Raw genomic sequence first — 56,658 nt, 5'->3', positions numbered from 1 at the left:
GCATCGAACGCGCCCAACGCCGCTGTGACATCGACGACCTCGTCGCCCTCGCCCAGGCTCTCCGGGTCTCGCCCCTGGCCCTCCTCCACGGGATCCGCGCCGCGTAGTTCCAGGCGACGCCCGCCGAACGGCCTGCCACACCGCACCAGCCCGAGTAAAGGACCCAACGCCCTTGCGTCGACCCGCAATACCCCGTGCCCTTTCCCGCTCCCAGTGCACCGCCCACACCGCGCAGGAGGTGACCGCGAATGGCTGACCGCCTCCTGACCGTGGCCGAGGCCGGCGACATGCTCGGCACGGGTGAGCGCTTCGTCCGCCGCCTGATCGCCGAGCGCCGCATCCGCTACGTGAAGCTCGGCCGCCCGGTCCGCATCCCCGAGAGCGCGATCACCGAGTACGTCGAGGCGCGCACCGTCGAGCCGGTCCGCCGCATCCGTGCCCGCTACGGGAAGGCGGCCTGATGGCGGCACGCAAGCCGCAGCGGCGGCGCGAGTTCGGCACGGTACGCAAGCTCGCCTCCGGCCGATGGCAGGCCCGCTACCTCGGACCGGACGGCCAGCGGCACAAGGCACCGGAGACGTTCGAGACCAAGTCTGACGCCCAGGACTGGCTCAACCTCGTCCGCGCAGACATCGAGCGCAGCACATGGAGCGACCCGGACGTCGGCGCGATCAACTTCGAGAAGTACACACTCCGTTGGCTGGAGGAACGTGGTCTGGCTCCCACCACCGTCGACCGCTACGACGGACTGCTCCGCCTCCATATCCTGCCGACGTTTGGCGGCAAGGACCTGGACGAGATCACCCCGCCCGCCGTCCGCACATGGCGAGCCGAGCGTATGAAGGCGACCGGTGCCACCACGGTCGCCAAGTCGTACCGTCTGCTGAAGGCCATCCTTCAGACCGCGGTCGACGACGACCTCATCCGCAGCAACCCATGCCGCATCAAGGGCGCCGGCAAGGAGGAGGCCGACGAGCGTCCCACCGCCACCATCGAGCAGGTCTTCGACCTCGCCGACGCCGTGGGACCGCGCTGGCGCCTGATGGTCCTGCTCGGCGCCTTCGCCTCCCTCCGCCCGGAGGAGCTGGCTGAACTACGCCGTCGCAGTGTCGATCTCGACGAATGCTCCCTGCGCGTCACGCAGGCTTCGCCGGAGCTGACGAACGGCAGGCGCGTCACCGGCGACCCCAAGACCCGGGCGGGAAAGCGCACCGTCTACCTGCCCGACTTTCTGCTCCCGGAACTGCGTCGCCACCTTCAGTGGTTCGCCGAGAAGGAGCGGGACGGACTCCTCTTCATCGGGGAGAAGGGCGCACCCTTCCGCCGCTCGACCTTCGGCCGCAAATGGCGCAAGGCGAGGACCAAGGTCGGCATGCCGGATAACTTTCGCTTCTACGACCTCCGCCACACCGGCAACACCCTCGCCGCCGACACGGGAGCCAAGCTGAAGGACCTCATGGTCCGCGCCGGCCAGTCCTCGGAGCGGGCCCAGCTGATCTACCAGCACTCGACGACGAAGCACCAGCGCAGGCTGGCACAAGGCATCGACGCCGAGGTACGGCAGCAGCTGCGAAGCCCGGACGCTGCTGAGGGGCGGCACGCCGAGGAAGCGTGACAACCGTGGCCGTACGGATCCCGGTTGGACAGGTCTTGGCCGGGGTCCGTACGGCAGTAGCCGCTCCGTGACAGCCTCTGCAGCACCGTGCGCCCCTCGTGCCCCCTTGAGGGTTGGCCTCGGTTGAGATCAGCTTTCCCTGTATGTACTGACACGGGAGTTGAGGTCGGCCTTGGCCGACCCTTCTGGAGGGGGAACGATGGCGGTCAAGGTTCTTCCCGCGTTGCCTGCGCAGGTCGAGTTGATCGACAAGGCCGTGGCGCTGGGCGATCGCTACACGAAGACGCTGGGGCTGCTGACGCCTCCCGCGTATCGACAGGCGGCGGAGAACGGAGGGCTCCTGGTCGCCGTCGAAGCGGACGAAGTGATCGGCTACGCGCTGTTCGGGCTCCCGAAGAGGAGTGCCCATATACGTCTCGCCCACCTATGCGTTGCGGAGGAACAGCGCGGCCGGGGTATCGCCCGACTGCTGGTGGAGGCCATCAAGCAGCGCTATCCCCAACGGCTCGGCATCAAGGCCAAATGCCGACGGGACTACGAACTCAGCGACATGTGGACGAGCCTGGGGTTCGTCCCGAACGGCGAGGTGCGCGGACGCGGCCGGGATGGAGAGATCCTCGACGGATGGTGGCTGGACCTCGGGCACCCGGACCTGTTCACGGAGGTGGAGAGCGACGCGCTGTTGGTGGTGACCGTCGACCACGGAGTCTTCGCCGATCTGCGCGGACTCGCCGAAACGACCGATGCGGAGGAGTCCCGCGCGCTGGAGGCGGGCTGGATGACGGACCTCGTCGAACTCGCCTACACGCCCCAGCTGGTCCACCAGATCCGGGACGTCGGCGATACCGCCGAGCGTCAGCACCAGCGGGCAGCGCTCCACGGCCTACGCCAGCTCACCCCTGCCTCCGAGGCCGTGGCCGAACGAACGGCTGAGCTGCTGAAGGCCGCCTCGGAGTCGCTTCCCGACCTCCCCGTCGACGCGACACTCCGACGCTGCCTGCACTACGTGGCCGAGACATCGTGCGCCGGCCTTCAAGTCCTGGCCACCCGGAACCCGCTCCTGTCCCGTCTTGCCGACGTGGCTTGGGAAGTCGCCCGTGTCCGCGTCGTATCGCCCTCCACCGTGACGCTCCACGTGGATGAATTGCGGCAGGCCCAGGTGTATCGCCCGGCCGATCTGATGGGCACGGAGTTCCGGTCGAGTGAGGTGGCACCAGGTGCGGAGGACGAGCTGGTCGCCTTCTTCAACCAGTCGGGCGGCGACGACGGCTCGGCCTTCGCCGAGCGCCTTCGGTCGCTCACGGATGACACGGTCGCGTGGCGTCGCGAGCTGCTGAGGGACGGCCAGGGCCACCCAGTCGCCCTCTACGCATGGGCGTTGGACGGCCGGACGCTGATCGTCCCCGTGCTCCGCACCGCGGATCATCCGCTGGAAGAGACTCTGGCCAGGCAGATCCTCTTCCTGCTGAAGCGTCAGGGGCGCGACTGCGGGGCGGAGACCGTACGCATCAGCGACCCGTATCTCCCAGCGGTTGCCAAGGCCGCCGCTGGGGACGACGGCTTCTTCGAGCACGACGGCAAGTTCGTTGCTCTCCTGGTGGACGTGTGCGGTACGGCAGCCGAGGTGGAGGCGGTGGCCGGCGGACTCGCTCGTGAGCTGACCGTGGAGGCGACTGCCTTGCACGCGCAGATGCCGGCCGAGGTGGCCGCCGTGGTAGAGCGCGCCTGGTGGCCGGCGAAGGTCATCGACTCCGAGTTGCCGTCCTTCCTGCTGCCGATCAAGCCGCGCTGGTCCACCGAGCTGTTCAACGTTCCGGCCATGCTCCTGCTGCGCAGCCACGTCCTCGGCATCAGCAGGGAGCACGTCTACTACCGTTCCTCGGGGCGCCGAGGCGAAAGCGTTCCTGCCCGCCTCCTTTGGTACGTCAGCGACGGGGGCGCCCACGTGGACGGCCAGATGGTGGTGGGGAGTTCGCGCCTCGACGAGGTGCTTATCGACATACCCGACGCCCTCTTCTCGAAATTCGAACACCTGGGCGTATATGGTCGGGCGGAGGTACAAGAAGCCGCTGATGCCTCCGGCCACGCCATGGCGCTGAGGTTCTCGGACACCGAGATCTTTCCCAAGCCGGTGACGCTGCGGCGATTGAGCTCGCTGGCCAGGGAGCTAGGACTACCGTGGTCGTCGAACATGCTGATCTCGCTGTCGAAGATCAGCAACGAGCTGTTTCAGGCGGTCTACAAAGAGGGGCACCGAAAGACGTGAACGATCCGGAACGCGCGATGCTGCTGTCCGTCCACCCGCGCTTCGCCACCGCGATCCTGGCCGGCAGCAAGACGGTGGAGGTCCGCCGCCAACGCGTCGCAGCCCCTCCCGGAACCCGAGTTCTGCTCTACGCGACCGCGCCCACCATGGCCTTGGTGGGCATGGCGCGCATTGCCGCGGTACATGTCGCCTCTCCCAAGGAGGTCTGGTTGGCCCACCGCAGCCAGACGGGGATCACCCGGCGCGAGTACGACGCCTACATGAACGGTGCGACCCAGGCGAGTGGTCTGACGCTGGAGGATCCGGTTTCCTTTGACGAACCGGTGACACTCGGGGCATTGCGGGCTGCGGGGACGTTCCACCCTCCCCAGAGTTACCGCTACATGAAGGGCGATGACCTTCGTCAGGTGGCGGTTGCAGGACCGGTCGTAGGCACCGCTCTTCGTGAGGTGCTGGGAGACCTGGTGCCTGCGTAAGGTCGCGGTCGGAGTCCTGCGCGCTCGGAGATTCTGGTGCGGGACTTGCCGTACATGATCAGCCGAAGAGCAGCGTCGCCCAGGGCTGAGCCGGAACCACGCCGCCGTGGTGTGAGCACGCACCTCGTCGGCCGATTGAAGTGGACGGCCATCCGTCGGCGCAGTGAGCAGGCGACGGCATCTCGACCCGTCTGACTTCGGTGGGCGCCCGTTCTATCCGGGAGGCAGCGGCGGCGAAATCGGCCCCGAAGCACTCTCGGTGATCGAGAACAACGCGTGCTGCCTGCCCGGCCAAGGCCCGCTTCTCGGAGTACGCCCTGGATATGTCCAGCTCGGTCGCGGAGATGGCATCGAGGCTTCCCAGGTCTTCGGGGAACTCCGCCCCGAGCTGCAGGATGCTGATGTTCGGGTCGCCGGCGAAGACCATGGGAATCCGCACGGCGCGGGCCTTGTCGCTCAGGGCCAGTGCCTGGGTCCGGTGTGGCTGGCACATGGACTCGTGCTCATCGTCCTTCCATCCGTTCCAGATGCCGACACCGAGGCCGGCGAACACGGCCACGGTGACGAGGGCGACCACAGTAAGGATGGCCCGTCGCTCCCGTTCCGCCTGCTGTCTTGCTCTCTCGGCCCGAGCCCTCGCCTCCTCTGCGGCGGCTTTGCGTTCTGCTCCAGTGGCATGGTGTCGGCAGCCCTTCCCGATCTCCTGCGGGAGCTTGCATGGCGACCCCTTCTTCGTGGGGCGACCACAGCGCGCTGCCGCTCGGCGCCTTCGGGAACGGTCGTACCTGGTGGACATGCCGGGCATTGTGAACCACCCGGCCACACCGGCGCCGCGCAACCGGCCCTTTGCGTAAGCGACTTGGTCGCCATTTGCTCGACCTGTGGCGCGGGTCACATGAAATGCGTCTCGCCATTTGAGACGAACGAGGGTCGGGTGGCGCAAAGTGATGCCCGCAGACCCTGGGGATGGCCGCTCGGCCCCGACTTAGGGCGCGCAGAGGGCACGCCACCCCCAAATTGGTCTAGACAACAAGCAAACCCCAGGCCACTGACCTGGGGTTTCAGTATGGAGCGGGTGACGAGAATCGAACTCGCGCTCTCAGCTTGGGAAGCTGATGTTCTACCATTAAACTACACCCGCGTAAGACGCCGGTCGGTGCCGGTGTCGGAACGCGTCGTTACTTTACCTCATGTCGGGCCCCGCGCGCTGAAGGCGTGGGGCCCGGATGTGTTTGCGGGGTGGGGACGGGGCTGCGGGGCGCGGGAGTTGGGGCGTACGGTGGAGGCGGGGCAGAGGGTCTGGGTGGGCCTTCGACGGGATCGGAGTGCCGCCTGGAGGGCCGTCCCAATCATCCCGTAATGTGGCTTTCGTCGTCAGGTCGACGTAGGTCGACAGCCAGACGCGGCTCTTGGGGAAGGGACTCTTGGACTTGATGGAGCGCACCGTCGTCCGATGTGCCGATGGGCACGTGTTCAGCACCGCTTCGTTCCCGATGCAGCAGGCCGAGCGCCTGGGACCTGGTCGGCTCATGCGCTGCCCACGCTGCGCCCGGCTGCGCAGTGTCGTGCCGGTGCCGGTGGCGTTGGGGAAGCGGTAGCAGTCAGCAGTAGCCGAGGCGCGCGGGTCCGTCCTGATGGTGGGCGGTCCGCGCGTCTTGCGTATTCTCGGGGCGTGCTTCTCTCAGACAAAGACATCCGGGCCGAGATCGATGCCGGCCGGGTGCGGATCGAACCGTACGACGAATCCATGGTGCAGCCGTCGAGCGTCGACGTGCGTCTCGACCGCTTCTTCCGGGTGTTCGAGAACCACCGCTATCCACACATCGACCCGTCCATCGAGCAGGCCGATCTCACGCGGCTCGTGGAGCCCGAGGGGGATGAGCCGTTCATCCTGCATCCGGGCGAGTTCGTGCTCGCGAGTACGTACGAGGTCATCACCCTTCCCGACGATCTCGCCTCGCGGCTGGAGGGCAAGAGCTCGCTGGGGCGGCTCGGGCTCGTCACCCACTCCACCGCCGGGTTCATCGATCCCGGGTTCTCCGGGCACGTGACCCTTGAGCTGTCGAATCTCGCGACGCTGCCGATCAAGCTGTGGCCGGGGATGAAGATCGGGCAGCTGTGCCTGTTCCGGCTCAGTTCGCCGGCCGAGTTCCCCTACGGCAGTGAGCGGTACGGGTCGCGGTACCAGGGGCAGCGGGGGCCGACCGCTTCCCGGTCCTTCCTCAACTTCCACCGGACGCAGGTGTGAGCATGGCCCAGGCCCGCGAGAACCTCACCTACGAGGCTTTCGGCACCGCCGTGCGTGAGCTCGCGCAGGCCATCGCCGACGACGGGTACGAGCCCGACATAGTGCTGTCCATCGCCCGGGGCGGGGTCTTCGTGGCCGGAGGGCTCGCCTACGCCCTGGACTGCAAGAACATCCACCTCGTGAACGTCGAGTTCTACACCGGCGTGGGCACGACGCTCGACATGCCCGTCATGCTCGCGCCCGTCCCGAACGCGATCGACTTCTCCGACAAGAAGGTTCTGATCACGGACGACGTGGCCGACACGGGCAAGACGCTCAAGCTCGTCCACGCCTTCTGCCTCGACGCCGTGGCGGAGGTGCGGTCCGCCGTGATCTATGAGAAGTCCCACTCTCTCGTGAAGTGCGAGTACGTGTGGAAGCGGACCGATGAGTGGATCAACTTCCCTTGGAGTGTCGAGCCGCCGGTGGTGAGGAGAGTCGGGCAGGTTCTCGACGCCTGAGTCCAGCGATGCAGGGACAGCAGGGACAGCAGGGACATACGAGGGGGGCTCCCGGCACATGCCGGGAGCCCCCCTCGTCGTCACCGGCTAGAACGTACCCAGCTTGATCAGCGACAGGATCGCCACCAGCTGGATCGCGGAGGCGCCCAGGGCCTTCGGCCACGGGAGGTCGTGGGACTTGGAGACCATCAGGGTCAGCAGGGCTCCGGCGGCGATCCAGGTGATCCAGCCGAGGATCTGGACGAAGGAGGCGTCGCCGCCCGCGAACATCGCGACGACCAGGCGGGGCGCGTCCGTCAGGGCCATGATCAGCATGGAGAGGCCGGCCGTGGGCTGCCAGGCGCCGTCGCCGCCGAGCTGGCGGGCCAGGGTGTGGGTGACCACACCCAGGATCAGGGTGCTCACCACCATCGTCACGGCGGTGACGAGCACGATCGGTACGGCGTTCGACAGCGTCGCGTTGATCACGTCTTCGCGGGCCGTGTCGAAGCCGAAGACGGCCAGCAGGCCGTACAGGAACGTCACGATGAGGGCGGGGCCCCACACCGCGTAGTCGCGCATCACCAGGAACGTCTGGTTCGGGCTGGTGACGATGCCTTTGAGGAGGGCCTTCCAGGGCAGCCGCGGACCGAGCGGGGCCGCCGGGGCCTGGCCCGCGCGGTAGGGCTCGCTCTGGTGGTACGGGTCCTCGCCGACGGCGAACATCTGGGTGTGCCCCGGGTTGTTGGCCGCGTACGGGTCCGCGCCGCCGCCGTGCGGGTGCGAGCCGTCGTCGCCGAAGTACTCCGGCTCGCCATGGTTCCCGTGGGCCCCGTGGTTGCCGTGGGTCCCGTAATTACCGGGGTGACCGCCGCCGTGCGTCTGGGGCCAGCCCTGGCCGCCGCCCCGGCCGCCGCCGTACGGCGGTTGCGGGGGCGTCTGGGGGTAGCCGTACGACGGGCCGCCTGCCTGCGGGGCCTGCTGTCCGTACGGAGGGTTTTGCGGTCGCGCTTGAGGAGCGCGGTTGTCCCGGCCGCGTCCGATCCTGAATCCAGCCACGTCATCGAACGTACCTGGTCCCGGGCAGCCGCGTGCCGGGCCGGGGCCAACCGGCCCGGCTTTGCGGCCGAGCTGTGACATCCCCTAAGGGATCGTCAGGGATGTGTGAGGGGTTCGGTCGGGGATGCGCTCAGGGGTGCGTTCAGGGACGTGCTCAGGGTGCGTAAGGGCTGGTCCCAGGGCCGGGAAGGGGGCGGCCCTGGGACCGAGACCGACCAGCCCTGGTTCCCGGCGCCGGGCAGGGGACGGCCCTGGGACCAGCCCTGGTTCCCGCCCCGGCCGTCCGTCTCAGTGGCTGCTCAGGTATCTGCCGTACGACAGTGCCGTCGTGGGGGACGGGAGGCCCAGGTTCTTCGGGGTGAGGGCGTAGGAGCCCGTCACCGAGGTCTTCGGGAAGACCCAGACGCCGCCGGAGTTCGTGTTCTCGCCCGGGGTGCCGACGGCCGTGTCCGGGATGCCGTCCTTGTCGTAGTCGCCGGTGGCGACGGCCGTGCCGAAGCCGTCGGAGGTCTCGGCGGCGCCGGGGACGCGGGGCCGGTCCTGGTGGTACTGGACGGACGACGCCTCGCCGTACCGGTCGACGATGCCGCCGGCGTGGCCCAGCAGGAGCGTGGCCGCGCCGGCCGCCCTCCGGCTGCCGATGGCCTCGCCGGGGGCGCCCGCGACCAGGTCGTCGCGGCCGTCGCCGTTGAAGTCCAGTACGGCGAGGGACGCGCCGAAGCGGTCGCCGTCCTCGGCGACGCCGTACACGCCGACCGTGTCCTGGTTGAGGGTCTGGGAGCGATAGCCGAAGGAGTTCGCGTCCCCGTACTCGATGTGGATGCCGCCGCCCTTGGCGTACGACTCCGGGCCGCACGGGTCGTCGATGTTCTCGTCGGCGATCTCGCGGCACTCGCCGAGGGCCAGGTCGTCCAGGCCGTCGCCGTCGAAGTCGCCGACGGCGAGCGCGGAGGCGGCGCCGTTGCTCGAGTTCCACGTGTTGGCCATGCGCTGCTCGGCGGGGTCCCACGCCCACAGCCGTACGTGGGACTGGGTGTAGGGGGCGTTGATGGTGTGGAAGGCGAGGGCCAGGTCGTCCGTGCCGTCGGCGGTGAAGTCGCCGGTGGCGAGGAGCGGGGCGCGGCCGCCCATGGGGGTGGCCAGGACGGTCGTGACGACGACGTCCTCACCGCCGTCGACGACGGCGCGCAGAACGACCTTGTCCCGGCCGCCGACCACGATGTCCCGGCCGCCGTCGCCGGTCAGGTCCGCCGCCGCGACCGACCAGCCGTACGCCGACTTCGCCGACGGGCCGGTGAGGACGGTGGACCCCGGGCCGGTGCCGCTCTTCGCGCCGCCGACGACGGTGACCGAGCCCGCGTCCACGCCACGGCCGGTGACGTCCTCGCCGGGCGCGCCGACGACCAGCTCCGCCACGCCGTCGCCGCTCAGGTCCTCCAGCGCCACGGCCGCGCCGAAGCGGTCGCCCGCCTCCGGGGTGCCGGGGACCTCGGCGGTGGCCTGGCCGACCCGGATGCCTCCGTGTCTGCCCAGGCCCTTCGCGCCGCCCCAGACGACGTTCACATAGCCGGCCTTCGCCTTGCCGTTCACGGTCGCGTCGGGGACGCCGACGGCCAGGTCCGCGTAACCGTCGCCGTTGAAGTCGCTGGTCACGGGGGTGGGCTGGGCGGCTGCCGGGTGGGTGCCGAGGGTGAGGGCCACGGCCGCCGTGGTGGCGGTGGCGGCGGCCAGGGCGTACGTCCGTCTGCGCACGGGGGGCTCCAGGTGGGTGGCCGGATGTCGGGGTCATGGCTGGTTCACCTGTGTGACACCTGGAGGCCGTACGGGGTTGTGCGCGTGGGTGGGCGGGAGGGTTCCGTCGTTGTCCCGGAGGGTGCTGGGGGATGCTGGGGGCTACGACCAGAACTCGCTCTCCTTGTCCATGTCCTCCTGGCATTCGTCGATGTCCGTGAACTTGTCTCCGACGATCCGGAAGACGAGACAGCCGTTCTGTTCGAGGCGCTTGCCGTTGCGCTCGGCCGTGTAGCGGTGCACGGAGACCGCGTGGCCCCGGCCGTCCACGCAGACATGGCTCAGCTGGACGTTGAACGTCCCGTCGGTCTCCTGGAAGAGCCGCTGGTACAGGTCGATGATCGAGTTCTGGCCCTTGTAGTCGCCCGACAGGAGGTGGCTGCCGGGGACGTGGTGGGTGCAGTCCGAGGCCATCATGCCGCGGAGGCTGTCCATGTCGCCGCGTGTGAAGGCCTCGTAGCCCTTGCGGACGAGCGCTGCGTTCGGGTGTTCGGCCATGGGGATCGCCGGCTTTCCGCTGTTCGTGGTGGTTGAGGGCTGGTTGATGCCCATATAGGAATTATGTTCGCGGGCGGCCGTCTTCGCGAGCGCGCTCATGTGCGCGCGGGTCGCATCTCCTCGCTGTCGCGAGCGAGTCATTACGCTCTGTGAATGAGTGCGTGTGCGTTGTGAGCGTTTCCCGGTGAGTGTTCCGTGTTCACGGACATCGATCCCCGGTGGGCTGTGGAAAGGCAACTGCCTGCGAATGTGCGCCTGTTGGCGCATGACATCACCCGCGATGTGCTCCCCGGGGACGACTTCGACCTCGTGCACGCCCGGTTGGTGCTGCTGCATCTGCCGCAGCGCTCTGCGGATGGCTCTGGCGGCTTCGCGTACCGGCCAGTCCCGGACCTTGGCCTTCATCATGGCGAGCGCCAGGTGCTGGGCGACGTGTTGTTTGTGCGGGCCGGTCAGGCCGGTGGCGTCGCGCAGGCCACGGACCTCGGAGCGGCGGTGCAGCAGGACGTCGCACATCTCGGCGTACAACTCTGCTCGACGATCACCGCCAGGACGTGGGACGCGTCCTCCTGTCCGGCGTCCCGCGGCACCGACGCGAGGCTTCGGCGCTCCCCGCCGGACACCGCGCCCAGGTACGGCTCCCTGGACACGGTGTGCGGCGGCTGCGGTACGACGCTGACGGCCACGTACATCTGGCGCATCCGGAACACGAACTCGCTCTGGGTGGCGATGCCGACCGTTTCCATGTCCCGGACGCTTGCGCGGAGTTGGCGGAGGTACACCTGTCGGCCGCCGCGAGCTGCGGTCTCGCCCTCCGCAGGGGGAGGGGTGGTCCCCAGCTCCGAGCACAGGAAGCTCAGGACCGCTACGCAGAGCGAGGCGTACAGCCAGCTCCAGCTGAGATCGCCGTCATTCAGGACCTGGTTCGTCGCCACGCCGCCCGCGACCAACAGCCCCGCGCCGCCCAGGATCCGCAGTCCGCGTCGTACCCCCGTCATCCCCGCCCCCTGCTCGCTCCTGCACCGCTGGTACCAGCCAAGCGTGTATATGCCCGTGTCGGCCGGGAAGTTGACGGATTCGAGATCGGTCAGGGGCAACGGGATCAGGTGGGGCTGTCACTCACCGTCCTTGTTCCACGTATTTCTTGAAGTGCTCCAGATCGTTGCCGACCACGCGTTCGACAGCGTTCGCCTGAGCGAATCCTCTCGGGCCGCCGAAGGTGTCCCTGACGGCGTCCGGGTCGTACTCGAGCCGTGCCTGGACGCGGGTGTGGTTCTTGTCGATCGGGAGCAGGGAGAAGGAGCCCGTCAGCTCGGGGGCGCCTCTGGTGTGCCACTCCAGCACGCGATTCTCCGCGTGGTCGTGGTAGTCGGCATCGAGTTCGCGGGTGTGGTCGCCGGCCTCGATGGACAGATGCGCCCGGCCCTTCGCGTCCGCACGGGCGTCGCGTACTCCGTCCACAAAGCGTGAGTAGTTCTCCACGTGGTGCAGGCTGTCCCAGGCCTTGCCGATCGGGACTCCGACGTCGACGTGTTTTTCGAGGGTGCTCATGGCCCACCTCCATGTTCGGCTCATGGCGTACGGCCTTGCTCTTTCCAGTGTGCGCCTGGGGCCTCAGTCCGGCTTGGTGCCCGGTTCGCACCAGACGTACTTCCCGTTCGTGCCGTTCACCCTGAACCAGCCCCAGTCGTCCGCGTACGCGTTGATCAGGTGCAGGCCCCGGCCGGACACGGAGGTGTCCGTGGGGGAGGTGATCGTCGGGGGCGTCGGGTCCGTGTCCCAGGCGCCGAGGCGGAAGGCGGGGCCGGACTGTCTGATCCTCATGGCCGCCGAGCCATCGGTTCGCTGGTCGGGGTGGTGGCTGTGGGATCGGGGTGCGTTTGTGCGGCTGTCGTACGTATGGTCCTTCGGAGGGTTCGGGACGGCCCAGTGTCCCGGCCGGGGACCGTGAGGGGGGCGAGATGGCGCAGGTGAGGGCGGCTACGGAGGCAGGGCATGCCCGCTACACCTACCGGCTGCGCGTGTCATCCGCTGCCCGCACCGCGCCGGCGGCGGAGTGGGACCGGTGCCGCTGGCTGTGGAACGAATGCGTCGCCAAGTCCAAGGCCGTACACCTGCACAACAGGGCCACCGGCCAGAAGGCCACGTGCGGCCCGGCCCAGCTCGACAGGATGCTGACCGAAGCCCGCGCCCGTACGCCGTGGCTGCGTGAGGGCTCGTCGGTTGTCCAGCAGCAGGTCATCCGCGACTTCGGCACATCCCGGGCCAAGGCGCACAAGGACATCCGGGAACGCCTGCCGATGCGGCAGCGGGCCGGGATGCCGAAGTGGAAGACCAAACGCGAGGCACTGCCACCCTCAACTACACCAAGTGCGGATTCCGGTTGAAGGACGGCCGACTGCATCTGGCGGGCGGCATCGTCGTGGCGGTGGTGTGGTCGCGGGAGTTGCCGGCTGAGCCGTCCTCGGTGCGCGTGTACCAGGACAGCCTCGGGCACTGGTATGCCTCGTTCGTCGTCCCCGCCCAGGTCCAGCCCCTGCCGGAGACCGGCCGCGCACTCGGCGTCGACTGGGGCGTGAAGGAGACCGCGACCACCACGTCCAACGCTCACGACCTGCCGCACGCCGAGCACGGCAAGAAGGCGAAGGAGAAGCTGACCCGGTACGACCGGATGATGGCCCGCCGCAAGCCGAAGAAGGGCAAGCCCGCCTCGAAGGGCTACCGCGAGGCGAAGAAACTGCGGGCGAAGGCGCACAAGAAGGTCGCGAGGCAGCGTGAGGACACCGGCCGCAAGTGGGCCAAGAAGGTGGTTCGCGACCACGACGCCATCGCTGTCGAGGACTTCCGCCCGAAGTTCCTCGCCAAGACCACGATGGCCCGCAAGGCCGCTGACGCCGCCATCGGCGCCACCAAGAAGGCACTGATCGAGATGGGCCGCAAGCACGGGCGGGACATCCGCCTCGTACACCCCGCGCACACCACGATGGACTGCGCGCACTGCGATGCGAGAGCCAGGCATCGCCCGCCGCTGGGTGAGCGTACCTACACCTGCACCGCGTGCGGAAACGTGTCCCCACGGGACAAGAACTCCGCACGCGTCATGCTCGTCCGGGCTGGTCTCAACCCGGCTGGTGCTGATGGCGGAAGACCTCCTGGAGCGCTGCTCCAGGAGGGAGCCTGAGCCAGGAATCCCCTCCCCTTCAGGGAGGGGAGGACTCAATGAAGCATTCCCCTGACGAGGTCGCTCTCCACGGTCGTCGCGCCGGCCGTCGTCACGCCCTTCGACGAACCCCGGAGCAGGACGGAGCCCGTCTCGCCGATCGCGTACAGGTCGGCCTTGCCGTCCCGGTTCGTGTCGCGGAGGCGGATCGTGTGGCCGAAGTACTCGCCTGCGGACAAGTCGCCAGGTACGCCTGCCGTGTTGCGGGCGAAGAACTGCGAACCCTTCGCTGTGAGGCCCCACTTGCTGCCGTACAGGACGTGGACGCCGCCCGCTTCGGGCTTGCCGGACAGGCCCTCGCCCGGCGCGGCGATCGCGAGGTCGCGGTAGCCGTCGCCGTTCACGTCGCCGGAGGTGATCGCGTCGCCGAAGGCGTCGTACGACTCGGGGGTGCCCTCCACCCCGGACGTCGCCTGGGTGAAGCGGGCCGACCTCGACGGGCCGGAGGCGGACCCGTACCAGACCGTCACCCGGCCCTTGACCTTGTCGTGGATCGGCGTGCCGATGGCGATGTCGCCGTAGCCGTCCTTGTCGAAGTCGTTGATGACGCCGTCGCCGCCGCGGTCGGACTGGCCGCCGTTGCCGTTGACGCGCTCCAGGCGGAGGGTTTTGCCGGGGTACAGCTTGGCCTTGCCGCCCGAGATGAACCAGGCGTCGGAGGCGATGTACTCCGGGTGGACCACGTCGCCGATGATGACGAGGTCGGTCTTGCCGTCCTTGTTCACCTTGCCGGAGATGAGGGCGGTGGAGGAGAAGGGCGTCGATTTGTCCAGGACCGTCACCGAGCCCTTCACACCCGACTTGTTGATCGAGCCGCGGTAGACGTACGTCTTGCCGTCGCGGACGAGGGCCAGGTCCGGATGGCTGTCGCCGTTGAAGTCGCCGGTGGCGAGGTCGAGGGCCTCGCCGGAGGCGCCCTTCGGGCCCTTGTTCGGGACGGTGGTGCCGCCGGACAGGCCCTTCTTTCCGCCCCAGAGGACGGTGACGGTGCCGTTGTTCTTGGCGCCGCCGACGTCCTCGCCGTTGGCGGACACCGCGAGGTCGCCGTAGCCGTCCTTGTTGAAGTCGGCGGCCGTGCGGAACTCTCCGAAGAAGTCGTCCGTCTCGTCGTCCCCGGGAACGCCGGCGCTCGCCTGGTCGATGAACTGGCTCTTCGTACCGGGGCCGTCCGCCGTGCCGAAGGTGACGAGGACGCCGCCGCCCTTACTGGCGTCGCTCTCGGTGCCGTAGGAGAAGACCGCGAAGTCGCGGTGGCCGTCGCCGTTGAAGTCGTCGGCGTGCTTGGCGGGGGCGGCGGACGCGGGGCCGATGAAGAGGGAGAGGGGGGTCAGTGTCGCCGCGACCAGTGTCGCGGCGACCGTGGTCGTACGGATGCGCATGAGCGTCCTTGGAAGGAGGGGTGCGGGGTCGAGTGGAGGGGTCGGCTACTGGGCGATCGGCGCGCCGAAGCTGTACGACGTCTCCTTGAGACCGGCGTTCGCCGCTGTGATGGTCTTCGCGCCTGTCGTGGTCAGGCCGGTGCTCGTGCCGTTCAGGATGACGAGCGCGCCCTTGGTGTCCTCGCCGGGGGCGGCGACGACCAGTTCGGCCTTGCCGTTCTTGTTGAGGTCGATCAGGCGGACGGCGCCACCGAAGCCGTCCTGGCTCTCGGCGGTGCCGGGGACGTACGGGGTGTCCTGGCTGTACTCCTTGGCGCCCTTGGTGGTCAGGCCGGAGGCCGAGCCGTACAGGACGGTGACCGTGCCGGCGCTCCACTTGGTGCCCCAGTCCTCGCCGGCGGTGCCGACCGCGATGTCGGCGTAACCGTCGCCGTTGATGTCGCCGATGGAGAGCGAGCCGCCGAAGCGGTCGTCCTGCTCTCCCGTGCCGGGGACTCCGGGGGTGTCCTGGTTGATGACGGTCGGGGTCTGGGTGAGGTCGGGGCCGCCCTTGCCGCCGTACCAGATCTCCAGCTGGCCGCCGAGGTGGCCGGCGCCGCTGTTGCTCACCGGGTCCTCGGCCTGGGTGAGGACGAGGTCGCCGTAGCCGTCGCCGTTGATGTCGCCCATGGAGACGGGGCCGTCGCCCTCGGCCGCGGGCATGTCGACGAGGGCCGTCTTCGTGCCGTTGTACGTGTGGTACCGGACCTGGCCGCCGGGGTCGGAGGTCGTCGAGTACGTGTACACGCGCTCGGCCGCCGCGTCGCCGGTGATGTCGCCCGCGCCGACGTCGAACGTGGAGCCGACGGTGCCGACGAAGCTCATGCTCGCCGAGCCGCCGGTGGTCTTCTGGAACGGGCCGTTGTAGATACGGGTCTGGGCCTGGCCGGTGACCGTGAGGTCGGGTGAGCCGTCGCCATTGAAGTCGGCCGCGGCGAGGCCCTGGGAGTAGCCGGTCTCCGGGGTGATCGTGGACGGCTGCGGGAGGGCGGTGCCGCCGGACAGGCCGCTCTTGCCGCCCCAGAGGATGGTGACCTGACCGACGTAGCTCTTGCCGCCGAGGCTCTCGCCCGTCGCGCCGACCGCGAGGTCCGCGTAGCCGTCCTTGTTGAAGTCGGCGGAGGCGAGGCTGCTGCCGAAGTAGTCCCGGTCCTCGGCCGAACCGGCGACTCCGCTGGTGTTCTGCGTGATCACGCTCCGCCTGGCAGCCGAGACGCCGGACGACGAGCCGTAGAGCACGACCACCGCGCCGGCCTGCGAGGCGCTGCCGACATCGGTGCCGCTCGCGCCGACCGCGAGGTCGCGGTAGCCGTCGCCGTTGAAGTCGTCGGAGTACTTGGCGACCGCCGCGCCGGCGGGTGTGGCCAGGGCGAGCGGGGTCAGGCCGGAGGCGAGGAGGCCTGCGGCCAGGAGGAAGGAGCGAGTGCGCAAGGGGACTCCAGGGGGGAGGAGGGCTCGCGCCGAGCGGGCGGGGCCCAACTGCCGTCGTAAGGGTGTGCGAGCAGGAGACCCGTGGAGGGGCGGGAGGGTTGCACGGGAGGTCGGTGAACTTTCGGGGTTACGGTGCGCCTGTCGCGGTCCGTCCTTCGCGGTCCGTGGCGCGTCCTTCGTGGTGCGCCGTGCGCGGAGAGGGCCCGCACCCTTGTCGGATGCGGGCCCCCTCGGTGTACGTCAGTCCGTGCTCAGTTGGCCGCGTTCGCGCCGAAGACCGGCTGGCCGTCCGTGGAGACGCCGACCGCGGACGGGGCGAGGGAGCGGGAGCCGGTCGTGGTGATCTTCGTGCCGTCGGAGGGCAGGTAGACCACGGAGCCGTTGAAGTCGTTCTCGCCGTACGCGCCGACCGTCAGGTCCGCCTTGCCGTCGCCGGTGACATCGGTGAGCTTCACGTCGCCGCCGAAGCGGTCGTCCGTCTCGTCCGAGCCGGGGACACCCGCCGTGGACTGGGCGAGGTACTGGTAGCCGGAGGCGGTGTTCAGACCGGACTCCGCGCCGTACAGGACGGTCACGGCGCCGGTGTTGACGACACCGCCGAGGTTCTCGCCGGGGGAGCCGACCACCAGGTCGGTCTTTCCGTCGCCGTTGATGTCGCCGAGGGACAGCTCGCTGCCGAACCAGTCGCCGCGCTCGGAGGAGCCGGGCACGTTGCCGCTGTCCTGCGTCACCGCGACCGTGGTGCCCGGGCCGTCGGCGGAGCCGTACACGACGTGCACCTTGCCGCCGGTGGAGGACTCGGGCACGGAGGGCTGGCTGCCGTCCTTGGACGGGTCCCAGTCCTGGCCGGTGACGATGTCGCCGAAGCCGTCGCCGTTGATGTCGCCGATACCGGTGATGATGCCGCGCTTCAGCTCCTTCGCGCCGGAGGCGCTGAGACCGGAGGCGGTGCCGGGCACGTACCAGTTGGTGTTGTAGCCCCAGTCGCTGTCGGTCTCATAGCCGTCGACGACGAGGTCGGTCCGCTTGTCGCCGTTGACGTCGCCCGCGGTGAGCACCAGCGTGCCGGTGCCCTTGCCGGAGCGGATGTCGGTGGTGAAGCTGTACCGGCCGCCGTACGTGCCGGACTTGCTGATGCCGCCCTTGAAGACGTACACCCGGTTCGACGTGGAACCGACCGCGAGGTCCTCCTTGCCGTCGCCGTCGAAGTCGCCGGACGCGAGGGCGGTGCCCCAGTAGTCGTGCGAGGACGTCGCCGGGTCCTTGATGGTGGTGGCGCCGGACAGGCCCTGCGCCGAGCCCCACACGATGAGGACCGTGCCGCCGTCGGTGTCGCCGTCGACGTCCTCGCCCGGTGCGGACACGGCCAGGTCGTCGAAGCCGTCGCCGTTGTAGTCGCCGTACGCGCTGACCCAGCCGAAGCCGTCGCCGGTCTCCGCGCTGCCGGGCACGCCAGTGGTGTTCTGGCTGATCGTGGTGCGCTTCGTCGAGGTCACACCGTTCGCCGAGCCGTACAGGGCGACGATCTGGCCGGCGCCCCTCTTGCCGCCGACGGTGGCGTAGCCGGCCGAGTACGCGACATCGCCGAAGCCGTCGCCGTTGAAGTCGGCCACGGGCTGGTGGACCGAGTCGGCCGCCGTCGCCGTCACGGCCGAGAAGGTGAGCAGACCGCCCGTCAGAGCGGCCGCGGAGGCCGTCGCGAGGGCGAGTCGCAGGTGCTTGTGCATGCGGGAATCTCCTGCCGCATGCGGACGCCTGGCAGACGTCCGCAGTCAATGGGGTGCCCTTCCTGTCCGCGTTCGCCCGGAGTTCACCGGGAGTCAACGGGGAAGTTGGCGAACAGGAGACCGATGAGGGTGGGGGAGGGTTGTACGGGTGTTCGGTGAGTTTCTGGGGGTGGTGGGGCTCCGGGGGGAGGGCGGACCTCGTCCCCCGGTTTTTCAATTCGGCCCCCGACGATGCTGGCTGCGCTGCTAGCGTTGCAGCCATGGAGATGAAAACGGTCACGATAAGGCTTCGGGCGGACGAGTTGGACGCGGTGCGCCGTCGTGCGGAAGCGCAGGGCAAGAGCCTCCAGGCGCACATGCACGACACCCTGCTCGCGGAGTCGAAGGAGGCGGACCGGCTGCTGCGCCGGTCCGTGCGGGAGGGTGTGGAACGCTACGCGGAGGCGTTCGCCGAGAGCGACCGGGAGAACGACGCCCGGCTGGCTCGTCAGCGTGAGGCGGCTCGTGGCTTCGAGCGGGAGCCAGGCGAGTGGTGATCCCTATCGACCTGCCCAAGCTGCTGTCCGTGGCCGAGACCCTGCCGAATGATCCCCAGGTGGATGACCTGGGCGTCCTGACCTGCGCGTGCGACCGGCTGTCCGCCGTGGCACTGGAACGCGAGGTCTACCCCACGCTCCGCTACAAGGCGGCGGCCCTGCTGGAGCAACTGGCCCGCCACGATGCTCTGGAACACAGCAACTTCCAGTTCGCCTGGCTGGCCGTCCGCGAGTTCGCCCGTCTGAACGGCCACCGGCTGGAGGCGGAGCCCAAGGACGCGCGGGACCTGGTGCTCGGAGTCCGTGCGTACGAGATCGAATTGCCGGAGAGTGCCAAGACCCTGTCGTCGTGGTGGGAGCCGGTCGGCAAGGACTGAGCGCACGGTACGGCCCGCTCGGCATACGACGGCGCCCCATGCCCGGCAGGGAACCGGCTGGGCATGGGGCGCCGCGACGACCGTAGAAGCTACTTCACCGGCTGCGGCTCCGGCTCGTTCTCCGTCTCCGCCGTGCCCGCCGGGGGCTCGTCGTCGTCCGGGACCGGGGTCTTGACGGACTCCAGCAGCAGCTGGGCGACGTCGACGACCGTGATGGACTCCTTGGCCTTGCCGTCGTTCTTCTTGCCGTTGACCGAGTCGGTCAGCATGACCAGGCAGAACGGGCAGGCGGTGGAGACGATGTCCGGGTTGAGGGAGAGGGCCTCGTCGACGCGCTCGTTGTTGATGCGCTTGCCGATCCGCTCCTCCATCCACATCCGCGCGCCACCGGCGCCGCAGCAGAAGCCGCGTTCCTTGTGGCGGTGCATCTCCTGCTGGCGCAGGCCCGGGACGGCGGTCATGATCTCGCGCGGGGGCGTGTAGATCTTGTTGTGACGGCCCAGGTAGCAGGGGTCGTGGTAGGTGATGAGGCCCTCGACCGGGGTCACCGGGATCAGCTTGCCCTCGTCGATGAGGTGCTGGAGCAGCTGGGTGTGGTGGATGACCTCGTAGTCACCGCCGAGCTGCGGGTACTCGTTGCCGATGGTGTTGAGGCAGTGCGGGCAGGTGGCGACGATCTTCTTGGCCGACTTGGGCTTCAGCGTCGAGGGATCGTCCTCGTCCTCGCCGAAGGCCATGTTCAGCGCGGCCACGTTCTCCATGCCGAGCTCCTGGAACAGGGGCTCGTTGCCGAGACGGCGGGCGGAGTCACCGGTGCACTTCTCGTCGCCGCCCATGATCGCGAACTTGACGCCCGCCATGTGCAGCAGCTCCGCGAAGGCCTTCGTCGTCTTCTTCGCGCGGTCCTCCAGCGCGCCGGCGCAGCCGACCCAGTACAGGTACTCGACCTCGGACAGGTCCTCGATGTCCTTGCCGACGACCGGCACCTCGAAGTCGACTTCCTTCAGCCACTCCAGGCGCTGCTTCTTCGCCAGGCCCCAGGGGTTGCCCTTCTTCTCCAGGTTCTTGAGCATCGTGCCCGCCTCGGACGGGAACGCGGACTCGATCATCACCTGGTAGCGGCGCATGTCGACGATGTGGTCGACGTGCTCGATGTCCACCGGGCACTGCTCGACACAGGCACCGCAGGTGGTGCAGGACCACAGGACGTCCGGGTCGATGACGCCGTTCTCCTCGACGGTCCCGATCAGCGGCCGCTCGGCCTCGGCGAGCGCGGCGGCGGGCACCGAGGCCAGCTGCTCCTCGGACGCCTTCTCCTCGCCCTCCATGGTCTTGCCGCCACCGGCGAGCAGATACGGGGCCTTGGCGTGCGCGTGGTCGCGCAGCGACATGATCAGCAGCTTGGGGGAGAGCGGCTTGCCGGTGTTCCAGGCCGGGCACTGCGACTGACAGCGACCGCACTCGGTGCAGGTCGAGAAGTCGAGGATGCCCTTCCAGGAGAACTGCTCCACCTGGCTGACACCGAAGACGTCGTCGTCACCCGGGTCGGTGAAGTCGATCGGCTCGCCGCCGGAGGTCATCGGCTGCAGAGCGCCGAGGGCGGTGGCGCCGTCCGCGTTCCGCTTGAACCAGATGTTCGGGAAGCCGAGGAAGCGGTGCCAGGCGACACCCATGTTGGTGTTCAGCGAGACCGTGATCATCCAGATCAGCGAGGTGCCGATCTTGATCATCGCGACGAAGTACACCAGGTTCTGGAGCGTCGAGGGGTCCAGGTCCTTGAAGGCGAGGACCAGCGGATAGGAGGCGAAGTACCCGGCCTCGTAGTGCTCCACATGGTGGATCGCGCCCTCAAGGCCCCGCAGGACGTAGATCGCCAGGCCGATGGTGAGGATGACGTACTCGACGAAGTACGCCTGCCAGGCCTTGGAGCCCGCGAAACGCGACTTGCGGCCGGCCCGGGAGGGCAGGTTGAGCAGCCGGATGGCCATCAGCACGAGGATGCCGAGGATCGTCATCACACCGATGAACTCGATGTACATCTCGAACGGGAGGAAGCCGCCGATGACCGGCAGCGTCCAGTCCGCCTGGAACAGCTGGCCGTACGCCTGGGCGAGGGTCGGCGGCAGCGTCAGGAAGCCGATCGCGACGAACCAGTGGGCGAAGCCGACGATCCCCCACCGGTTCATCCGGGTGTGGCCCAGGAACTCCTTGGCCAGGGTGATCGTGCGCGCCTTCGGGTCGTCCGTGCGGCTGCCCGCCGGCACCGGCTGACCGAGCTTCACGAACCGGTAGATCTGCGTCACGGCTCGGGCGATCAGCGCGACGCCGACCACGGTCAGGACCAGCGACACGATGATCGCGGCGAGTTGCATTTCGGGCTCCTCGGGCCTGCGAGGGTTCTACGAGCGAGGGTTCAACAAGCAAATTACTAAGCGGTAACTTACGCGATTCTTCGAGAGTACCCGCATCTATTGCCGCACTGTAGCCAGAGGGCCGGTGATCTGCGTCGCTGAGGGTTGCCTGAGTGGATGGGCCGAGCGGGGTCCCGTGATCGCGCTCTTTCGAAACGATCGTGTTATTCATGAGAAATTGCGACAATAGCGCCTAACTTGGACCTGTGCTGTATGGAATCCTCGCCGCCGCCTCCGCCCTGTTGCTGACCGCCGTGCTCTCGGCGGCCGTCCGCGTACCCGCGCTGCGGTTCGGGATCGTGGAGCGCCGGCGGGGGCGCGGGGTGCCGTTGCTCGGGGGCGTCGCGGTCATGGCCGGGGTCGGGGGCGTGGCGTGGGTGGGGGAGTGGAGCGGGGTCGCTCCGCTGGGGCACGAGGCCGGGTGGCTGGTGGTCGTCGGGGCCGGGCTCGGGGTGCTCGGGCTCGTCGGCGACGTGGCGCGGCTTCCCTTCGTGGTGCGGACGGCCGGGGTCGTGGTCGCCGCCGCGCTGGTCGTGCCGTACGGCGAACTGGGCGTGCTCGGCGGGGTGTTGGGCGTCGTCTGGATCGTCTTTGTGGTGCACGGGTTCAAGGGGATGCGGCGTTCGGACGGGGTGCTCGGGGTGGTCGGCGCCGTCACCGCGTTCGCGTTGAGCGGGTGTGCTGCGGCCGAGGTCATGGACGGTCTGGCGACCCTCTTCAGCGTGCTGGCGGCCGCGCTCACCGGGTTCCTGATGCACAACTGGCCCCCCGCGCGGGTCGTACTCGGCACCTGCGGGGCCCTCTTCGTGGGGTTCCTGCTCGCGGGTGGGGTGCTGCATGTGTACGCCGTCGGCCACGAGGGGGGCGTCGGGGCGCCCTTCGCCCTCACGGCCGTGGCGACCGCCGACGCCGTCCTCGTCCTCGTCTCGCGGAAACGGGCGGGCCGGGAGCTGTGGCGCTGCGGCCCCGACCATCTCGCGCACCGGCTGCGGCGGCTGGGCCTCACGCCGCCGGGGGTGGCGATCGTGCTGGGAGCCGCGACCGCGGGCGCCGCCGGTGTCGGCCTCGGTATCCACATGCTGTGGACGCAGCCGCGTACGGCATGGTGGGTGGCCGGGGTCGCCGGGGTGGTCGTACTCGGGGCGCTCTGCGTGCCGGTGGGTGCGGCCCGGCCCGCTCCCACCGGCATCCGGCCTCTCCCCACCGCCGCCCGGTCCGCCCCGACCGGCGTCCATCGCGCCCCGACCGGCGCCCATCGCGCCCCGACCGGCGTCCAGCGCGCCTCCGCCGGCGTCCCTCGCGTCCCCGCGGCCGTTCACCGCGTCCCCGCCGCCGTCGCCCGTCCTCGTTCCCGGCCCCGGCCCATTCCTGGGGGGCGGGTGGGGTAGGGGCGCTCTGCGGGGCGTGGCTGAGCCGCCGGCCCGGTTGGATCGGTCGTCGCGGTCGGAAGACAACCCCTGCGCACGAGTCACGTCGCCCCTCGCCCGCACATATGCGCAGGTCAGGCCCGCCTTGCGCATAAGGAAAACATAAGAGTTGAGCCCCCTCGACTCAGCTCTGTTGACCCGGCGCTGGGCGTCATGCACACTTGAGTCCGTTCCACTCAAGTCATTGTTGGAGGAATTGAAATGGCACGTGCGGTCGGCATCGACCTGGGCACGACTAACTCCGTCGTCAGCGTTCTTGAAGGCGGCGAGCCCACCGTCATCACCAACGCAGAGGGCGCCAGGACCACGCCGTCCGTCGTCGCCTTCGCCAAGAACGGTGAGGTGCTCGTCGGAGAGGTCGCCAAGCGCCAGGCGGTCACGAACGTGGACCGGACGATTCGGTCCGTGAAGCGTCACATGGGCACGGACTGGAAGATCGAGCTCGACGGGAAGCACTTCAACCCGCAGCAGATGAGCGCCTTCATCCTGCAGAAGCTGAAGCGCGACGCCGAGGCCTACCTGGGCGAGAAGGTCGCGGACGCGGTCATCACCGTCCCGGCGTACTTCAACGACTCCGAGCGGCAGGCCACCAAGGAGGCCGGTGAGATCGCGGGCCTCAACGTCCTGCGCATCGTCAACGAGCCCACCGCCGCCGCCCTCGCCTACGGTCTCGACAAGGACGACCAGACGATCCTCGTCTTCGACCTCGGTGGCGGCACCTTCGACGTGTCGCTCCTGGAGATCGGTGACGGCGTCGTCGAGGTGAAGGCCACCAACGGCGACAACCACCTCGGTGGTGACGACTGGGACCAGCGCGTCGTCGACTACCTGGTGCAGCAGTTCCGCGCCGGGCACGGCGTGGACCTCGCCAAGGACAAGATGGCCCTGCAGCGTCTGCGTGAGGCCGCCGAGAAGGCCAAGATCGAGCTGTCCTCGTCCACCGAGACCTCGATCAACCTGCCCTACATCACCGCCTCCGCCGAGGGCCCGCTGCACCTGGACGAGAAGCTCACCCGGGCTCAGTTCCAGCAGCTGACGGCCGACCTGCTGGAGCGCTGCAAGACGCCGTTCCACAACGTCATCAAGGACGCCGGGATCGCCCTCTCCGAGATCGACCACGTCGTTCTCGTCGGTGGCTCCACCCGTATGCCCGCCGTCGCCGAGCTCGTCAAGGAGCTGACCGGCGGCAAGGAGGCCAACAAGGGTGTGAACCCGGACGAGGTCGTCGCCATCGGCGCCTCGCTCCAGGCCGGTGTCCTCAAGGGTGAGGTCAAGGACGTCCTGCTCCTCGACGTGACCCCGCTGTCCCTCGGTATCGAGACCAAGGGCGGCATCATGACCAAGCTCATCGAGCGGAACACGACGATCCCGACCAAGCGGTCCGAGATCTTCACCACCGCCGAGGACAACCAGCCGTCCGTGCAGATCCAGGTCTACCAGGGCGAGCGCGAGATCGCGGCGTACAACAAGAAGCTCGGGATGTTCGAGCTGACCGGTCTGCCGCCGGCGCCCCGCGGCGTCCCGCAGATCGAGGTGTCCTTCGACATCGACGCCAACGGCATCATGCACGTGACCGCGAAGGACCTGGGCACGGGCAAGGAGCAGAAGATGACCGTCACCGGCGGCTCCTCGCTGCCGAAGGACGAGGTCGACCGCATGCGCCAGGAGGCCGAGCAGTACGCGGAGGAGGACCACCGCCGCCGCGAGGCCGCCGAGACCCGTAACCAGGGCGAGCAGCTCGTCTACCAGACCGAGAAGTTCCTCAAGGACAACGAGGACAAGGTCCCCGGCGACATCAAGACGGAGGTCGAGGCGTCCGTCGAGGAGCTGAAGGCCGCGCTCAAGGGTGAGGACACCGCCGAGATCCGCACGGCCACCGAGAAGGTCGCGGCCGTCTCGCAGAAGCTCGGCCAGGCCCTCTACGCGGACGCCCAGGCCGCGCAGGCCGCGGGCGGGCCCGAGGGTGCGGCCGCCGGTGGCGCCAAGGCCGACGACGACGTCGTGGACGCCGAGATCGTCGACGAGGACCGGAAGGACGGTGCCGCGTGACGGAGGAGACCCCGGGCTTCGACGAGCAGCAGCCGCAGTCGGCTCAGCCGCAGCAGCCCGACGTCCCCTCCGGCTCGGACGACGCCGAGCCGAAGGCCGCCCCCCAGGAGGGGGCGGCCCCGGCCGGGGACGCGGCAGCAGCGGCCCAGGTGGCCGGTCTGACGGCGCAGCTGGACCAGGTGCGTACGGCGCTCGGTGAGCGCACGGCGGACCTCCAGCGGCTCCAGGCCGAGTACCAGAACTACCGCCGCCGGGTCGAACGCGACCGGATCACGGTCAGGGAGATCGCCATCGCGAACCTCCTCACCGAGCTCCTGCCCGTGCTCGACGACATCGGCCGCGCGCGGGAGCACGGCGAACTCGTCGGCGGCTTCAAGTCCGTCGCCGAGTCGCTCGAGACCGTCGCGGCGAAGATGGGCCTGCAGCAGTTCGGCAAGGAGGGCGAGCCCTTCGACCCGACGATCCACGAGGCCCTGATGCACAGCTACGCGCCCGACGTCACCGAGACGACGTGCGTGGCGATTCTCCAGCCGGGGTATCGCATCGGCGAGCGCACCATCCGCCCCGCGCGGGTGGCCGTGGCCGAGCCCCAGCCGGGGGCGCAGACCGTCAAGGCGGACTCCTCCGAGACCGCCGAGGCGGCCGACGACAAGGAGAGCGGTGGCCCGGAAGAGGGCTGACGCCGACGGCGTACACGGTGACGTGCACGGTGAGTGGAAGGAGGGACGTCGCGGATGAGTACCAAGGACTTCATCGAGAAGGACTACTACAAGGTCCTCGGCGTCCCCAAGGACGCCACCGAGGCCGAGATCAAGAAGGCGTACCGCAAGCTCGCCCGCGAGTTCCACCCGGACGCCAACAAGGGCAACACCAGGGCCGAGGAGCGCTTCAAGGAGATCTCCGAGGCCAACGACATCCTCGGCGACCCCAAGAAGCGCAAGGAGTACGACGAGGCCCGCGCCCTCTTCGGCAACGGCGGGTTCCGCCCGGGGCCCGGCGCCGGCGGCTCGTTCAACTTCGACCTGGGCGACCTCTTCGGCGGCGGCGCCCAAGGCGGCCAGGGCGGCCAGGGAGCGGGCGGCTTCGGCGGGGGCATCGGGGACGTCTTCGGGGGCCTGTTCAACCGGGGCAGCTCCGGCACCACGCGGGTGCAGCCCCGGCGCGGCCAGGACATCGAGTCTGAGGTCACGCTGAGCTTCACCGAGGCCATCGAGGGCGCGACCGTACCGCTCAGGATGTCCTCGCAGTCGCCCTGCAAGGCCTGCTCGGGCACCGGCGACGCCAACGGCACACCCCGGGTGTGCCCGACGTGCGTCGGCACCGGCCAGGTCGCGCGGGGCTCCGGCGGCGGCTTCTCCCTGACCGACCCCTGCCCGGACTGCAAGGGCCGGGGCCTGATCGCCGAGCACCCCTGCGACATCTGCAAGGGGTCGGGCCGCGCCAAGTCGTCCCGCACCATGCAGGTCCGGATCCCGGCGGGCGTCTCCGACGGCCAACGGATCCGGCTGCGCGGCAAGGGCGCGCCGGGCGAGCGGGGCGGCCCGGCGGGCGACCTGTACGTGGTCGTGCACGTCGACCCGCACCCGGTGTTCGGCCGCAAGGAGGACAACCTCACGGTGACCGTGCCGGTGACGTATCCCGAGGCGGCGCTCGGCGGCGAGGTCAGGGTCCCGACCCTGGGCGGACCGCCGGTCACCCTGAAACTGCCTCCGGGCACCCCCAACGGCCGTACGATGCGGGCCCGGGGCAAGGGCGCCTTCCGCAAGGACGGCACCCGCGGGGACCTGCTGATCACCGTCGAGGTGAGTGTTCCGAAGGACCTGTCGGGGAAGGCTCGTGACGCCCTGGAGGCGTATCGCGAGGCGACCGCGGGCGAGGACCCGCGGGCGGAGCTGTTCCAGGCCGCGAAGGGAGCATGAATGTGATGGACGGCCGCCGTCGAAACCCCTATGAGCTGACGGAAGAGACACCGGTGTACGTCATCTCGGTGGCCGCCCAGCTCTCCGGTCTGCACCCGCAGACCCTGCGCCAGTACGACCGCCTCGGCCTGGTCTCGCCCGACCGCACCGCCGGGCGGGGCCGCCGCTACTCGGCCCGCGACATCGAACTGCTGCGCACGGTCCAGCAGTTGTCGCAGGACGAGGGCATCAACCTGGCCGGCATCAAGCGCATCATCGAACTGGAGAACCAGGTCGCCGCGCTCCAGGCGAGGGTGGCCGAGATGGAGGCCGCCCTCGACGGCGCCGCCGCGGCCATGCGGCAGCGCGAGGCCGCGGTCCACGCGTCGTACCGGCGTGACCTGGTGCCGTATCAGGAGATGCAGCAGAGCAGCGCGTTGGTGGTGTGGCGGCCGAAGGGGCGGCAGCCCACGGACTGACGTCACGTCAACTGCGCGAAAGGGGCCCGGAGGATTCTCCGGGCCCCTTTTCTGTGCGGATCTTCCTGTGCGGATCTTCGTGTGCGGATCTTCGTGTGCGGGCTCAGAACCAGGATTCCCAGATGCCGTACGCCCGCGATGTCGTCGCGGCCTCGGCACCGGCGGAGTCCAGGCGGACGACGCGGTAGTAGTACAGACCCAGCTTGTCCTCGTGGACGGTGGTGTCCATGTAGGACGTGGCGTCGTCCATCGTGCCCTCGGTCAGGGTGACGTAGGCGGCCGAGGCCGGGTCCCAGCGTTCCACGCGATAGCCCGTGAACCGGGCGCAGTCACCGAGGCCGGAGCTCTCGGAGCAGCCGACGTAGAGATCCGGGTAGCTGTCCTCACTGATCGCGGTCCCCGTCCAGCCCGGCGGCCGGGTGTCGGGCAGCGTGACCGAGATGTCCGCGGTGTTGAAGAACTCCGGGCCCTCGTCGTACACGCGCTCCTCGGCGGCCACCCGGTAGACGTGGGTGGCGCCGTCTGGGACGGTCGGGCAGATCTTCTCGGTCTCGGCGAGCGAGTCGCCGTTCCAGCAGTTCTTCACCCAGACCGTCTCCCCGGTGTCCGGGTCGGTCGTGCCCTGCCACACGTGGTAGCCGATGACGTCTTCGTCGCTGTGCGGCGTCCACGTCAGCCGCACACCGAGCGGGACGACCTCGGCCGTCAGACCCTCGACCGGCGAGGGGCGCACGGTGTCCGGCGTGGTCGCCGTGGCGGCCGGACCGGGCCGGGACTCGTGCCCGTACGGGTCGACCGTCACGATCCGGTACTCGTACGTCGTCTCGGACGCGCCCGAGACGTCCCGGCAGACGCCGTTGATCTGCTGACGTTCGGCGTACGCGGGGGCGTCGTCACCGGCCCACGTCCCGTACGTCTTCGGGGCCTCCAGCGGCAGGTCCTGCGAGGAGTCCGGCTTGCACTTGTCGACGACGGTGCTCTCGCCCGTCGCCGGGTCGGTGCGGACGATCCGGTACGTGAGCAGCGGGCTGTCGTCGAAGGTCCACGGGTCGGTGCTGCTCCACTCGACGGAGACGCCCCCGCCGTAGTTGTAGGCCCTGGTCGCGAACGCGGGGATCGCCTCCGGCCGGTCGGCCATCGTCAGCGTGATCTCCGCCGGGGCCGCCGCGTTGCCCTTCGCGTCCACCGAACGCACCGCGTACCGGTAGCTGTCGGCGATCGCGAGACGCTGGCGCGGCACGACGTCGGTCGCCGTGGTGGTGCCGCCGCCGCGCAGGGCGTCGAGCCAGCCGCCGGTCGCCGGGTCGTACTGGAGGACCTGGTACGAGGCGGCTCCGTCGGCGGCGGACCACAGCAGGTGCGGGACGCCCGACCGGTACTCGACCCGGGCGTCGGCGACGGGCGCCGGCGGCGTCATGTCGAAGGTGGTGAAGGTCGTGGCGGCCGAGTACACCGACCAGTTGCCGGCCGCGTCGCGGGCCCGGCCCCGGTAAGTGACGTCGCTGCCGTCGGCGGGACGCCCGGTGTCGCAGACCGTGCTCTTGGCTCCGGTGTACACGGTCTTCCAGGTGCCGGAGTCGAGCCGCTGCAGCTCGTAGGACGCGATGTCGGCCCTGTTCGCCGCCGTGGTGACGAACTCCGGGGCGGAATAGGGCTGTTGGTCCGGGCAGCCGTCCATCTCCAGGAACGGCGCGGCCGGCGGCGTCTTGTCCACGGTGGTGACGCTCCGGTCCGCCGAGCCGGCCGAGGTGTTGCCGGCCTTGTCGTAGGCCCGGACCTCGTAGTAGTACGACCCGCCGGTCGGCGGCGGGCTGTCGGTGTACGAGGTGTACGAGGTGGACGTGGTGGACGTGATCGTGGCGAGGGCCTTGGTGCCGAAGGCGTCACCCGCCGGCCGCCGGTAGACGCGGTAGCCGGCGAGGTCCATCTCCTTGTTCCTGGACCAGGTGAGCTTGGCCTTGCGGGTCGCCTGGTCGTACGTGACCGACGTGCCCGTCGGGGCGAGGGGCTTGACCTTGTCGACGGTGGCGGAGGTGCGGGGTGCGTAGGCGAAGGAGACGTTCGCCGCGCCGGTCCAGTTGACGTAGTCGACGCGCAGGGTGTGCTTGCCGGAGGGGATCGTGACGTTGACGGTCTTCTTCGCCGTCGACGAGACGTTCTTCCACAGGTCGACCTTGCGGGTGCCGTCGAGATAGACGCGGATGCCGTCCTGGGCGGCGGCGGTGAAGGTGAACGGGCCGCCGGAGCCGAAGTCGCGGGTGACGGTCCAGCGGACGCCGAAGTTGTTCTTCGGCAGACCGGTGGCGGGCGCTCCGGTGCCCCAGTTCTCGCTGATCTTCGTGTCGCAGTCGGTCTTCTTCGGCGTACCGGAGAACGAGGTGTTGCCGTAGAACTGCCGCTTGAAGACGGGCGAGGCGCAGCTCGTGTCCGCGCTCGCCGCCGTGGTCGCGGTGGTGAGGAGACCGGCGGAGGTGGCGAGCACGACGGCGGTGGCGGCCGCGGCGGTCGTGCGTCTGGCTGGGGTCATGAGGTCCTTCTGTCGTACAGCGTCGAGGAGGCGGCGCCGGCCTGTTCCGGCGCCGCCCCTCCGCGTCGGCTCGGAGTCGTTCAGGAGAGCGGCGGTACGGCCACGCTCACGAGGACCGGCAGGGAGCTGCTGCCGTCCTCGCGTACGCCGGAGACCTGGTACCAGAGGGTCGTGCCGGTCGGGACGCCCCTGTCGTAGAGCGGTGAGTAGTCCGACTCGGGCAGCGGGTCGAAGATGCCGGTCTGCGGGTTCCAGCGGGAGACACGGGTGCCGTAGTAGTCCTCCGTGCCCGCGGGGGACGTCAGGGTCAACGCCACCTCCGTGCCGAAGCTCGTGACGCTCGCCCAGGCTGTGTGGGTGGCGCCGGAGGGCGTCTCCACCGTGGGCCTCAGGTCCGGTTCGGTGATGTGGAGGGTGGTGCCGGCGCCGGCGTTCTCGGCGAAGTCGACGGGCCGGACGACGTAGCAGAGCTTCTCGCCGTCCGCGGGGTTGGCGTCCCGGTACGAGGTCTCGTCGACGTCGGCGTAGCCGATGTGCTCCGGGGCGGAGCAGACGGTGGAGCCGCCCTCGACGACGGTCGTGCCCCGCCATACCGAGTACCGGTCCAGGTCGGCGTCGGTCACCGGCTTCCATGTCAGGGTGGTGCCCCAGTCCGAGGGCGTCGCGGTCGCGGCGGGGGCCGAGGGGCCCGTACCGTCGGTCGAGGCCTTGGCCACCACCTCGGCGGTCCGGGCCGAATCCGTCTCGTACTTGTCGTACGCGGCGATCGCGTAGCGGTGGGTGTCGCCGGGTTCGAGGGAGGAGTCCGTGCACAGGTGCTGGACACTGCCGTCGGCGAGGGTGCGCCGGTAGGGGTCGCAGTACTGCAGCCTGATCCAGCTGCCGGTCGCCTCGCGATACCGGTAGATGTGGAAGCCCCGGTAGTCCCCGCCGGTGTCCTCGTCCTCGTCCATCCGCCAGGTCAGGGTGATCGAGCTCCACTGCGGGAACGCCTTGAGTTCCGTGGGAGCGGCGACCAGGCGGCGCGTGGTCGTGGCGGCGGTGTAGGTGACGGCGCCGCCGCTGGCGTCGACCGCCGCGACCCTGTACGTGAAGTCGACGGAGCGGGCCACGCTCGTGTCGGTCATCGAGGTGCCGGTGGGCTGCCAGGAGGCGCTGGGCACGTTCGTGCCGGTGCGGATCACCCGGTAGCGGCTCGCGCCGGGCACGGCGTTCCAGGAGAGGGCGACGCCGGTGTCGGTGCCGGTGGCGGTGAACCCGGTCGGGGTGCCCAGGGCCGTACTGGTCACGGTCGTGCGCGCGGTCTCGGGCGAGATGTTCCCGGCCTTGTCCATCGCCACGACGAGGTACTCGTACTTCGCCCCGTTGGCGGGCGTGGTGTCGGTGTACGAGGTGCCGGTCGTCGTGGTCAGCAGCTTCCAGCTGCCGCTGCCCGCCACCTGCCGGTGCACGCGGTACCCGGCGAGGTCCATCTCCTTGTTCTTCGACCAGGTCAGCTTGGTCTGCTGGGTGGCGGCGGAGTACGTGGCGGCGAGGCCGGTCGGCGCGAGGGGCCTGGTCTTGTCGACCGTGGCCGAAGTGCGGGGCGCGTACGTGAACTTGACCTTGGCGGAGCCGGTCCAGTTGACGTAGTCGACGCGGAGGGTGTGCTTGCCGGACGGGATCGTCAGGTTGACGGTCTTGGAGACGGTCGTCGTGCCGTTCTTCCAGAGGTCGATCTTGCGGGTGCCGTCGAGGTAGACGCGGATGCCGTCCAGGCCCGAGGCGGTGAAGGTGAAGGGGCCACCGGAGCCGAAGTCGCGGGTGACGCTCCAGCGGACGCCGAAGTTGTTGCTCGGCAGGCCGGAGGTGGGCGCGCCGGTGCCCCAGTTCTGGTCGATGGCGCTGTCGCAGAGGGTCTTCTTCGGCGTACCGGAGAACGAGGTGTTGGCGAAGAACTGCTGCTTGTAGACGGGCGAGGTGCAGGTCACGGCGGCGGCCGCGGGCGCGGCGGCCGCGGTGAGCAGTCCGCCCGCGGTGGCGAGCACGACGGCGGTCGCGGTCGCGGCTACGGCTGTCGTACGTCTGGCTGGGGTTATCGGGATCACGGGGGTCCTTCGGCGCTGGTGCCTGACGCCTGGTGTGTGACGCCTGGTGGGTGATGCCTTGTGTCTGGTGCCTGGTGCCTGGTGGGTGATGCCTTGTGTCTGGTGCCTGGTGTGTGACGCCTGGTGCCTGATCGTCGGCGGCCGGGGACGTTGCCGCCGACGATCAGACAGTTGAGGTGGGGGATTGGTTGTACGGGACCCGTGGGACCCGTGGGACTCGTGGGGCGCGTGCGTCAGTCGAGGTCCGGGGTCCAGTCGCCCAGGTAGTCGGCCTTCTCGTACGAGGCGGCCTCCTCGGCGGTGAGCTGGGGGCGGTTCTCCGTGGCCGAGGCGACCGAGCCCGCGCCGGTGTTGGCGTACTCGCGGAAGAAGGAGTCCTTCCATGAGTACGTCGTGCCGCTCGAGGCCCAGTCCTGGTACGGCGCCGCCTTGATGGCCGCCGGGAGCGACGACTCGCGGATCACCAGGCTGCCCTTCGCGCCGCTGAACGCGGTCACCCAGGGGCGGCCAAGGTGGTACGTGCCGTCGGGGGCGTCGCTGGTCAGCGTCGAGTTGGTGATCAGGAAGCCGTAGCCGGTGGAGGAGTCCGTGGACGGGGCGGCCACATAGCCGTTGTTGCTGTTCGAGCCCCGGCTGAGGAGCTTGAAGGTGGAGTTGTCGAAGACGGCGGTGGCGTAGCCGCAGACGAAGTCGACGTCACCCTCGACGTAGGAGTCGGTGAAGTAGACCCGGTTCGGGGTCGTGGTCGTCGTCGACTTCAGGAAGAGCGTGTCCTGGTTGCCGAGGAAGCGGACGTGGTCGAAGACGAGCCGGTCGGCCTGGGTGAGCAGCGCGACGGCCTGCTCGTTCGTGTAGCTGCCCGCCGCCTCGTCGTACGCGTTCTCGATGGTGAGGTTGCGGGCGAGGAAGTCCGAGCCCTTCACGTACATGGTCCGGCTGTTCTGTGTGCCGAGCGTGCCGGTGCCGTCGGCGGTCGGGGTGCCGGCGGCGTTGTCGTACGTGATGACGGTCTGGGACGGGTCGTCACCGGCTCCCACGATCCGGACGTACTTGTTGTCGACCTGGACGAGTTCCCTGTACGTCCCCGGGTTCACCTGGATGACCTTCGGGTCGGCGGCCGTGCCCGCGCCGAGCGCGTTCAGCGCGGCCTGCACGCTCGTGAAGTCCCCGTCGCCGTCCGGGTCCACGACCGCGTCGGCGCCCGGGACGGGGGCGACCTTGTGCGGCCGGGTCGCGGCCACGGTGGCCGAACCGGCGGAGACGTTGCCGGCCTCGTCGACGGCGCGGAGCAGGTAGGCGGACTCGGTGCCGGGGGCGGCGGCGGTGTCGGTGTACGTGGTGACGCCGGTGGCCGTGTCGAGGTACGCGAAGTCGCTCTGGCCCGGCCGCCTGACCCACACCTGGTAGGCCGTGGTGTCGTCCGTGTTGGCCGTCCAGGTCAGGACGGTGCCGTCGGCGGTGCCCTCGGCGGCGAGACCGGTGGGCGCGGCCGGGTCGGTGCGGTCGGCGCGGGTGGAGACGACGGGGGCGGTGCGCTCGCTGACGTTGCCGGAGGCGTCGGCGGAGGCGATGGCGTAGTGGTACGTGGACTTCTCGGCGGCGGTGTCGTCGTAGAAGGAGGTCCCGGTGGAGGAGCCGATCTTCGTGTAGGTCCCGTCGGCGGCCGTCGCCCGATAGATGAAGTAGCTCTCCGCTTCCTCTACGCCCTTCCAGGTCAGCTTGTTGCCGTCGGTGGCGTCGGTGACGGCGAGGTCGTAGGGGAGGGCGGGGGCGGTCTCGTCGACGGTGGTGACGGACTGGGCCGCCGAGCCGGTGGAGGCGTTGCCGGCCTTGTCGTGGGCGCGGAGCTGGTACTCGTACGTGTCGCCGGTCCTCGGGAGGGTCGTGTCGGTGTACGAGGGGGCGGTCGTCGTCGCGAGGGGGGTGCCACCGAACGCGGTGTCGCCCTTCAGCCGCCGGTAGAGGCGGTAACCGGCGAGGTCCATCTCCTTGTTGGCCGCCCAGGTGAGCCTGGCGTGACCACTGCTCTCGTCGTAGGAGACCTTCGGGCTCGCGGGCGCGAGGGGTGCGGTCCTGTCGACGGTGGCGGAGGTGCGGGGTGCGTAGGCGAAGGAGACGTTCGCCGCGCCGGTCCAGTTGACGTAGTCGACGCGGAGGGTGTGCTTGCCGGAGGGGATCGTGACGTTGACGGTCTGCTGCTGGGTCGAGGAAACGTTCTTCCAGATGTTCACCTTGCGTTCGCCGTCCACGTGGACGCGGATGCCGTCGCGGGCGGTGGCGGTGAACGTGAACGGGCCGCCCGAGCCGAAGTCGCGGGTCAGGGTCCAGCGGACGCCGAAGTTGTCCTTCGGCAGCGTGGTGGCGGGCGCCGCCGTTCCCCAGTTCTCGCTGATCTTCGCGTCGCAGTCCGTCTTCTTCGGCGTACCGGAGAAGGTGGTGTTGGCGAAGAGCTGCCGCTTGAAGGTGGGAGAAGCGCAGGTCACGGCGGCTTCGGCGGTCAGCGCGTAGACGCCGCCGGTGGCGGCGGAGATCGCGGTGGCGACGGCGGTCGTACGCAGGCGACCTCGCCTGCGACGGTGCCTCGTCGCTCTTGCGATCGGTCTCCGGGAAGGACCCTCGGTCATGTGCGGCAGCCCTTTCGGCCCATGGGGACGTGCGGTGTCGGCATGGGGGAGGTGGGGCGCTACAGCGCAGGTGGGGCTGCTGGGGGAACTGTGCGCGTGCGGGGAGGATAAGGGATGGGTCTGTGGGCGGGTGCGTGGGGGTGGGTGGGTGCGTGGGGGTGCGTGGGGTGTGGGGGGCGGGTGGTGACGAGGGGGCGCCGGCCCCCGGCTGAGGGCTGCTGGGCGTGACCGCCAGTGCTTTCCGCGCCCGCGCTTCTCGCGCCCGCGCTCGCTACCGTCCGGAGGTGGCCCGGGCGGGGCCGGCCTTGACGCGGCGCAGGAGGGCGGCGAGGCCGTGGGGGCCGGTGGCCAGGATGGTGTGGGGTGCGTCGCTCTCGCGGAGGTGGAGGGTGCCGTCGGGGGTGGTGGCTATGTAGAGGCATTCGCCCTCGGGGCCCGCGCTGAAGCTCGACTTCTGCCAGTTGAGCTCAGTCATGGGGGCCTCCCTAGAGGGTGTAGAGCACATGCTGGATGAGGGCCAGCGAGTCCTTCACCGAGTGTGTTTCAGGGGCCAACGATACGTCGATGGGGGCGAGGGCGTTCTTGGCCAGATGCTGGAACAGCCTCTCGTACTGTTCCAGGCTCGGCCTGTCGCCCAAGTACTGCAGTCCTACGGGAAGTTCGAGCAGTACGGTGCCCAGCGCCGGGACCGCTGGAACGACGTGAACGAAGTGGCCGCTGACCGCCCCGTACACCTGGGCGCTGAACGGATAGACCTGGATCGTGACGTTGGGCAGCCGTGCCAGCTCGACGAGGTGCAGCAGTTGCTCGCGGAGCACCTTGGCTCCGCCGAACTGCATGTGCAGCGCCGACTCGTGGATCACGGCGTGCACGGAGGGCGGGTTCTCGCGGGTGAGCACCCTCTGCCGTTCCATACGGAACTCAAGGGCCCCCTCGCTCCGTTCGAAACCCAGCCCCGTACTGGCGAAGATGGCTTCGGCGTACGCGGGCGTCTGAAAGAGCCCGGGGATGAGAAGCGACTGGTGCATCCGAAGGGCGGTACAACTCGCTTCCAGCTCGGCGGTGTTGAGAGCGTCCATGCTCCGACGCTTCTTGTGTGCGCTCCACCAGCCCTTGCCCGTCGCCTCGGACATGGCGACCAGTGACTCGATGTAGGCCTTATCTGTACAACCGTAGAGGTCACAGAGTTCGCGGAGTCGCGGGGTGAGGATCGTTGTCTTCGCGGTTTCGATCTGGCTCAGCTGAACACGGCCCATCTTGATCTGCTCGGCGGCCTCCGCAGCAGTCAATCCCGCGTGTTCGCGCAGGTGTTTGAGTTCGAAGCCCAGGCGTCGCTGGCGCTCGCTGATGGTGGTGCGAAGTCCCACGGATCTCTCCTTGATGGCGTACCCGAAGTCTGCCGTGGTTGAGGAGGTTGGTCCACCGATAAGGGTGATTGGGTTGTAACTGAAAGCCCTCTAGTCCTACGGTGAGTGTGGAATCGGTCACGCACCGAAACCAGTCCACCTCCCCTGCCCATAAGCCGACAGAGCACCCGCGAGGGCAACGCCATCGCCGAGCAGCGGGACCCCCGACTCCCTCCCCCTCACCAGGAGCCCCCATGGACCCAGCCCGCCGTGCCGCCCACCGCCCGGCCCAACTCACCCACGAATACAGCCTGTTCGCCGAGGCGGACGCCACCGCACCCCGCCTCTGCCGGGACTTCGTACGAGCCGTCCTCTTCACCCACGACCGGGAACACCTCGTCATGCCCGCCGCCCTGTGCACCTCCGAACTCGTCACCAACGTCCACCTGCACACCAAGGGCACCGCCATGCTCCGGGTCCGCCTCACCCCGGCCCGGCTGCGGGTGAGCGTGTTCGACGAGAGCGCGGATCCACCGGTGGTGGTGCGGCCCGCGAACGTGGGCGCCGCCTGCTGGGGGCGGGGACTGGCGCTCGTGGCGGAGATGGCGGACGGGTGGGGGGTCGCGGACGGGCGGGCGGGGCGGTTCGCGAAGGGGGTGTGGTTCGAGCTGGGGCTCCAGGAGCTCGTGGGGTGAGTCGTTCCTGCGTCACCAGTTCGAGTGAACCGGGGACGTTTCCGCAGGTGAGCCCGTATGGCTGCCTAACGTGACGGCGTTGCTTGTGTGCCAAGCACGCCAAGCCCACACTTGAGGAGGAGGTGCCACCTTGACCGCTCTTGCACATGAGAGGCCCGAGACCATGTCCGAGGCTGGGGCTGAATTCGTGAACGGACCCAACCAGGACGAGGGTCTGTGGCAGCTATGGAAGGCCATGGAACTCCCCGAGGGCTACCGCGCTGAGATCATCGAGGGAGCCATCGAGGTGTCGCCCACCGGTCGCTTTGCACATGCTCAGGTCGTCAACCGCTTGCGGGACGCCCTAGCGCTTTATTTGAAGGGCAGCGAGTACGGCGCCTGGAACGACACGAACGTGATCCATACACGCAGGGCGTGGGTTCCGGACGGTCTCGTGGCTCCTAGGGACGTGGAGCTGGTCGAGGACGAGGACGGCCTCGGGATCAAGGCTCATGCTGTCGCGATGATCGTCGAAGTCGTCTCCCCTGGCAAGAGCAACCAGGAGCGTGACCGAGTCCGCAAGCGCCGCGAGTATGCCCGCGCGGGCATCCCCGTCTACATGATCATCGACGACTACGACGGCCAGGGCGCCGTCACCCTCCTCACCGGGCCCCGCCCCGACAAGGCCGACTGGGAGGACATCCACCGTGTCCCCTACGGCAGGGAGATCGTCATCCCCGAAGGCCCTGCCAAGGGCTTCGTGATCGACGAGGCGATCACCGGGCCGAAACGGGCCTGAAGCGGTTGTCCGTGCCCGCTCGGACGGTGTCCATGCTCCGTCAGTCGCCCATACCGAGCCCCGGCTCCGGCCGCTGGTGGCCGGGCGGCGGTTGCTGCGGCTGCTGCGTGGGGCCGGGCAGTGGGCTGGTGCGGCCGTGGGGCACGCCCAACTGCCACAGGTGTGAACCGGGTACGGCTTGGTGGCGTGCGGGCTTGGGGGCAGCGGGTGTCGGGTCCCGCTCTGCTTCGGAGGCTTGCGCCCGGGACCGGGCCTGTTCCTGAAGTGGCGCTTTCTCCTGAGGCGGGGCGGTGTTTCCGGGGCCTGTGCGCGGGGGTTCCGTGTCCGTTCCCGTGCCTGATTCTGTCTCCGGTCCCAACTCCGGGCGTAGCCAGCGATCCGGGACGGTCGACCTCCGCTGTACGGCCTCCTTGTCGCCGGCCTCCGCCGCCGCGACGGCCCGGGCCCGCAGGGCGCTCTGGCGGGCGATCGGGGCGAAGCCGGGGGCGGCGTTGCCGGTCTCGGCGGGCAGGCCGCGGGCGCCCATCTCGTTCAGCTGCTGCTGGAGGCCCGTCTCCGGGGCGAACACCTCGCGCGGCAGCTGCCAGGAGGCCGCGCCGTCCACGTCGACCCGGTGTTCCTTGCCGTCGACGGTGAAGGTGAGGCCGTAGCCGATGTACTGGTCGTCCTTGTCGAACTGCAGGTCCCCGGAGATCTCCCCGCCCCGGTCCCGTACCTCGTCGGCGAGGACCTGAAGGGCCGACGGGAGGGGGTTGGTGCGGCCGAGGCTGGTGACGTAGCCGTCGGTTCGGAGCATCTTCCGCTGCTTGTTCTCCCCGTCTCCTTCTTCGTAGGGGATCTGGAAACGGGTCTCGCCGGTCTGCTCGTCCTGGTAGGTCTCGATGGCGCCCACCTGTGCCCTGATGAAGGTCAGGCGCCCGTCACCGCCCGGGCCGTACGTCTTTTCCATCGCCGGGAACTGGACCTGGTGCCGCAGCGCCGGTGGAGGCGCCGAGCCGATGATCGTGACGCGGGCGTCGAGGTTCTGCGTCAGGATGATCTCCGCGTTGGCGACCCCGGTGCCGCCGGAGCCCGCGACGACCCAGTGCTCGGCCTGGTGCGCGTCGAAGCGGTTCTCGGCGACCTCGTCGCCGAGCAGTACCCGTCCCGGCGCCTCCTCGCGCGAGGTCTCCCATTGCGCGGTCGACTCGAGGGCGGTGACGCAGTTGTCCAGACGGGCTCTGCCGGCTCTGTCGGTTCCGAGGCCGGCGGTGAGGGCGTCCAGCAGCGGTGAGGAATTCAGGGCGCCGAGCACGGTGCGGGCGTCCGTGCCGCCCCGCTCGGCCTGGATCAGCCAGGCCCGCATCTCGCCCGCTCCGGGCAGACCCTGCCCCTCCAGCTCCCGCAGCCGGTCACCGATCAGCCGTACGGCCTCGCTGCGGCTCTCCACGGCGAACTCCCCGCGCGGCATGCCCGGCACGACCTCCGGCGTCAGACCGGTCGCGATGCTCGGCGTCCCCTCGCACGCCACCCACAGCGGAGTCGCGCTCTCCTGGCCGTCCTCACCCAACGTCCGTATCTCGACGAGGAGTTCACTGTCACGGCCGAGCCGCAGCCGGGCGTGGCCGTTCACCACGTCTCCCCGGGTGGCCAGTTGGTCCTCCCAAACCCGTACGGCGTGGATGGGCAGGCGGTCTCCGGGTCTCTCGACCGTGGAGTGCGGGTCGACGCCCATCCACTCGGCGAGGTCCCGGTCCTGGTCCGCCGACTGCACGATCCCCCGGCCGGGGTCCAGATGCCACCGGCCCGCCCCGTCGATCAACAGCGCGTCCGCGTCCCGGCCGGTCAGGCTCGCCCCGCCGCCGATCACCACCCGGCGCCGCGGGAACTCCCCCTGCGCGAGCTGCCCTTCGATCGCCTGCGCGGTGCGTGCGCTGACCTGGGCGCGGTACTCGGCCCACTGCGTGGCCGCCGACTCCAACTGGTCGCGGGGGAGGGGGAGCCCGTTCTGGTCGTAGCCGGGCATGGGCATGGTGACTTCGCGCCGGCCGATGAAGGCTTCGACCTGGCGCTCGGCTCGCAGGGCGGCATCGCGGGAGGCCTGGAGGGCGGTGGCGTCGGTGGGGTCGAGTTGTTCTATGGGGCGGGCGAGGGCGGAGACCAGGTGCTTGGCCTCGTAGGAGAAGAAGTTCCACGACACGTAGCGCCGCGTATCGGCTGCTTCCGTTTCGGCTTCGTACGACTCAGCCTCGGCCGCCGCGGACACCGGCCGCATACCGCACCGGTCGATCAGGGCCGAGAGGTCGGCACGGGCCTCGGCTCGCTGCGGCCCCGGAAGTTCCGTGTCGGAGGCCTGGGTGGCCAGCCAGTTCAGTTCGGCGATGCGGCCGTGGTCCCGGCTCGACAGTTCGTGCCGGTCACCGAGGTCGGCCTCTTGGTTCAGGAGGTTCTCGCGTACCGGTGCCAGACCTTGGCTCGACCGGTCGCGAACGGCGATGAGTTCCCCCACCTCGTGGGCGAGGAAACGGGTCAGGAATTCGCTGGGCAGACGGTCGGATATCTGCACGATGTACTGATCCGTCGTCGTATTCGTCATCGTGTTGGAGATCAATTCCGACACCATGGGAATAGCGTCCAGCCAGAGGCTCGCCGAGCCGCCCTGGGTGTCCTCCAGCGCGAAGTACTCTCTCCGGTCGTTCGACTGTTTCTTCTCGATCGACCTGAATCGCTCGCCGAGGACGACGGACGTCACGGTGCGCAGCTCGCGTTCCACCGTCGCGATCAGCGTCGCCTGCCGGGCTCGCAACTGCGCGTCGGTGACCGTCGTGTCCACGTGATGTTCCTCCCCCGTATCCGCGCAGACGAATGCGCCGAACAACCTCTAGGATCATGTCATGTTGACAGCGCGCTCATCGGCCGAAGCACATCTGTATATGGACCTGCATCGCTGCGAGTGCGGATCCGGCGACTTCGACCGCCAACACCGGCTGGAACTGCACGGCGACGATCTGATCGCCGTGTACGAGGGTGCTTGCGGGCAGTGCGGCAGGACACGCCGTTTCACGTTCCGCATGACCTCGGTGATTCCGCCGCCCGCGCCGGCGTTCGGTGGTGCTGAGCCGTCGGAGATCATCGACCCCGGGGAATTCGCAGAGGTCGCATTCCGAATCTCCGAGTCCGCTGGAATCCAGCTCCTCAACACACCGAAGTCAGAGCATCACAAAATGCGAGGCGCGGTGGCTTACACCGTTGCGGCATTCGAGGAGATCCCCAAGTTCATTCCGCCGGGCGAGCATGCGGTTCCTGCCGGCGCCTTCGTCTCCGAAGTGGGCAAGGCCCGCTACCGGCGGGAGCCGCGTGACTTCGAGCGGGAAATCCTGGAGATGAACATCGAGAACGCCCGCGCGGTCCTCGCCAACATCGACAAGCACAGCACTCCACCCGGCGGCACCGATCCCAACGCCTGATCGGCCTGGGCGATCCTCAGTCCAGCTGTTCCGTCGTCCCGTCCGGGTGGATCAGCAGTCGGATCGCCCCGCCGTACCGGTTGTCCGTGATGGTCGCCGGGGTGGGGGCGCCCAGTTGCTGGGCACGCTGCTGGAGGATCGACAGGACGACGTCCTGGATGTCGCCGTAGGGCGGGGCCGTGACGGGGACGCCGTCGATCAGGCCGGCGTTGGGGGAGAAGACGTGCACCTGGGCGTCCGACGCGCCGGAGGACGCGGCGGGCGGGGGCGGGGTCGGTTCGGTCATCGGGGTCGGGTGTTCCTTCCGGCTCAGGCGCTCTTCGCCTCTCCCCGCTCGGGGAGGAGGGTGTCGTCGATGTCCTCGACATTCAGGACGTCCAGGACGCGAGCGTACGTGCCGCGCGAAAGGCGTTGCAGGCGGCCCGACTTGACCAGCGCGGACAGGACGTTGCTGATGGTCTTCGACGGGTCGCCGTAGACGCCCGCGGGCAGGGCGCGCAGCACGTCACGGGCGGAGAAGGCGCCGGGGAAGGTGGCGATGGCCTTCTCGACGGCGGCGCGGATGCTGGGGGCGGAGGCGGCGCGGCGGGCATGTCCCGTGCCCTCGGCCCGATGCCCGGCGTGCGCGGGGTGGGTCGGTGGGTGGGGCGTGGGGGTGACCGAGCGCGGGAGACGGTCGTGGATCTCGCGCAGAGCCGTGCGGATCGTCTCCAGATGGGCGTCGCCGGTCTCGTCCGAGGCGGCCGCCAGCATCGTCGCGACCTTCTCTATGTTCGCGAGGGTGGCGGCCAGTTCGCGCAGCAGCGGCTCCAGGAAGTCGCGGCGCAGTGCGGCCACCGGGTCGGTGGTGGCGAGTTCGACGGAGACGGATCCGGTGAGCGGGCGCTGGGGAGGAAGGGGCGTGCCCTCGGCACCCTCCGGGGCGTCGGCGCCGACCGGGAGGAGCGACTCGACGGCTTCCCGTACGGCGGGGATGTTCCGAGGGGATTCGGGGGCGGTGTCGGTGCCGCCGGGCATGCAGGTCAGCATGGCGACGAGCTGTTCGAGGCTGGCGAGCGCGGGCAGGGCGGAGCGCACCAGCGGGCCGAGCACGGCCTGCCGTACGGCCAGGGCGGGATCCTCGTACGAGAAGGTGATCCGTTGCCCGGCCTCGGCCGCTGCCATGGGTTCCTCGCTCCTGTCGTCCGACGGTCCGGGCGTGTGCGACGGCCCGCCCGTGGGGGGCGGCTGCCTGTCAGTTGCTTGTGAGGTGATGTGCGATTGCAACAGCGGTGTCGGCGTGCCGCTTTGCGTTCGTTCCCTCAACAGGGGTTGATCATGGGCCAGTTGGCCTTGGAGCAGGTCGAACGCGTCGAGGATCCGCTCCAGTTCGGGAAGCTCCGGCGGGGCCTGACGGCGGGTCGCGGGATGCGCGGACGACTCGTCGGCGCGGGACCTGAGCCGGGTCAGGCGCCGGGGCAGGGAGCCGGAGTCGAAACGGACCGCGGCGTGCGCCGGCAGGTCGCCGTGTTCGTCACCGATGCCGAGCATGCGGCGCAGCGCACGCCGGTCCTCCCGGGTGGTCGCCGCCGTGTAGCCGTACGGCTCCGCGTACGCGACCGCGTCCTGCAGGCACTCCGCCCACAGCGGGCAGGAGGCGCACAGGTCGCGGGCGGTGCGGAGCAGGACGAGGTGCTGGCGGCGCTGGTCGGGCGAAGCGCTTGCGGCCGTCGCTGCCGCCGTACCGTCCGGGCCGTGAAGGCCGTGCGGGTTCTCTGAGTTGTCCAGCAGCGGGTGCTGGAAGACGTCCGGCCGACGCCGGCACGGCAGCGCCGCGTCGGGTATGTGGGCTTCCCGTGGAACCGCCTTGCGGGCAGGTTGGACGGGCAGCCTGGCCAGCGTCGTATGGCTCGCCATACGCATGAGTAACATCCCCCGTGGTGATCCGTGATCGCGGGGGACTCTAAAGCATCTTGTCAAACTGTTGCAACGCATGTGCAAAGTACTGGCCGGAAACGAACAGTGACGCGACGAATCATTCACAAGAGCCTCAACTGTCCGCCGTTTTCCGGGCTTCGCGCCGCCGCAGCCGACTGATGACCTGCCGGCCCTTCCTGGCCCGGGCCATCACGGCCTTCGCACCTGCGCCGCGTATGGCCAGGACCCCGAGAACCCCGACGAATCCGATCGGCACGCCGGCCTCCGGGACGAACATGCCGGCGACGGAGCCGATGACCAGAATCACATCGGCGATCACCACCGTGACACCGCGCCGCCCCGGGTGCTCCTTCACCATCCACGCGCCGAGCAAGGCCATTCCGGCGAGGGCCCAGTGTCCGAACGCTGCCGTTCCGGTGACGGCCGCGCTCGTACTCATCCGCGCCGCGTCGCTCACCGCCGAGAAGTAGCCGCTGAAGGCCGCGGCGAGGATCGTCGAGGCGAGGGCCAGGAGGAGTTGGGTGCGGCGGCGGAGCAGCCAGATGGCTCCGCCGAGGAGCAGCACGGCGCAGACCATCACGAAGGACGAGCCGCTCTGCGAGGCGATCAGGAAGAGGGTGTACGCGGCGGCCAGGCCGAAGACGATGCGAGGGAGGAGGCGGACGGCCCAGGGGTCGTTCTTGTCCTGCTGGAGGAGGCGGCGGAGGTGGGACGGGGGGCGACCGCTGTCGGAGCTGTCTTTGGCGCCAGTGCGGGTGCCCGTAGTGGGGCTCATGGACCGGTCACTCTCCCATGCCGGTGCCGTGCGCCTGCTCGGGGGCGGGAGCGGCTTGTGTGGGAGCGGGGGTGGTGGGGGCCGGGGTGGCGGGGGCCGGGGCGGGCTTCAGGGTGACTCCGGGCATGAAGTCGGCACCTGCGGCTTGCGCCGAGGCTGCGAGTGGCTGGATGGGCAAGGGGCCCACCTTGGCGTTCACCTCCACACCGGGCATAAAGGTGCCGTGGGTGCTGGCGAGGACGGGAGGCCCGGACTCGGCCGCCGGCGTCTGTGGTGTCTGTTCGGAGAGGGAGACCGCCGTCGGCTGTTGCTCCTCGACACCGGGGGCGGTGACTTCCTGCTCCGCACCCAGGTCCAGATTCTGCTCGGCAGGCCTTTCGGTTTCGGCCTGCTGCTGGTCCAACAGCGTCACGCGCTCGCACACTTCAAGAATGGCGGCGCGCTGGGCTTCAGGGGTGGGCAACGATTTGAGGTGGTCCAAGTCCAGATAGCCGGCCTCCCAGTACTTCTCGGGCGGCGGGTTTTCGGCGTCGGGCGCCCAGAAATGAACGTGTGAGCGGACGCGCGCGTCGGACAGCAGTTGCTGGCTCTCGGGCGGAAGGCCTTCCAGGGTCTGCTCCGAGAGGTCGTACATGAAGTGGATGTTCTCGGCGCCGATCGTCCTGCGAAGTTGAGGCAGTTCGGTCTCGTAGGCGACGCTCCAGGGTGCGAGCTCGCCGGCGAAGACGATCGCTTCTCCGTCGGTGGCCTTGGCGTAGTTCTCCGACAGGGCGCTCCAGGCTCGGCGCGCCAAGGCGTCGCCCTCATCCTTGTCGAAGTCCAACGTCCTGCGCACCTCGGTGTCCCACAGGTGCAGCTGACCCAGATCCCGCCCACCCGGAGTGCCCTCCAGGTAGCGGGTGCTGCCGCGCTGGCCTTCGTTCTCCATCTCGCTCCAGATCGCAGCGAGGAACTGGCTGCTCAGCACCCTGTCCATCGGAAGGTCCGGATGAGGAATGCCATAGGACCAGAAGGCTGACTTCATTCCCTCCCGAGGAGCCTTGACGTCGAGTCCTTTAGCGTAGTCGACAACGTATTCCTCGATGGTCTTGCCGGCTGCCGCAGCCGACTCCATGATCTCGTGGGCTATTTGTTCGGCTTTTTCCTTGGGGAGGGGAGCGTCCGCTTTTCTCTGGAGATCGAGAGCGCGCTGAATGGGCGTTTGGATGGCGGTGTCCACGCTCACTCGATCTCCTTCGGGTAGCAGTCCACTTCGATCATGACCCCGCGCAGGCCCACGCCGCGCGGTGTGACTCCGCCGCTGTACGCTGCGAGCACGATGTCCGGCTCCTCGGCACTCGCGCCCTTCCAGACAGCCATCCGGTATGGGCTGCGGTTGCGCAGGCGCATCTCACGAGAGGGGAGCCAGTGGCTCTCGCTCGGGGGTTCGGGAAACGTGGGAGAGTCCCAGGCACCCGAGAACTCCGGTGCGCCGAGCACTTCGCGGGCGGCGGCTTCGTAACTGGGCCAGGCTTCCGCCGCCGTTTCCAGTACCTGCTCGTTCTCCTCGGCGGTGGCAGCCCTGATGTGCCAGGTCGTCCAGCCGAGAGACCGGACCGGGCTCCAGCCCCCCCCGATCACGGGCTGCAGACTCAGTCGGCCGCCTGTCGCGGTGCGCACGGCGAGGACGCGGTCCTGGGGCAGTGGCTTCCAGCCGAACAGCGCGCACCAGTCGTTCAGCGCCGGGCCCGGGTAGGGTGGGCCGGCCCAGATCGCGGGCCAGTCCACGTGCTCGAGGCCGGCCAGTTCCTCGGCCAGGCGCTGCGGCGGTTCGTCGATCCGGAATGTCGGCATGGTGTGCTCCTGCGTCTGTCTCTCGTATGTCGGTGCTGTCAGGCCGGTCCGGGATTCCCCCTGTCCTGCGGCGCATGACAGCTGAGCCCGATCCTCGCATCGGCGGGTGCCGGCTCGGCCTGGGAGCCCGTCCCGAGTGTCATCTTCAGCTCGATCACCGGGGCTCCCGGCGTACTGAACCACCACACCGCGACCCGGCGCGGATCCTGGTTGGCCAGGCGCCATTCAGGGCTGTACCAGGGGCCTCGGCCAGGGAGTTCCGGGAAGTCGGGGGCGTCCCATGTGCCGTTCCAGTGCGGGTCGCCCATAAGGCCCCGCAGAGCGTCGAGGTAGGCCGTCCAGCGGGCCTCAGCCAGTTCGGTGACCCGCCGGTTCTCGTCCGTGTCGCGGGCGCGGGCCGCCCAGACCATGTGCTCGACCCGGGTCACCGGCTGCCCCGGGGCGGCCGAGGCCAGATGCAGGCGCCCGCCCAGCGCCGTACGTACCCGCAGCCCCGCCTCGAACCACAGCGGGCGCCAGCCGAAGCCCGCGCACCAGTGCGTGCGCTTGCCCTCGTCCTCGGGAACCCCGGCCCACACCGTAGGCCAGTCCACGCCGAAGAACCGCTGCATCTCCCCGATCAGTTGGTCGGGGCTGCGGTCGGTGGTCAGGGCGGGCATGGGGCGGCTCCTCGGGGTGGGGCGGCATGTCAGGCGGTCGGCGGCGGCTTGCTAGACGCGGCCGCTCGGGCCACGGGGGTCCCGTGGGGCCGGTGGCGGAGAGGGCGGCGTCGGATCCGCCGGAGCAGCAGGTCGGCGGGGCGCCGGCTGTGGCTCCGGGCGCGGTGCGGGGGCTGTGGGCGACGGCGTGGGCGCCGGCTGCGGGGTCTGCGTACCGCTCGAACCGCTGACGCGTCCGCTGCGCCTGGAGGGAGTGGGATCCTGCCCCCCCGGATCCGGCTCCGGCTCGGGCTGGGGCGGCGGTGTGTTGCCGTTGTTCCCCACGCGGGCTGCCGCCCTGTCCGCTCGGGCCTCGCCCGCATCCTTCTTCGCCCAGTAGGCGGACTGGTTCTGCTCGCGCTTGGACTGGCCGAGCCAGCCCTTCTCCTGCATCTTGCCCCGGTACTTGCCCTTGAACATGAGCTGGTCCGCCGCCCAGGCGGTACCCCGTGCGGCGCTGCCGCCCGCACGGGCGGTGGTACCCGCGACACGACCTGTAGTACGGGCCGTGGAGGCGGCGAGGCCGGGGGCCATGGCGGTGGCCTTGTTCGCCGCGTCCCCGACACCCAGGGCGTCCTCCGCCCCGGCGACCTGCGGCGAGAACTTGCCGGACAGCAGGTTCTTCAGCAACATGACGACGGCGATGGTGACCAGCAGCAGCATCAGCAACTGCATGCCCAGCGGGACCGGCAGCGGCAGGATCAACTGGTAGAAGAGCAGCAGGATGGTCAGGACCACGCCGAATCCGGCGCGCAGTACGAAGCTGTGCACGAAGGTCTGCCACCAGCCCCTGAGCAGCTTCTGCTGGGTCGGGTGGATCGAGATGATCGCGATCAGCGGCAGCAGGATGATCATGATCAGGGTGACCGCGTGCCACAGCAGCGTCAGGGCGCTGAGCACGACCACCATGATGCCGACGATGAGGGAGGCGATGAGAGCGTAGACGCCCATGGTGATGCGGTTACCGGGCTTGTCTCCGCTCCACTGTTCGTAGAAGCGGGCATCGTGCTCCGTAGCGATGTAGTTGCGCAGTTCTCCGTACTGGTTCTCCTTGTCCTTCATGACACCCCCCTTCGTCTCCGACTTCTTGTAGTAGTCGAAATTGGTGATCGACTGGGCCATGACCTGCCTGACCCGCAGATCGGTGCACCGCTTTCCGTTCGCTGATCCGAAGTCGCACGCGGCGGTGCCCTTGTACTCGATGCGTTGCTTGCCCGGATCGCCGAACTGGCCAATGGCCCAGGGGCGGAACGCCAGGGTGTCGTACATGGCGCAGCTGGATATCCGCATGCCGCGCTGAGGTGCGTTGGCGGCCAGGTCGCACGGCGGATCGATGTCGTCCACCGCGCCGCCCAACACGGCCTCGGTCAATGCGGCGTTCCCTTGGGCGATTCCGGAGTCGGCGGTCTCGACCACGCGCGTGTAGTTGTTGTCGACCAGGAACGCCGATACCGCGATCACGACGAACGCGGCCCATCCCACACCGGACCAGACCTCACGCATGTCACCCTTGCGCCACTTGCCGAACACCCAGAGTCCGGTGAGCAGGATCATGGTGGGTACGGCCAGCTTGAACACGTTGTCGTTCAGACGGTCGACGACACTGTTGTCGCCCTCGACAGTGCCCTCGTACAGTGCGGCCAGCGGGCTCGGGTTGGAGGAGATCTCCTTGATGCTGATCGAAGCGCGGGTAATGAACTTGCTGAGGTCGAACACCATCTGGGCGATGGAGTTGTAGATCTCGTTCTGGATGCTGCAGTCGTCGTCGTCGGCCTTCTCCCCGGCCGCCGCTCCGTTCTCGGTTTGCTTCGCCTGCTCCTGACTCTGCTGAGTCGCGGCCCAGTTGAGGCCTCGCAACGCGCCGAGTTCGTAGACCGTGTAGTCCCTGGGCTCGCCTGACAGGCGCGTGGCCCCGGAGACCAGCCCACCCTTGCTGTCCCACTGCTTCACCGCAGGGAAGATGTTCTCTGCGGCACCAGGGTTGTCAGCCATCTGGTTGGTGCTCTGGGCCGTCCAGTCACAGGTATCGAAGAGGGCCTTCGCCGATTGTGGTGCGGAGAGCGAGAGAGCGATCACCCCGAGTATCACGAACAGCGCGGCGCGTGCCGCGACGCCGGCGCTGGTGAGTTTCGTTCGCAGGGAGCGCCTCGGCCGGCGCCGTGCCGGGCAAAAGTCGGCGCGGAGCCGGCTGAGGGTCAGCATGAGAAGTCCTTCGGGATGGATCAGTCGATGAAGTAGTCGGTCAGGAGACAGCCGTCGGCCTCTGCGGGCTCCTGCTTGTAGCCGCTGGGGATCTCGACTTCCGCATCGCAGACCAGGTTCACGAGGCCGGACGCCTTCAGTGCCTGGGTTGCCTCGTCGTCGTACGGCTTCACCGCGAAGTCCTTGCCGATCAGGATGCCGCTGTAGCCCTCCGCCTTCATGGTGGCTTGGAACTGCTTCATGCTCGACATGAGCACCAGGGTGTTCGGGTGCCCGGACCTGTCCCTGCAGACAGCGCGTTCCTTGATGGCCCAGGCGGACTCATCGGTGATGTACTCGCCCCAGGAGGGGTACTTCTCTGCTTGTGTCGAGTTGTCCCACTCGGTGCCTGGCTGCAGGTCTGAGCAGCCGACGTACTGGTTGAGGAAGGTCTCGATGGAAGCCATGTCCGAAGCCGAAGGCAGACCGCCGCTCGTCTCCTCGGCGCCCGCCTCTGCACTCCCCTTGCTCGCCCCAGCGCCTGCCTTCTCGGAAGACTCGCTCTTGTCGTCGTCGCCGCATGCCGTCAAGGACGTGGACATCAGGAGGAGGGCGCCGATGGTGAGTGCTCGTTTGATTCGCATGGTCCTTCTTCGCCTAAGGGGCATCGGGGTGGGGGGATCAGCAAGCTCGGGCAGGGGAGGTCACACGGCGGCCGTTTCCGGTGTCGCCGACCGTGCCGGGTCCTCCTCCATCTCCTGCAAAAACGTCCAGTCCCACACGCTCAGCGGCGGATTGATGCCCTGGCGGGCCGGGCGGGTCGTGCCGTTGGTGTCCGTGGCGGCGAGGATCTCCTTGAAGACCAGGTCGACGGCGACCGTGCCGACGCGCTTGTCGGCGTCGCGCTGGAGGCAGACACCGGTGCGGAGTTCCTGGAGGGCGGCGATGACCTTCGGGTCGTCCTCGGGGCGGCCGAGGAGCGGGGCCACCAGGGACGCCTCCTGCGCGGACTTCTGCTTGAAGGCGAAGACCGTGTGGATCTGGTTGGCGCCACCGCTGCGGGCCTCGGAGTCCTCGATCTGGACCAGGTCGATGGCCTGCTGGGTGATCAGGACGGTCACGGCCAGGTACGAGCGGCCCTGCTTCAGGGCGCGGCGCATCAGGTCGCGGCCCGACTCCGTGGCCGTGACGACGTACGCCTCGTCCACGAACAGTGCCTTGGGGCGCAGGCCGATCTCGCCCGTCACCGGGTTCTTCTCGTAACCGACGTCCAGCATCTGGCTGCCCAGCTCCACGACCGCCATCAGGGCCGTCGCCGCGAGGCGTTCCGCCGGGTTCCAGCTGCGCGGGTCGGAGGCCGCGGGGGACTGGAAGCCGCGGAGGGTGATGACCGTACGGCGCTTGCGCATGCTGGACAGTGACTGTGGGCGCTCGGCGAAGGCGAGGCGGGCGTAGGGGAGCGTGCGCAGCTCGGTGAGGAGCATCTGCGCGAGCTTCAGGTCCTTCGCCGCCTCCCGGTCGCCCGTCTCGATGGCGTGCTCGTACGCCGCCACGACCTCGTCGACCACCTGCCACAACGTCGGCCGCGGTACATGCTGTTCGGCGTCTCGGGCCGTGTATCCCTGCTCGACCGCCTGGCGCATCGCCGAGTTGTAGCGGCCGATGACCGTGGCCATCCCCTCGATGACGGGGAGGCGTACGCGCTGGTAGTCCTCGTCGCCGAGGAAGCCGCGCAGCATCGACTCGGCCAGGAGGCGCCCGGCCGGTACGTCACGGGCGATGACCCAGGGGTCCAGTACGCCCGCTTGGCCCTTCAGGAGGTCGACGACCTCCGTCTCTGCCCAGAACTCCGGGTTCACCGGCTGGAACTTGCTCTGCGGAGTGCCGAGGAGGCCCTGCTCCGCGTCGCTCGCGAAGGCCGGGTCGTTCACCTGGGAGCCGAAGCCCAGGTAGTAGCACAGCTGGGCGAAGTCGGTCTTGGGGTCGATGACCAGGCAGCGGACGCCCGACTCCGACTCCTCGTAGAACTTCTGGAGGGCCAGGGAGGACTTACCACCGCCGGACGCGCCGACGATCGCCAGACCACCGCCGTCATTGCGCGCCGGGCCCACGTGCAGCGAGTAGTGCACCGGCATCTTGCCGGCCCAGCCGACCAGGTTGCCGACCCAGCCGAGGCGCTTGCCGGAGCGCTGCTCCGGGTTGTCGCCCAGCTCGGTCCCGGCGGTGGGGAGGCCGGCGCCGAGCTGCTCGACCTCCTGGAGGCGGATGTACGGCGCGATGGGCAACTTGGGGGCGTCGCCCGGCAGTTGGGACTGGAGCAGACGCCACTGCTGACGGGTCGGGCGCAGCAGCGTGACCTTCAGGTCCTGCTTGAACTGCATCTCCAGGACACGGCGGCGACGCTCCAGCTCCTTGAGGTCCGGCGCCGAGATCGTGAAGCGGATCTGCGCCTCCATGCCCGGCATCTTGTGCTCGTCGATGTCGTCGACGAGTTCCTGGGCGCGGGTGACCTGGGTGGCCAGCTTGGTGTCGGGGCTGCGGCCGGAGTTGGCCATGTCGTTCATCTCGTCGACGAGGTTGCCGCGGATCTTGTCGGCGCGGTCCTTGAACTTCAGATACGGGATGAGCGTGAACCGCATGTCGATTTCGACGGGGAAGTCCACGTGCTGGGCGGCGTAGCGCGCCCATGCCGTCGACTGGCGGAAGCGGGTCTCCGCAGGCCAGTTGGCGGCGACGAGAGTGGTGGTGTAGCTGGTCTGCTGCTCGCCGGTGACCTCGTCGTACTGGTTCAGGACGATGTGCGTCTTGCGGTTCTCGCCGGAGAAGTCGACGACCAGGTCGAACGCGTTGGGGCCCCACGCGCGCGAGCCGAGCACCGGCTCGGGCGGGACCGGCAGGTCGCCGTGGAGGGGCTTGCGGATCAGCCAGACGAGCTCTTCGCGGGTGAGGGGGGTGGCCCGGAGGTTCTCCAGGCTCTCGTGGACCTCGGACGCCACCTGCGTCCACTCCGCGACCACGGACGGGGACAGGTACTCGTCGGCGACACCCGTCGCGGCGGCGGCGACCTGGTCGGCGGCGCCGCTCACGCCCTTGAGCAGCCCTGGGTCGTCGTGCGGCTCGTCGTCCTGGGACAGCACGCCCGTACCGCCGCCGGTGCGCTTCACCGAACCCAGCTTCACCAGCAGGATGTTGCGCTCCCGCTTGGCGCCGATGCGCTCCTGGTACTCGGCCTTGCGCAGGTTGTACGCCTTGTAGTTCTCGGTCGGGTCCCAGGCGATCGCGTTGAGGTCCTCCGCCCAGGTCAGCGCGGTGATCGGCTGGTACACCTTGCGGTAGTGGCACTCGACGTTGCGGTCGCCGCGGGCGAGGTTGAGCAGGCCGCGGGGCGGGCCCTCGGCCATCGCCTGCAGTTCGCCGGCATTCAGGTACTCGTCGATGGCGGTGGGCAGCACGAGGCCCGTCCACACCGAGTCGCCGTGGACGAAGATCATGTCGTCGGCGTAGCGGTAGGGGAGGCGGAGGTCCTCGCGGCGGGTGGAGGCCGAGGAGCCGGAGGACTTGGAGCGGGAGGAGGACGAGCTTCTGCCGCCCCCGCCCTGGCCCTGCTTCTTGCCCGACGAGGCGGCCATGATCATGGCGACCACGAAGAAGGCGGCCGCCCCGCCCAGAAGGATCATCATGAACATGGAGGAGTCACCTTGCGGTTATCGAGGTCGGTTTGCGGTGCGTCGGAGGTCAGTGGGTCGGAGGTCAGTGGGTCGGAGGTCAGTGCGTCGGCGGTGGGCCGGGGACGGGGCGGTGCGGGCTCAGCGGTGTGCGGAGAACGCGGTGCCGCGTTCGGCCGCGGCCTGGCGTGCGGCGTCGTAACTCGCCTGCCAGCGTGGTGAACCGGGGGTCCAGAGGATGACCTGCCAGTGCAGCTCCTCCGGTTCCTGGTCGGCGGAGAGCCCCTGCAGCCGCTTGGGCTGGAACCACCAGTCGGTCCACACCACCAGCTGCTGGCTCAGCGTGAGCGCCGAGGGCAGCGGCCGGCCCCAGACGAAGTAGACGGCGAACGGCGGTCCGAAGTAGAGGATCGACGTCCACATCGACATACCGAGGAAGGGCAGGAACGCGGAGAGGGTGAACAGCGCGATGAGCCAGACCAGGCCGAAGCCGAAGGCCGCGCCCAGCGCGGGCAGCAGCAGGCCGGGCAGCGGGATGTTGCCCCAGTTCCAGATCCGCTTGGGACGGTTGACCAGATCGGTGTGGTCGTACGCGACCAGCGGCTCCGGCGGTGCCTCCTGGGCCATCGCGGCTGACTCCCCTCGTTGCTAAGGCGGCTGATGAGACGTCAGTCGTCAGTTGCCCTGGCCGCCCTCGCCGCCGCCGATCTGGCTGCCGAGGTCGATGAGCACACCGGCGAGGCCGCTGGCGCCACCGATGATCAGGGCGGCGAGCGCGATCATGCCGAAGCCCTGGAAGGCCTCGCGCATGCCGTCGCCGCGCTTCATCGACAGCAGCATGCGGATGCCGAGGACGAGAAGGGCGATGACGGCGACCATCGTGCCCGCGTTGGTGAGGATGTCCTGGATCTCTCCGAACATCGAATCCAGGGTGGCTGCCAGGTACACGGGTGGTTCCTCTCGATCAGGGAGTGCGGAGCGTTGTGGAGTGGGGGGACGTGGTGCCGGTCAGGACTTGTCGGACTGCTTGTCCTTCGAGGGCTCAGGACTTGTCGGACTGCTTGTCCTTCGAGGACTGAGAGGACTGAGGAGACTTGGAGGTGGACGGGGAACCCGACGGCGGGACGGCGTCGTCCTCGTCGGGTGCGCTGTCCTCGTCGGACGCGGCGTCCTCACCGGGAACGGCGGTGTCCTCGTCGGTGTCGGCCCGGCCGCCCTCCGCGTCCAGCACGCCGCCGCGGACGTCCTTGATGAACCAGCCCTGGGCCGTGCTCACCACGGTCATCCGGTACGAGCGGGTCACGGCCCCGCCCGCCGCGTCGGTCCAGGCGACGACCACGCGGAGCTGTACGGCCTGCCCGTTGGCGTAGTTGAACGGGTCGGTCCCCTGGACGTTCGCCGGCACCAGTGCGACCACATCGCTGACGGTGGGCTTGGTGAGCCGGCCGGAGAGTCCGGTGGTCGCGGCGGGCGTGGCGTCGGACGTGGTGAAGCGGGCCATCGCCGTGGTGTCGGACGCGCCCCACGCCTCGAAGTAGCCCGGCAGCACCTGCTCCCGCAGCTGGTCGGCCAGCGTGTCGTCCACGACCTCGGAGTCCTGGTCGACGGGCGGCGCGTCCGCGAGGGGCGGCAGCGGCATCTGGCCGACGTCGCCCGCCACGCGCATGCCCTCGCCGGTGGCGAGGTCCTTCACATAGACCGGCACGGTGAGGGTGGTCACCTCGCCGTCCTGGCTGCGGACCTGGACCCCCAGGTAGCGGCCGTGGTCGCCGTACTCGGTGAGCGTCTCGGCGGTTCCGTCCCACGTGGCGGAGACGGCCGTACTCGTTCCCTTGCCGTCCCAGCCGCATTCGCCGTCGACGCCGGCGGAGGTGTATCGGGCGAGGTTGTCGCGGCGCGTGGACGCGGTCTCCGGGGAGTACGTCATGCACAGCAGCGCGTACTGCTCGGCGAAGGTCGCCGCCTGCCGGGTCGGGAACTCGGAGAGGCGGTACTTGGCCGCGTCGGCGGGGTCGAGCCCGGCGGTCGCGGGGGTCGACGACTTGCCGATCACCAGCCCCATCACACCGCAGGAGCCCAGCGCGAACACGCAGGTGGTGATCAGCAGGGTGGCGCGGAGGGCGACATGGGTACCGCGGCCGCCGGTCGCGATACGGCCGCCGGGCTTGGGGACGCCGAAGTCCCGGGCGGGGGCGGGCTTGGCGCCGGCCTTCGTGGGAGCACCGCCCGACGTGGTGGGCCGGGCTGCGGCGGGAGCGCCGCCCGATGTGGCGGGCTGGGCCGAGGCGGGAGCGCCGGCCGTGCCGACGGACTGGGTCCTGAGCGTGAGAGTGGCGTTGGCGGGGACGGGCGTCTGAGGCGCGGCCGTGGTGGCGGCCGGTGGCGCGGTCTGGGCGGCCGCCGCGGGGGCCGGTGCCGCGCCGCCCTTCTTGCGCTGCTCCTTCGCCGCCTTCTTCTGCTCGTACGCGGCCTTGCGGGCCGCCCGCTCCCGCTCGCGCTTCTCCTTCTTCGACTCGCTCGCGGGGCGGGTCTCGCGCGGCGGCAACGCCGGTACGGCGGCCTGGCCGGCCTGGGGGGTGTTGCGCACCCAGGCGGCGGCGACCTGTGCGCGGGCCGCGTCGGAGGGGAGCTGCTGCGGCTGGGGGTGGGAGGGCTGCGGGGCCGCCGGCTGGGGCTGGTGCGGGGCAGGGGGTTGCTGGCCCTGGCCCTGCGCGTGCCACGCCTGCTGATGCGGCTGTTGCGGCTGTTGGGGAGGACCGAAGGACCCGGGCTGCCCGGAAGGCTGGCCTCCGCCGACCGCGCCAGCAGGGCTGTTGTGGTCTGTCATCGAGTCGGTTACTCCAGCGAGTCGGTTCCCCGTCCGCCTGGGCGGGTCACGACCGCACCGCACGACGGGCCCTGGCCCAGCCAGGTGCGCAGGCAGTGTGACAAAGACCTGTCACCGGACCGCCGCCGCTTTCCTCGTCGGGAGACCGGGAATTCCCGCGCAGGCCGGGTTCGGGAAAGTCGTCGGGAAAAGTGTCAGGGACACGCCGGGAAAGCGGGCTCGCTGTCCTGACTCGCCCTGGGCCCACAATGCGCTGGGCACGTCTGCCGTACGCACGACGCTCCCGGCACCACCCCTGGACCCGACGGACCCGGCGAAGGACGAGAGTTGACCGACCACAACGGGCACCCGCAGCAACCGCCGCAGCCCGACCCGCGCACGTGGGGCGTTCCCCAGCAGACCGCGCCGGTCCAGCAGACCCCGCCGGTGCATGAGGCCCCGCCGGTCCAACAGGCGCCTGCCCCGGCTCCCGCCGCGGTACCAGCTCCCGCCGCGGTCCCGGCTCCGCAGGCCGCCCAAGCGCCCCCGGCGACCCAGGTCTTCCAGGCCGACCACGCCTGGATCGACGGCTACGAGCCCGGCAACCCCTGGCAGGCGCGGCTGTGCATGGAGACGCCGTACGGCACCTTCACCTATCCCCTCACCCCGCACACGATCCCCGAACTCCTCGAGCAGATGGTCCTGGTGGCTCAGGAACAACAGGGTCTGCCGGTCGGGTTCGACGCCGACGACGAGCCCGGGGCGCTCCCGGCCGACGGCGAGGACGCCGACGAGGAGCAGCACGGCCAGGCCGCCGGCCTCCACGGCGGTCGCGCCGCCCGGCTGACCGGCTGGGCCCTCGTCCACGACCTGTGGGAACGCGAGGACCCGACGGCGCGGATCGTGATGGGCGCGGTGGTGGTCGTGCTGTTGCTGCTCGGTATCGTCCTGACCTGATCGTTCCGACCGCCCGACCGAAGGGGTGCCCATGCTGACGGTGGCAGGAGTGGAGCGATGAGCGGTACCCAAGGCCCCGCCGAGGAGCCGGAGTTCTACTTCGCGGACGTCTTCGTCTTCGTCTCGGACTACCTCGCCCAGATGGTCCGCCGCCGTGTCAACGGCTCGTCGGCGACCTGGTGCCCCAAGTGGTGGGAGCACCCCGAGGCCGGCGCCCGCCTCTCCGCGCTCTGGCTGGCCTGGGAACACCTGCGCCAGGACCCGGCGCTCGGCATGTCGACGTGGTGGCTGCACCACGCCGACCCGCACCTCCGTGTGCTGATGGACGCCGACTCGGGGCCGTTCGCGGCCTGTTCCCCGAAGGACGGGCACACGGCTTACCCGTTCGATCCGCTGCCGGTGGACCCCCGGCCGGAGTGACGGCCATGGGAGCGCGGGAGACGGCGGCGCCGTGAACGCGAGCGGTGGCCTCCGGGCCGTCACGCCGGCCGGGGACGGGTGACGCCGCGCGTCCGCCGAGGTGGGTGCGTCCGCTCGATCCGGCGCCGGGATTTCCCGCTCTTTCCCGATGCCGTCCCACGCCGTTCCCGTCGGGAATTCCCCCGACTCCTCGCCCCACGCCTCGCCCTACCGTGTCCCGGTCACCCGTCGACCGCCGTACCGGCTCAGCACAAGGGAGGCGCGGGAGCGTGGAGTTGCCTGAGGAGAACAAGCGCACGGGGCTGTTGGCCCTGGGGGTGCTCGGCGTACTCCTGATCGCCGTACTCACCGTGTTCACCGTGTTCGACGGAGACGACGGGAGCGACGAGGGCGACAGCTCCGCGACGTCCACCGCCACCGCGGGTCAGGGCGGGGCGGGCTCGGGAGGGCAGGCGACCTCCGACCCGGACGCGGCGGACGACGACAAGAACGCGGCGA

The 56,658-nt window shown here is 69.5% G+C and carries 49 protein-coding genes, 1 tRNA gene and 1 pseudogene (2 of these 51 only partly in view); 21 read left to right on the top strand and 30 right to left on the bottom strand.

The features are described 5' to 3' along the window. From JIX56_RS21400 to JIX56_RS21380, 5 genes are all read left to right on the top strand, one after another. Positions 1-107, top strand: the final stretch of a protein-coding gene (locus tag JIX56_RS21400; RefSeq protein WP_143640031.1) for a helix-turn-helix domain-containing protein. It extends 151 nt beyond the left edge of the window; only the last 107 of its 258 coding nucleotides appear in the window; its start codon lies off the left edge, out of view; the stop codon is at positions 105-107. Positions 108-248: 141 nt separating this feature from the next. Next, the gene (locus JIX56_RS21395; RefSeq protein WP_210551118.1) at positions 249-461 is read left to right on the top strand and encodes a helix-turn-helix domain-containing protein; all 213 of its coding nucleotides are present in this window, start codon (positions 249-251) and stop codon (positions 459-461) included. After that, a complete protein-coding gene (locus JIX56_RS21390; protein WP_257542818.1) occupies positions 461-1,615 on the top strand; it encodes a tyrosine-type recombinase/integrase in 1,155 nt (384 codons plus the stop codon). The genes JIX56_RS21395 and JIX56_RS21390 overlap by 1 nt, the downstream gene beginning before the upstream one ends. 199 nt (positions 1,616-1,814) lie before the next feature. Then, positions 1,815-3,881, top strand: a complete 2,067-nt coding sequence (locus JIX56_RS21385; protein WP_257542817.1) for a GNAT family N-acetyltransferase — start codon at positions 1,815-1,817, stop codon at positions 3,879-3,881. Then, positions 3,878-4,357: an ASCH domain-containing protein gene (locus JIX56_RS21380; RefSeq protein WP_257542816.1), complete on the top strand. Its 480-nt coding sequence runs from the start codon at positions 3,878-3,880 to the stop codon at positions 4,355-4,357. The genes JIX56_RS21385 and JIX56_RS21380 overlap by 4 nt, the downstream gene beginning before the upstream one ends. Positions 4,358-4,415: 58 nt before the next feature. Here the strand turns inward: JIX56_RS21380 and JIX56_RS21375 are convergent, their stop codons facing one another. Together JIX56_RS21375 and JIX56_RS21370 are read right to left on the bottom strand one after the other, a co-directional pair. Then, entirely contained in the window at positions 4,416-4,934 is a 519-nt protein-coding gene (locus JIX56_RS21375; protein WP_257542815.1) for a DUF3761 domain-containing protein, read from the bottom strand. Between the two features lie 490 nt (positions 4,935-5,424). Beyond that, positions 5,425-5,498, bottom strand: a tRNA-Gly gene (locus JIX56_RS21370). A gap of 531 nt (positions 5,499-6,029) precedes the next feature. Here JIX56_RS21370 and dcd point away from each other — a divergent pair. Both dcd and JIX56_RS21360 read left to right on the top strand, forming a co-directional pair. Further along, entirely contained in the window at positions 6,030-6,605 is a 576-nt protein-coding gene (gene dcd, locus JIX56_RS21365) for a dCTP deaminase (RefSeq protein WP_257542814.1), read from the top strand. A 2-nt stretch (positions 6,606-6,607) separates the two neighbouring features. Then, a complete protein-coding gene (locus JIX56_RS21360) occupies positions 6,608-7,105 on the top strand; it encodes a phosphoribosyltransferase (protein ID WP_257542813.1) in 498 nt (165 codons plus the stop codon). A gap of 87 nt (positions 7,106-7,192) precedes the next feature. On the opposite strand, the gene JIX56_RS21355 is transcribed toward JIX56_RS21360, so the two are convergent. From JIX56_RS21355 to JIX56_RS21330, 6 genes are all read right to left on the bottom strand, one after another. Further along, positions 7,193-8,224: a Yip1 family protein gene (locus JIX56_RS21355; RefSeq protein WP_257542812.1), complete on the bottom strand. Its 1,032-nt coding sequence runs from the start codon at positions 8,222-8,224 to the stop codon at positions 7,193-7,195. 207 nt (positions 8,225-8,431) lie between these two features. Then, positions 8,432-9,895: an FG-GAP-like repeat-containing protein gene (locus tag JIX56_RS21350; RefSeq protein WP_257542811.1), complete on the bottom strand. Its 1,464-nt coding sequence runs from the start codon at positions 9,893-9,895 to the stop codon at positions 8,432-8,434. 141 nt (positions 9,896-10,036) lie between these two features. Then, complete coding sequence (locus tag JIX56_RS21345) at positions 10,037-10,432, bottom strand: nuclear transport factor 2 family protein (RefSeq protein WP_257551005.1); 396 nt, start codon at positions 10,430-10,432, stop codon at positions 10,037-10,039. A gap of 452 nt (positions 10,433-10,884) precedes the next feature. Further along, positions 10,885-11,430 (bottom strand): hypothetical protein, encoded by a 546-nt coding sequence (locus JIX56_RS21340; protein WP_257542810.1) that lies wholly within the window; start codon positions 11,428-11,430, stop codon positions 10,885-10,887. Between the two features lie 121 nt (positions 11,431-11,551). Beyond that, the gene (locus JIX56_RS21335) at positions 11,552-11,983 is read right to left on the bottom strand and encodes an SRPBCC family protein (RefSeq protein ID WP_257542809.1); all 432 of its coding nucleotides are present in this window, start codon (positions 11,981-11,983) and stop codon (positions 11,552-11,554) included. 63 nt (positions 11,984-12,046) lie between these two features. Then, positions 12,047-12,256 (bottom strand): hypothetical protein, encoded by a 210-nt coding sequence (locus tag JIX56_RS21330; RefSeq protein WP_257542808.1) that lies wholly within the window; start codon positions 12,254-12,256, stop codon positions 12,047-12,049. Between the two features lie 137 nt (positions 12,257-12,393). On the opposite strand from JIX56_RS21330, the pseudogene JIX56_RS21325 reads away from it, so the two are divergent. Continuing rightward, positions 12,394-13,613 (top strand): annotated as a pseudogene (locus JIX56_RS21325) (RNA-guided endonuclease InsQ/TnpB family protein). 35 nt (positions 13,614-13,648) lie between these two features. Here the strand turns inward: JIX56_RS21325 and JIX56_RS21320 are convergent. The 3 genes from JIX56_RS21320 to JIX56_RS21310 all read right to left on the bottom strand — a co-directional run bounded on the left by JIX56_RS21320 (position 13,649) and on the right by JIX56_RS21310 (position 18,228). Next, complete coding sequence (locus tag JIX56_RS21320; RefSeq protein WP_257542807.1) at positions 13,649-15,031, bottom strand: VCBS repeat-containing protein; 1,383 nt, start codon at positions 15,029-15,031, stop codon at positions 13,649-13,651. A 45-nt stretch (positions 15,032-15,076) separates the two neighbouring features. Then, positions 15,077-16,501: an FG-GAP-like repeat-containing protein gene (locus JIX56_RS21315; RefSeq protein ID WP_257542806.1), complete on the bottom strand. Its 1,425-nt coding sequence runs from the start codon at positions 16,499-16,501 to the stop codon at positions 15,077-15,079. A gap of 251 nt (positions 16,502-16,752) precedes the next feature. Continuing rightward, positions 16,753-18,228 carry an FG-GAP and VCBS repeat-containing protein gene (locus JIX56_RS21310; protein WP_257542805.1) on the bottom strand — a complete coding sequence of 492 codons (1,476 nt, stop codon included), beginning with the start codon at positions 18,226-18,228 and terminating at the stop codon, positions 16,753-16,755. 260 nt (positions 18,229-18,488) lie between these two features. Here JIX56_RS21310 and JIX56_RS21305 point away from each other — a divergent pair, with 260 nt between their 5' ends. Beyond that, the gene (locus JIX56_RS21305) at positions 18,489-18,764 is read left to right on the top strand and encodes a hypothetical protein (RefSeq protein WP_257542804.1); all 276 of its coding nucleotides are present in this window, start codon (positions 18,489-18,491) and stop codon (positions 18,762-18,764) included. Next, complete coding sequence (locus JIX56_RS21300) at positions 18,761-19,141, top strand: fic family toxin-antitoxin system, toxin component (RefSeq protein WP_257542803.1); 381 nt, start codon at positions 18,761-18,763, stop codon at positions 19,139-19,141. Before JIX56_RS21305 ends, JIX56_RS21300 begins: the two co-directional genes overlap by 4 nt. Positions 19,142-19,230: 89 nt before the next feature. Here the strand turns inward: JIX56_RS21300 and JIX56_RS21295 are convergent, their stop codons facing one another. Beyond that, entirely contained in the window at positions 19,231-21,513 is a 2,283-nt protein-coding gene (locus tag JIX56_RS21295; RefSeq protein WP_257542802.1) for a (Fe-S)-binding protein, read from the bottom strand. A 245-nt stretch (positions 21,514-21,758) separates the two neighbouring features. Between JIX56_RS21295 and JIX56_RS21290 the strand changes: the two genes are divergently transcribed. From JIX56_RS21290 to JIX56_RS21270, 5 genes are all read left to right on the top strand, one after another. After that, on the top strand, positions 21,759-22,940 hold the full coding sequence (locus JIX56_RS21290) for an MraY family glycosyltransferase (RefSeq protein WP_257542801.1): 1,182 nt from the start codon (positions 21,759-21,761) through the stop codon (positions 22,938-22,940). Between the two features lie 240 nt (positions 22,941-23,180). Then, a complete protein-coding gene (dnaK, locus tag JIX56_RS21285) occupies positions 23,181-25,028 on the top strand; it encodes a molecular chaperone DnaK (RefSeq protein WP_257542800.1) in 1,848 nt (615 codons plus the stop codon). Then, the gene (grpE, locus tag JIX56_RS21280) at positions 25,025-25,708 is read left to right on the top strand and encodes a nucleotide exchange factor GrpE (RefSeq protein WP_257542799.1); all 684 of its coding nucleotides are present in this window, start codon (positions 25,025-25,027) and stop codon (positions 25,706-25,708) included. Before dnaK ends, grpE begins: the two co-directional genes overlap by 4 nt. 54 nt (positions 25,709-25,762) lie before the next feature. After that, positions 25,763-26,947 (top strand): molecular chaperone DnaJ, encoded by a 1,185-nt coding sequence (gene dnaJ, locus JIX56_RS21275; RefSeq protein WP_257542798.1) that lies wholly within the window; start codon positions 25,763-25,765, stop codon positions 26,945-26,947. 5 nt (positions 26,948-26,952) lie between these two features. After that, positions 26,953-27,405, top strand: a complete 453-nt coding sequence (locus JIX56_RS21270) for a heat shock protein transcriptional repressor HspR (RefSeq protein ID WP_257551003.1) — start codon at positions 26,953-26,955, stop codon at positions 27,403-27,405. A 103-nt stretch (positions 27,406-27,508) separates the two neighbouring features. Here JIX56_RS21270 and JIX56_RS21265 read toward each other — a convergent pair whose 3' ends face one another. The 5 genes from JIX56_RS21265 to JIX56_RS21245 all read right to left on the bottom strand — a co-directional run bounded on the left by JIX56_RS21265 (position 27,509) and on the right by JIX56_RS21245 (position 36,010). Then, on the bottom strand, positions 27,509-29,932 hold the full coding sequence (locus tag JIX56_RS21265) for a PA14 domain-containing protein (RefSeq protein WP_257542797.1): 2,424 nt from the start codon (positions 29,930-29,932) through the stop codon (positions 27,509-27,511). 80 nt (positions 29,933-30,012) lie between these two features. Beyond that, positions 30,013-32,010, bottom strand: a complete 1,998-nt coding sequence (locus tag JIX56_RS21260) for a PA14 domain-containing protein (RefSeq protein WP_443032058.1) — start codon at positions 32,008-32,010, stop codon at positions 30,013-30,015. Between the two features lie 242 nt (positions 32,011-32,252). After that, positions 32,253-34,643: a pectinesterase family protein gene (locus tag JIX56_RS21255; RefSeq protein ID WP_257542795.1), complete on the bottom strand. Its 2,391-nt coding sequence runs from the start codon at positions 34,641-34,643 to the stop codon at positions 32,253-32,255. Between the two features lie 271 nt (positions 34,644-34,914). Then, a complete protein-coding gene (locus JIX56_RS21250) occupies positions 34,915-35,118 on the bottom strand; it encodes a DUF397 domain-containing protein (RefSeq protein ID WP_257542794.1) in 204 nt (67 codons plus the stop codon). A gap of 10 nt (positions 35,119-35,128) precedes the next feature. Then, a complete protein-coding gene (locus tag JIX56_RS21245) occupies positions 35,129-36,010 on the bottom strand; it encodes a helix-turn-helix domain-containing protein (RefSeq protein WP_257542793.1) in 882 nt (293 codons plus the stop codon). 233 nt (positions 36,011-36,243) lie between these two features. Between JIX56_RS21245 and JIX56_RS21240 the strand changes: the two genes are divergently transcribed. Then, positions 36,244-36,684, top strand: coding sequence for an ATP-binding protein (locus JIX56_RS21240; RefSeq protein ID WP_257542792.1), 441 nt, complete (start codon positions 36,244-36,246; stop codon positions 36,682-36,684). A 130-nt stretch (positions 36,685-36,814) separates the two neighbouring features. After that, positions 36,815-37,462, top strand: coding sequence for a Uma2 family endonuclease (locus JIX56_RS21235; RefSeq protein ID WP_257542791.1), 648 nt, complete (start codon positions 36,815-36,817; stop codon positions 37,460-37,462). Between the two features lie 40 nt (positions 37,463-37,502). Here JIX56_RS21235 and JIX56_RS21230 read toward each other — a convergent pair whose 3' ends face one another. Then, a complete protein-coding gene (locus JIX56_RS21230) occupies positions 37,503-40,274 on the bottom strand; it encodes a hypothetical protein (protein WP_257542790.1) in 2,772 nt (923 codons plus the stop codon). Positions 40,275-40,335: 61 nt separating this feature from the next. Between JIX56_RS21230 and JIX56_RS21225 the strand changes: the two genes are divergently transcribed. Beyond that, a complete protein-coding gene (locus tag JIX56_RS21225) occupies positions 40,336-40,908 on the top strand; it encodes a hypothetical protein (protein WP_257542789.1) in 573 nt (190 codons plus the stop codon). Positions 40,909-40,924: 16 nt separating this feature from the next. Here the strand turns inward: JIX56_RS21225 and JIX56_RS21220 are convergent, their stop codons facing one another. The 12 genes from JIX56_RS21220 to JIX56_RS21165 all read right to left on the bottom strand — a co-directional run bounded on the left by JIX56_RS21220 (position 40,925) and on the right by JIX56_RS21165 (position 54,804). After that, the gene (locus JIX56_RS21220; protein ID WP_257542788.1) at positions 40,925-41,194 is read right to left on the bottom strand and encodes a hypothetical protein; all 270 of its coding nucleotides are present in this window, start codon (positions 41,192-41,194) and stop codon (positions 40,925-40,927) included. 23 nt (positions 41,195-41,217) lie between these two features. Beyond that, positions 41,218-42,810, bottom strand: a complete 1,593-nt coding sequence (locus tag JIX56_RS21215) for a WhiB family transcriptional regulator (protein WP_257542787.1) — start codon at positions 42,808-42,810, stop codon at positions 41,218-41,220. Between the two features lie 127 nt (positions 42,811-42,937). Next, positions 42,938-43,600: a hypothetical protein gene (locus JIX56_RS21210; protein ID WP_257542786.1), complete on the bottom strand. Its 663-nt coding sequence runs from the start codon at positions 43,598-43,600 to the stop codon at positions 42,938-42,940. A gap of 7 nt (positions 43,601-43,607) precedes the next feature. Further along, a complete protein-coding gene (locus JIX56_RS21205) occupies positions 43,608-44,819 on the bottom strand; it encodes a hypothetical protein (protein ID WP_257542785.1) in 1,212 nt (403 codons plus the stop codon). A gap of 2 nt (positions 44,820-44,821) precedes the next feature. Continuing rightward, the gene (locus JIX56_RS21200) at positions 44,822-45,433 is read right to left on the bottom strand and encodes a hypothetical protein (protein WP_257542784.1); all 612 of its coding nucleotides are present in this window, start codon (positions 45,431-45,433) and stop codon (positions 44,822-44,824) included. A 38-nt stretch (positions 45,434-45,471) separates the two neighbouring features. Further along, positions 45,472-46,092 carry a hypothetical protein gene (locus tag JIX56_RS21195; protein ID WP_257542783.1) on the bottom strand — a complete coding sequence of 207 codons (621 nt, stop codon included), beginning with the start codon at positions 46,090-46,092 and terminating at the stop codon, positions 45,472-45,474. 51 nt (positions 46,093-46,143) lie between these two features. Next, complete coding sequence (locus tag JIX56_RS21190) at positions 46,144-48,123, bottom strand: hypothetical protein (RefSeq protein WP_257542782.1); 1,980 nt, start codon at positions 48,121-48,123, stop codon at positions 46,144-46,146. Positions 48,124-48,353: 230 nt separating this feature from the next. Beyond that, entirely contained in the window at positions 48,354-48,956 is a 603-nt protein-coding gene (locus JIX56_RS21185) for a hypothetical protein (RefSeq protein ID WP_257542781.1), read from the bottom strand. Between the two features lie 60 nt (positions 48,957-49,016). Beyond that, positions 49,017-51,998 carry an ATP-binding protein gene (locus tag JIX56_RS21180; protein WP_257542780.1) on the bottom strand — a complete coding sequence of 994 codons (2,982 nt, stop codon included), beginning with the start codon at positions 51,996-51,998 and terminating at the stop codon, positions 49,017-49,019. Between the two features lie 120 nt (positions 51,999-52,118). Further along, a complete protein-coding gene (locus tag JIX56_RS21175; RefSeq protein WP_257542779.1) occupies positions 52,119-52,604 on the bottom strand; it encodes a hypothetical protein in 486 nt (161 codons plus the stop codon). A gap of 48 nt (positions 52,605-52,652) precedes the next feature. Next, positions 52,653-52,925, bottom strand: a complete 273-nt coding sequence (locus tag JIX56_RS21170; protein ID WP_033524502.1) for a TrbC/VirB2 family protein — start codon at positions 52,923-52,925, stop codon at positions 52,653-52,655. A gap of 94 nt (positions 52,926-53,019) precedes the next feature. Continuing rightward, the gene (locus JIX56_RS21165; RefSeq protein ID WP_257542778.1) at positions 53,020-54,804 is read right to left on the bottom strand and encodes a conjugal transfer protein; all 1,785 of its coding nucleotides are present in this window, start codon (positions 54,802-54,804) and stop codon (positions 53,020-53,022) included. Positions 54,805-55,131: 327 nt separating this feature from the next. Between JIX56_RS21165 and JIX56_RS21160 the strand changes: the two genes are divergently transcribed. From JIX56_RS21160 to JIX56_RS21150, 3 genes are all read left to right on the top strand, one after another. Continuing rightward, positions 55,132-55,740 (top strand): hypothetical protein, encoded by a 609-nt coding sequence (locus tag JIX56_RS21160; protein WP_257542777.1) that lies wholly within the window; start codon positions 55,132-55,134, stop codon positions 55,738-55,740. 57 nt (positions 55,741-55,797) lie between these two features. Next, a complete protein-coding gene (locus JIX56_RS21155) occupies positions 55,798-56,160 on the top strand; it encodes a DUF4913 domain-containing protein (RefSeq protein ID WP_257542776.1) in 363 nt (120 codons plus the stop codon). A 269-nt stretch (positions 56,161-56,429) separates the two neighbouring features. Continuing rightward, a protein-coding gene (locus tag JIX56_RS21150; RefSeq protein WP_257542775.1) for a hypothetical protein crosses the window boundary here: on the top strand, positions 56,430-56,658 show its 5' end (the start). It continues 455 nt past the right edge of the window; 229 of the gene's 684 nt are visible here — the first part of the coding sequence; its start codon is at positions 56,430-56,432; the stop codon falls past the right edge of the window.

It is taken from the genome of Streptomyces sp. CA-210063 (assembly GCF_024612015.1).
Lineage (GTDB): Bacteria > Actinomycetota > Actinomycetes > Streptomycetales > Streptomycetaceae > Streptomyces.
Note: the sequence above shows the minus strand (reverse complement) of the source record. Positions and strands in the feature narration are given on the sequence as shown.

Excerpts from the sequence above, each read along its gene's own strand:
- JIX56_RS21395 (WP_210551118.1), top strand. The coding sequence starts at position 249 with ATGGCTGACCGCCTCCTGACCGTGGCCGAGGCCGGCGACATGCTCGGC.
- JIX56_RS21390 (WP_257542818.1), top strand. The coding sequence starts at position 461 with ATGGCGGCACGCAAGCCGCAGCGGCGGCGCGAGTTCGGCACGGTACGC.
- JIX56_RS21385 (WP_257542817.1), top strand. The coding sequence starts at position 1,815 with ATGGCGGTCAAGGTTCTTCCCGCGTTGCCTGCGCAGGTCGAGTTGATC.
- JIX56_RS21360 (WP_257542813.1), top strand. The coding sequence starts at position 6,608 with ATGGCCCAGGCCCGCGAGAACCTCACCTACGAGGCTTTCGGCACCGCC.
- JIX56_RS21355 (WP_257542812.1), bottom strand. The coding sequence starts at position 8,224 with ATGTCACAGCTCGGCCGCAAAGCCGGGCCGGTTGGCCCCGGCCCGGCA.
- JIX56_RS21345 (WP_257551005.1), bottom strand. The coding sequence starts at position 10,432 with ATGGCCGAACACCCGAACGCAGCGCTCGTCCGCAAGGGCTACGAGGCC.
- JIX56_RS21340 (WP_257542810.1), bottom strand. The coding sequence starts at position 11,430 with ATGACGGGGGTACGACGCGGACTGCGGATCCTGGGCGGCGCGGGGCTG.
- JIX56_RS21335 (WP_257542809.1), bottom strand. The coding sequence starts at position 11,983 with ATGAGCACCCTCGAAAAACACGTCGACGTCGGAGTCCCGATCGGCAAG.
- JIX56_RS21330 (WP_257542808.1), bottom strand. The coding sequence starts at position 12,256 with ATGAGGATCAGACAGTCCGGCCCCGCCTTCCGCCTCGGCGCCTGGGAC.
- JIX56_RS21320 (WP_257542807.1), bottom strand. The coding sequence starts at position 15,031 with ATGCGCATCCGTACGACCACGGTCGCCGCGACACTGGTCGCGGCGACA.
- JIX56_RS21310 (WP_257542805.1), bottom strand. The coding sequence starts at position 18,228 with ATGCACAAGCACCTGCGACTCGCCCTCGCGACGGCCTCCGCGGCCGCT.
- JIX56_RS21305 (WP_257542804.1), top strand. The coding sequence starts at position 18,489 with ATGGAGATGAAAACGGTCACGATAAGGCTTCGGGCGGACGAGTTGGAC.
- JIX56_RS21295 (WP_257542802.1), bottom strand. The coding sequence starts at position 21,513 with ATGCAACTCGCCGCGATCATCGTGTCGCTGGTCCTGACCGTGGTCGGC.
- dnaK (WP_257542800.1), top strand. The coding sequence starts at position 23,181 with ATGGCACGTGCGGTCGGCATCGACCTGGGCACGACTAACTCCGTCGTC.
- dnaJ (WP_257542798.1), top strand. The coding sequence starts at position 25,763 with ATGAGTACCAAGGACTTCATCGAGAAGGACTACTACAAGGTCCTCGGC.
- JIX56_RS21270 (WP_257551003.1), top strand. The coding sequence starts at position 26,953 with ATGGACGGCCGCCGTCGAAACCCCTATGAGCTGACGGAAGAGACACCG.
- JIX56_RS21265 (WP_257542797.1), bottom strand. The coding sequence starts at position 29,932 with ATGACCCCAGCCAGACGCACGACCGCCGCGGCCGCCACCGCCGTCGTG.
- JIX56_RS21255 (WP_257542795.1), bottom strand. The coding sequence starts at position 34,643 with ATGACCGAGGGTCCTTCCCGGAGACCGATCGCAAGAGCGACGAGGCAC.
- JIX56_RS21250 (WP_257542794.1), bottom strand. The coding sequence starts at position 35,118 with ATGACTGAGCTCAACTGGCAGAAGTCGAGCTTCAGCGCGGGCCCCGAG.
- JIX56_RS21240 (WP_257542792.1), top strand. The coding sequence starts at position 36,244 with ATGGACCCAGCCCGCCGTGCCGCCCACCGCCCGGCCCAACTCACCCAC.
- JIX56_RS21225 (WP_257542789.1), top strand. The coding sequence starts at position 40,336 with ATGTTGACAGCGCGCTCATCGGCCGAAGCACATCTGTATATGGACCTG.
- JIX56_RS21220 (WP_257542788.1), bottom strand. The coding sequence starts at position 41,194 with ATGACCGAACCGACCCCGCCCCCGCCCGCCGCGTCCTCCGGCGCGTCG.
- JIX56_RS21215 (WP_257542787.1), bottom strand. The coding sequence starts at position 42,810 with ATGCGTATGGCGAGCCATACGACGCTGGCCAGGCTGCCCGTCCAACCT.
- JIX56_RS21210 (WP_257542786.1), bottom strand. The coding sequence starts at position 43,600 with ATGAGCCCCACTACGGGCACCCGCACTGGCGCCAAAGACAGCTCCGAC.
- JIX56_RS21200 (WP_257542784.1), bottom strand. The coding sequence starts at position 45,433 with ATGCCGACATTCCGGATCGACGAACCGCCGCAGCGCCTGGCCGAGGAA.
- JIX56_RS21195 (WP_257542783.1), bottom strand. The coding sequence starts at position 46,092 with ATGCCCGCCCTGACCACCGACCGCAGCCCCGACCAACTGATCGGGGAG.
- JIX56_RS21190 (WP_257542782.1), bottom strand. The coding sequence starts at position 48,123 with ATGGCTGACAACCCTGGTGCCGCAGAGAACATCTTCCCTGCGGTGAAG.
- JIX56_RS21185 (WP_257542781.1), bottom strand. The coding sequence starts at position 48,956 with ATGCGAATCAAACGAGCACTCACCATCGGCGCCCTCCTCCTGATGTCC.
- JIX56_RS21180 (WP_257542780.1), bottom strand. The coding sequence starts at position 51,998 with ATGTTCATGATGATCCTTCTGGGCGGGGCGGCCGCCTTCTTCGTGGTC.
- JIX56_RS21175 (WP_257542779.1), bottom strand. The coding sequence starts at position 52,604 with ATGGCCCAGGAGGCACCGCCGGAGCCGCTGGTCGCGTACGACCACACC.
- JIX56_RS21165 (WP_257542778.1), bottom strand. The coding sequence starts at position 54,804 with ATGACAGACCACAACAGCCCTGCTGGCGCGGTCGGCGGAGGCCAGCCT.
- JIX56_RS21155 (WP_257542776.1), top strand. The coding sequence starts at position 55,798 with ATGAGCGGTACCCAAGGCCCCGCCGAGGAGCCGGAGTTCTACTTCGCG.